The sequence below is a fragment of the Rheinheimera maricola genome (assembly GCF_016918075.2).
In the GTDB taxonomy this organism is placed as follows: domain Bacteria; phylum Pseudomonadota; class Gammaproteobacteria; order Enterobacterales; family Alteromonadaceae; genus Alishewanella; species Alishewanella maricola_A.
In genome coordinates, this window is the sequence record NZ_JAERPS020000001.1 from 345,745 (window position 1) to 403,415 (window position 57,671).

51 protein-coding genes (2 of these 51 only partly in view) are annotated in these 57,671 nt (G+C 44.6%); 50 read left to right on the forward strand and 1 reads right to left on the reverse strand.

What is annotated here, in order from left to right:
- The 42 genes from I4W93_RS01665 to I4W93_RS01870 form a co-directional block, all read left to right on the forward strand.
- A protein-coding gene (locus tag I4W93_RS01665) for a glycosyltransferase (RefSeq protein ID WP_205310166.1) crosses the window boundary here: on the forward strand, positions 1 to 1,330 show its 3' portion. The gene continues 1,217 nt to the left of window position 1, outside the view; 1,330 of the gene's 2,547 nt are visible here — the last part of the coding sequence; its start codon lies beyond the left edge, outside the window; it ends in the stop codon at positions 1,328 to 1,330.
- Complete coding sequence (locus tag I4W93_RS01670) at positions 1,323 to 2,414, forward strand: glycosyltransferase (RefSeq protein ID WP_205310165.1); 1,092 nt, start codon at positions 1,323 to 1,325, stop codon at positions 2,412 to 2,414. Before I4W93_RS01665 ends, I4W93_RS01670 begins: the two co-directional genes overlap by 8 nt.
- A gap of 3 nt (positions 2,415 to 2,417) precedes the next feature.
- Positions 2,418 to 3,722: an O-antigen ligase family protein gene (locus tag I4W93_RS01675; RefSeq protein ID WP_205310164.1), complete on the forward strand. Its 1,305-nt coding sequence runs from the start codon at positions 2,418 to 2,420 to the stop codon at positions 3,720 to 3,722.
- Between the two features lie 4 nt (positions 3,723 to 3,726).
- Complete coding sequence (locus I4W93_RS01680) at positions 3,727 to 4,479, forward strand: WecB/TagA/CpsF family glycosyltransferase (RefSeq protein WP_205310163.1); 753 nt, start codon at positions 3,727 to 3,729, stop codon at positions 4,477 to 4,479.
- Positions 4,479 to 5,432 carry an NAD-dependent epimerase/dehydratase family protein gene (locus tag I4W93_RS01685; RefSeq protein WP_205310162.1) on the forward strand — a complete coding sequence of 318 codons (954 nt, stop codon included), beginning with the start codon at positions 4,479 to 4,481 and terminating at the stop codon, positions 5,430 to 5,432. The genes I4W93_RS01680 and I4W93_RS01685 overlap by 1 nt, the downstream gene beginning before the upstream one ends.
- Positions 5,433 to 5,520: 88 nt before the next feature.
- Complete coding sequence (locus I4W93_RS01690; protein WP_205310161.1) at positions 5,521 to 5,841, forward strand: RT0821/Lpp0805 family surface protein; 321 nt, start codon at positions 5,521 to 5,523, stop codon at positions 5,839 to 5,841.
- Positions 5,842 to 5,903: 62 nt separating this feature from the next.
- A complete protein-coding gene (locus tag I4W93_RS01695) occupies positions 5,904 to 7,808 on the forward strand; it encodes a polysaccharide biosynthesis/export family protein (protein ID WP_224673218.1) in 1,905 nt (634 codons plus the stop codon).
- A 5-nt stretch (positions 7,809 to 7,813) separates the two neighbouring features.
- Complete coding sequence (locus tag I4W93_RS01700; RefSeq protein WP_205310160.1) at positions 7,814 to 8,608, forward strand: ABC transporter permease; 795 nt, start codon at positions 7,814 to 7,816, stop codon at positions 8,606 to 8,608.
- Positions 8,605 to 9,267 (forward strand): ABC transporter ATP-binding protein, encoded by a 663-nt coding sequence (locus I4W93_RS01705; RefSeq protein WP_205310159.1) that lies wholly within the window; start codon positions 8,605 to 8,607, stop codon positions 9,265 to 9,267. The genes I4W93_RS01700 and I4W93_RS01705 overlap by 4 nt, the downstream gene beginning before the upstream one ends.
- Positions 9,264 to 10,346: a KpsE/RkpR family capsule polysaccharide export protein gene (locus I4W93_RS01710; protein WP_205310158.1), complete on the forward strand. Its 1,083-nt coding sequence runs from the start codon at positions 9,264 to 9,266 to the stop codon at positions 10,344 to 10,346. Before I4W93_RS01705 ends, I4W93_RS01710 begins: the two co-directional genes overlap by 4 nt.
- A complete protein-coding gene (locus I4W93_RS20475) occupies positions 10,339 to 12,117 on the forward strand; it encodes a capsular polysaccharide export protein, LipB/KpsS family (RefSeq protein WP_205310157.1) in 1,779 nt (592 codons plus the stop codon). The genes I4W93_RS01710 and I4W93_RS20475 overlap by 8 nt, the downstream gene beginning before the upstream one ends.
- 14 nt (positions 12,118 to 12,131) lie before the next feature.
- Positions 12,132 to 13,277 carry a glycosyltransferase family 4 protein gene (locus tag I4W93_RS01720; protein ID WP_205310156.1) on the forward strand — a complete coding sequence of 382 codons (1,146 nt, stop codon included), beginning with the start codon at positions 12,132 to 12,134 and terminating at the stop codon, positions 13,275 to 13,277.
- Positions 13,270 to 14,328: a dTDP-glucose 4,6-dehydratase gene (gene rfbB, locus I4W93_RS01725; protein WP_205310155.1), complete on the forward strand. Its 1,059-nt coding sequence runs from the start codon at positions 13,270 to 13,272 to the stop codon at positions 14,326 to 14,328. Before I4W93_RS01720 ends, rfbB begins: the two co-directional genes overlap by 8 nt.
- A gap of 26 nt (positions 14,329 to 14,354) precedes the next feature.
- A complete protein-coding gene (rfbD, locus tag I4W93_RS01730) occupies positions 14,355 to 15,269 on the forward strand; it encodes a dTDP-4-dehydrorhamnose reductase (protein WP_205310154.1) in 915 nt (304 codons plus the stop codon).
- Position 15,270: 1 nt separating this feature from the next.
- Entirely contained in the window at positions 15,271 to 15,972 is a 702-nt protein-coding gene (locus tag I4W93_RS20405; RefSeq protein WP_280847378.1) for a CatB-related O-acetyltransferase, read from the forward strand.
- Positions 15,972 to 16,982: an ATP-grasp domain-containing protein gene (locus tag I4W93_RS01740; RefSeq protein WP_205310153.1), complete on the forward strand. Its 1,011-nt coding sequence runs from the start codon at positions 15,972 to 15,974 to the stop codon at positions 16,980 to 16,982. The genes I4W93_RS20405 and I4W93_RS01740 overlap by 1 nt, the downstream gene beginning before the upstream one ends.
- 30 nt (positions 16,983 to 17,012) lie before the next feature.
- Positions 17,013 to 18,134, forward strand: a complete 1,122-nt coding sequence (locus I4W93_RS01745; protein WP_205310152.1) for a DegT/DnrJ/EryC1/StrS family aminotransferase — start codon at positions 17,013 to 17,015, stop codon at positions 18,132 to 18,134.
- 152 nt (positions 18,135 to 18,286) lie between these two features.
- On the forward strand, positions 18,287 to 19,165 hold the full coding sequence (rfbA, locus tag I4W93_RS01750; RefSeq protein ID WP_245217448.1) for a glucose-1-phosphate thymidylyltransferase RfbA: 879 nt from the start codon (positions 18,287 to 18,289) through the stop codon (positions 19,163 to 19,165).
- Positions 19,166 to 19,177: 12 nt separating this feature from the next.
- Positions 19,178 to 19,720 carry a dTDP-4-dehydrorhamnose 3,5-epimerase gene (gene rfbC / locus I4W93_RS01755; RefSeq protein WP_205310151.1) on the forward strand — a complete coding sequence of 181 codons (543 nt, stop codon included), beginning with the start codon at positions 19,178 to 19,180 and terminating at the stop codon, positions 19,718 to 19,720.
- Between the two features lie 47 nt (positions 19,721 to 19,767).
- A complete protein-coding gene (locus tag I4W93_RS01760) occupies positions 19,768 to 21,393 on the forward strand; it encodes a coiled-coil domain-containing protein (protein ID WP_205310150.1) in 1,626 nt (541 codons plus the stop codon).
- Between the two features lie 15 nt (positions 21,394 to 21,408).
- Positions 21,409 to 23,298, forward strand: coding sequence for a coiled-coil domain-containing protein (locus I4W93_RS01765; RefSeq protein ID WP_205310149.1), 1,890 nt, complete (start codon positions 21,409 to 21,411; stop codon positions 23,296 to 23,298).
- Complete coding sequence (locus I4W93_RS01770) at positions 23,295 to 24,254, forward strand: sulfotransferase family protein (RefSeq protein WP_205310148.1); 960 nt, start codon at positions 23,295 to 23,297, stop codon at positions 24,252 to 24,254. The genes I4W93_RS01765 and I4W93_RS01770 overlap by 4 nt, the downstream gene beginning before the upstream one ends.
- 13 nt (positions 24,255 to 24,267) lie before the next feature.
- Positions 24,268 to 25,887, forward strand: a complete 1,620-nt coding sequence (locus tag I4W93_RS01775) for a glycosyltransferase family 2 protein (RefSeq protein ID WP_205310147.1) — start codon at positions 24,268 to 24,270, stop codon at positions 25,885 to 25,887.
- A complete protein-coding gene (locus I4W93_RS01780; RefSeq protein WP_205310146.1) occupies positions 25,817 to 27,055 on the forward strand; it encodes a hypothetical protein in 1,239 nt (412 codons plus the stop codon). Before I4W93_RS01775 ends, I4W93_RS01780 begins: the two co-directional genes overlap by 71 nt.
- A 3-nt stretch (positions 27,056 to 27,058) precedes the next feature.
- Complete coding sequence (locus I4W93_RS01785; protein ID WP_205310145.1) at positions 27,059 to 27,853, forward strand: sulfotransferase domain-containing protein; 795 nt, start codon at positions 27,059 to 27,061, stop codon at positions 27,851 to 27,853.
- Positions 27,854 to 27,939: 86 nt separating this feature from the next.
- Positions 27,940 to 29,091 (forward strand): CDP-glycerol glycerophosphotransferase family protein, encoded by a 1,152-nt coding sequence (locus I4W93_RS01790; protein WP_205310144.1) that lies wholly within the window; start codon positions 27,940 to 27,942, stop codon positions 29,089 to 29,091.
- A 24-nt stretch (positions 29,092 to 29,115) separates the two neighbouring features.
- Entirely contained in the window at positions 29,116 to 29,634 is a 519-nt protein-coding gene (locus tag I4W93_RS01795; RefSeq protein ID WP_205310143.1) for an adenylyl-sulfate kinase, read from the forward strand.
- A complete protein-coding gene (locus I4W93_RS01800; protein ID WP_205310142.1) occupies positions 29,631 to 31,052 on the forward strand; it encodes a formyl transferase in 1,422 nt (473 codons plus the stop codon). The genes I4W93_RS01795 and I4W93_RS01800 overlap by 4 nt, the downstream gene beginning before the upstream one ends.
- Positions 31,053 to 31,057: 5 nt before the next feature.
- Positions 31,058 to 34,108 carry a PEP/pyruvate-binding domain-containing protein gene (locus I4W93_RS01805; protein ID WP_205310141.1) on the forward strand — a complete coding sequence of 1,017 codons (3,051 nt, stop codon included), beginning with the start codon at positions 31,058 to 31,060 and terminating at the stop codon, positions 34,106 to 34,108.
- Positions 34,108 to 34,725 carry a gamma-glutamyl-gamma-aminobutyrate hydrolase family protein gene (locus I4W93_RS01810; protein WP_205310140.1) on the forward strand — a complete coding sequence of 206 codons (618 nt, stop codon included), beginning with the start codon at positions 34,108 to 34,110 and terminating at the stop codon, positions 34,723 to 34,725. Before I4W93_RS01805 ends, I4W93_RS01810 begins: the two co-directional genes overlap by 1 nt.
- A gap of 1 nt (position 34,726) precedes the next feature.
- Positions 34,727 to 35,509, forward strand: coding sequence for a phosphocholine cytidylyltransferase family protein (locus I4W93_RS01815; RefSeq protein ID WP_205310139.1), 783 nt, complete (start codon positions 34,727 to 34,729; stop codon positions 35,507 to 35,509).
- Positions 35,510 to 35,513: 4 nt separating this feature from the next.
- Positions 35,514 to 37,118 (forward strand): aldolase catalytic domain-containing protein, encoded by a 1,605-nt coding sequence (locus tag I4W93_RS01820; RefSeq protein WP_205310138.1) that lies wholly within the window; start codon positions 35,514 to 35,516, stop codon positions 37,116 to 37,118.
- Complete coding sequence (locus I4W93_RS01825; protein WP_205310137.1) at positions 37,119 to 37,859, forward strand: 3-deoxy-manno-octulosonate cytidylyltransferase; 741 nt, start codon at positions 37,119 to 37,121, stop codon at positions 37,857 to 37,859.
- The gene (locus tag I4W93_RS01830) at positions 37,856 to 38,494 is read left to right on the forward strand and encodes an HAD family hydrolase (protein ID WP_205310136.1); all 639 of its coding nucleotides are present in this window, start codon (positions 37,856 to 37,858) and stop codon (positions 38,492 to 38,494) included. Before I4W93_RS01825 ends, I4W93_RS01830 begins: the two co-directional genes overlap by 4 nt.
- A gap of 182 nt (positions 38,495 to 38,676) precedes the next feature.
- The gene (gene cysD, locus I4W93_RS01835) at positions 38,677 to 39,585 is read left to right on the forward strand and encodes a sulfate adenylyltransferase subunit CysD (RefSeq protein WP_205310135.1); all 909 of its coding nucleotides are present in this window, start codon (positions 38,677 to 38,679) and stop codon (positions 39,583 to 39,585) included.
- Positions 39,586 to 39,602: 17 nt separating this feature from the next.
- Positions 39,603 to 41,012, forward strand: coding sequence for a sulfate adenylyltransferase subunit CysN (gene cysN / locus I4W93_RS01840; protein WP_205310134.1), 1,410 nt, complete (start codon positions 39,603 to 39,605; stop codon positions 41,010 to 41,012).
- 2 nt (positions 41,013 to 41,014) lie between these two features.
- Positions 41,015 to 42,742, forward strand: a complete 1,728-nt coding sequence (locus I4W93_RS01845; protein ID WP_205310133.1) for an SLC13 family permease — start codon at positions 41,015 to 41,017, stop codon at positions 42,740 to 42,742.
- A gap of 24 nt (positions 42,743 to 42,766) precedes the next feature.
- Positions 42,767 to 43,414, forward strand: coding sequence for an adenylyl-sulfate kinase (cysC, locus tag I4W93_RS01850; protein WP_224673219.1), 648 nt, complete (start codon positions 42,767 to 42,769; stop codon positions 43,412 to 43,414).
- Between the two features lie 4 nt (positions 43,415 to 43,418).
- The gene (locus I4W93_RS01855) at positions 43,419 to 44,390 is read left to right on the forward strand and encodes a DHH family phosphoesterase (protein WP_205310131.1); all 972 of its coding nucleotides are present in this window, start codon (positions 43,419 to 43,421) and stop codon (positions 44,388 to 44,390) included.
- A gap of 76 nt (positions 44,391 to 44,466) precedes the next feature.
- On the forward strand, positions 44,467 to 45,582 hold the full coding sequence (gene gmd, locus I4W93_RS01860; protein WP_205310130.1) for a GDP-mannose 4,6-dehydratase: 1,116 nt from the start codon (positions 44,467 to 44,469) through the stop codon (positions 45,580 to 45,582).
- Positions 45,583 to 45,638: 56 nt separating this feature from the next.
- Positions 45,639 to 46,598, forward strand: coding sequence for a GDP-L-fucose synthase (fcl, locus tag I4W93_RS01865; RefSeq protein ID WP_205310129.1), 960 nt, complete (start codon positions 45,639 to 45,641; stop codon positions 46,596 to 46,598).
- 7 nt (positions 46,599 to 46,605) lie between these two features.
- Positions 46,606 to 47,559 carry a hypothetical protein gene (locus I4W93_RS01870; RefSeq protein WP_205310128.1) on the forward strand — a complete coding sequence of 318 codons (954 nt, stop codon included), beginning with the start codon at positions 46,606 to 46,608 and terminating at the stop codon, positions 47,557 to 47,559.
- 93 nt (positions 47,560 to 47,652) lie between these two features.
- On the opposite strand, the gene I4W93_RS01875 is transcribed toward I4W93_RS01870, so the two are convergent.
- Entirely contained in the window at positions 47,653 to 48,312 is a 660-nt protein-coding gene (locus tag I4W93_RS01875) for an SAM-dependent methyltransferase (RefSeq protein WP_205310127.1), read from the reverse strand.
- A gap of 142 nt (positions 48,313 to 48,454) precedes the next feature.
- On the opposite strand from I4W93_RS01875, the gene I4W93_RS01880 reads away from it, so the two are divergent.
- The 8 genes in view from I4W93_RS01880 to I4W93_RS01915 are tightly spaced (at most 58 nt apart) and all read left to right on the forward strand, a layout consistent with a single transcriptional unit that may run on beyond the window.
- On the forward strand, positions 48,455 to 49,777 hold the full coding sequence (locus I4W93_RS01880) for a sulfotransferase family protein (protein ID WP_205310126.1): 1,323 nt from the start codon (positions 48,455 to 48,457) through the stop codon (positions 49,775 to 49,777).
- A 58-nt stretch (positions 49,778 to 49,835) separates the two neighbouring features.
- Positions 49,836 to 50,555 carry a hypothetical protein gene (locus I4W93_RS01885; RefSeq protein ID WP_205310125.1) on the forward strand — a complete coding sequence of 240 codons (720 nt, stop codon included), beginning with the start codon at positions 49,836 to 49,838 and terminating at the stop codon, positions 50,553 to 50,555.
- Positions 50,542 to 51,588: a cytochrome P450 family protein gene (locus I4W93_RS01890; RefSeq protein ID WP_205310124.1), complete on the forward strand. Its 1,047-nt coding sequence runs from the start codon at positions 50,542 to 50,544 to the stop codon at positions 51,586 to 51,588. Before I4W93_RS01885 ends, I4W93_RS01890 begins: the two co-directional genes overlap by 14 nt.
- A gap of 15 nt (positions 51,589 to 51,603) precedes the next feature.
- Complete coding sequence (locus I4W93_RS01895) at positions 51,604 to 52,692, forward strand: cytochrome P450 (RefSeq protein ID WP_205310123.1); 1,089 nt, start codon at positions 51,604 to 51,606, stop codon at positions 52,690 to 52,692.
- A 2-nt stretch (positions 52,693 to 52,694) separates the two neighbouring features.
- On the forward strand, positions 52,695 to 52,946 hold the full coding sequence (locus I4W93_RS01900) for an acyl carrier protein (protein WP_205310122.1): 252 nt from the start codon (positions 52,695 to 52,697) through the stop codon (positions 52,944 to 52,946).
- A gap of 3 nt (positions 52,947 to 52,949) precedes the next feature.
- On the forward strand, positions 52,950 to 54,686 hold the full coding sequence (locus tag I4W93_RS01905; RefSeq protein ID WP_205310121.1) for a carbamoyltransferase family protein: 1,737 nt from the start codon (positions 52,950 to 52,952) through the stop codon (positions 54,684 to 54,686).
- A complete protein-coding gene (locus I4W93_RS01910; RefSeq protein ID WP_205310120.1) occupies positions 54,683 to 56,506 on the forward strand; it encodes an alpha/beta hydrolase family protein in 1,824 nt (607 codons plus the stop codon). The genes I4W93_RS01905 and I4W93_RS01910 overlap by 4 nt, the downstream gene beginning before the upstream one ends.
- Positions 56,507 to 56,511: 5 nt before the next feature.
- Positions 56,512 to 57,671: the 5' portion of an AMP-binding protein gene (locus I4W93_RS01915; RefSeq protein WP_205310119.1), read on the forward strand. Its footprint extends 511 nt past the window's final position; 1,160 of the gene's 1,671 nt are visible here — the first part of the coding sequence; the start codon lies at positions 56,512 to 56,514; the stop codon falls past the right edge of the window.

Genomic DNA, 57,671 nt, shown 5'->3' on the forward strand with positions numbered 1-57,671 from the left:
GTTCGGCTTTCGCTGTATTTTTTTCCTTATTTGGCCACCCATAGTACATAACCGCTTTGCGCCAGGCTTGCACAGTCGTTGGTTGCTGATCGATATAGTGCCTTGCATTGTGATCACAGTACTATTGATTATTCTATGGCAAATGATGTTGCCGCTTGCCGTCGACAACGAACGTTTTAATATTATGTTACATATTGGCATGGTCGCAATGCTAACCCTGGCATTAATGTTCTTGCCGTTATTTGTGTTTAGCCGCTGGCGGCGAAAACGTACTGATTTATTACCGTTAGCAAGTGGAACGGTTAGGGATGAACAAGAAATACTATCTCAGTGGTTAGATGTTGAGCTGAAAGTGAGCATTTGTTGCATTTGTCACAATCAAGAAAAGTACCTTGCTCAGGCGTTAGACAGCTTTTTACAACAAAAAACCGATTTTGCATTTGAGATTGTTGTACATGACGATGCCTCAACTGACGGCAGCAGCGATATAATCCGGCAGTACGCCAACCGCTATCCACGGTTAATTAAACCAGTATTTCAGACAGAGAATCAATATCGGCAAGGACGGCAAATTTCCGCCAATTTTGTTTGGCCTAAAGCGCGAGGTAAATATTTGGCGTTATGTGAAGGCGATGATTTTTGGTGCGACAGTAGCAAACTCGCCAGACAAATAGCTGTTTTAGAGAGAATGCCAGATGTTGATATTTGTTTTCATCCGAGTATTGAACTGTATCCGGATGGTAAGCAGATCCAAGCCTGTAACATGGGCAATAAAGCACGGATAATTGATTTTGCTCAAGTTGTCCGTGGTGGTGGTGGTTTTATACCTACTGCTGCCATCGTGGTGCGCCGTGTTGTTGTGCAACAGCTGCCAGCTTGGTTTCAGAATGTACCGGTAGGTGACTATTATTTGCAGATGCTGGCGGCAAAGCGCGGTGGTGCAGCATACTTGCCCCAGGTTATGTGCTGTTACCGACGAGAGGCTGATAATTCATGGAGTATTTCAACGCAACATTGGTCTGAGCACAAAATTGCTAAAGTATCGCAAGCTCACATCAAAGTACTCACACAATTTCAAGCCGAATGTGCAGCTGAGTTTGCCAGTGATTTAAATTATGCCAAAGCAAGAGAGGTCATGTTAACGGCTATTATAGCGATCAAGGCCAGAAATTTTGTGCTGGCAAAGCAATTAGTCGAACAAAGCTGGCAACATCGCCGTTTTGCCGGCACTCGCCAAACGCTGCTATACAGTTTACGCAGTCAGCTAAAATTATTGTTCACACTACGCTTTATTCTCAGCAAGAGTAAGCAGGGTCTATCGAATGTCTGAACATGATGTACAACGTTTGTTAGTTGTGATGGAAAGCTTTGTTATGGGCGGCGTAGAGCGTGTTACGCTGCGTTTGTTACAAGCGTTGCAGGAACAGTATACCAAGCTAAATATTGTCGTGGCGGTGCAGCAAAATAGCGGTGCCTTAGCCACTGAATTTTCACAAACATTAACCGTTGTCGAATTACCGCCCGGCAGCATAGCTCAGGCAAAGGCGTTACGTGGTTTAGTAACACAACAGCAAAGCCAACTGGTACTGTTTACCAAAGGCGGTTTGTCACGCTATCAGTTATGTCTACCGCGTAAAGTACGCAGTGTGGTGGTGCAGCACGTACCGCTGGCATTGCCTGGTTTGTCGAATGGTAAAAACTTGCTACGCCGGGTATTCGCTGCACTGTGTTTCCGGTTGGTCGATAAAGTGGTTACCGTATCTGATGGTTTAAACCAGGACGTGTGTACCTCACTGAAGTTAGCGCCTACTAAGGTTGTAACCATTTACAACCCCGTGCTCACGGAGGCGTTAGCCGGTATGGCAGAACAACCGCTGCCAGCCCAAATGTTGCCGCTAACGTCATACTTTATTTGTGTCGGCCGGTTAGACTATCAAAAAGGCTACGATATGTTGCTTAAAATATGGCAGCAACCGCAGTTACAGCAGCAGCATGTTTGTATTATTGGCGACGGTCCTTTATTGCATGAGTTGTCTGAACAAATTGTTCAGCTGGGCTTATCAGAGCGTGTGCATCTATTAGGCTCGCACAATAACCCGTATTGTTTTATGCGCCATGCTACAGCATTATTATTGCCATCGCGATTTGAAGGTTTACCCACAGTGTTGGTTGAAGCCGCTGCGCTTGGCCGCCAACTAGTAGCCTTCGATTGCCCCTATGGCCCGGCCGAGTTACTTAACGAGGGCCGTGATGGCTATCTTATTGCTGCCGGTGATATAACCGCCTTTGCCGATGCAGTAGCGCAGGTTGCGCACGGGCAGTATAAACCTTTACCAGATGTCAGCGCGTTCTTTGCTGCAGCTGCAGCCGAAAATTATTTTCAATTGTTCACTCAGTTGTTTAAGAGGCACTAGTTAATGCAGCGGCTAAATGTATTTAGTAACGCATTAACACCAGTAGCGCTGATTTTACTGTTTCTATGTTATTGGCCAACTTACATAGTGCCTGGTTTGCCAGTTGATGCGTTACAAAAAGCACATTACGTGATGGTGGCACTCTTTGCTGTGGCTATTTGCTGGCTAAATGGGGCTAGGTTGGTTATGCCCAAGCTGGCGGTGCTCTATTTGCTGCCGCTGTTGGTGTACCTGTTGGTGTTTCCGCAAATCCTAGCGGTTACTACTTTTTTCCATATTGGTTTAATCCTAAAAGTTTTCACTTTCAGCTTATTTATTGTGGCGGTGTATTCTGTGTTACGAAAAAGCTTTAACGTTAACAACACGCCAAGCCTAACACGGTTATTTTACTTAGTCTTATTGCTACAGTTAATGTTTGTTGCCCTGCAACTTGTGTTCGGTGATACCACCTGGCTAGGTTGGTGGAACCATAAAGAGGTAGTTACGGCCTGGGGTAAGCGGGCACCTGGCACCTTCGATTGGGTGTATTCAACCTGTTATTTTTTAACATTTTTTATCCCTATGTTGTTATTAAATAGTGTCCGGTCACGCTATAAATTTCTTAACGCCATTTTGCTGGGGGCCGTGCTTATTGTGGTGTTATTATCACAATCTAAAACAGGCTATCTGGCAACGGTACTGGTTTTTGCCTATCTGTTGCTCTTTATGTGGTGCAGTGGTGCTAAAGCTAGCGGCCGGGTTGCGCTGCTATATCTGTTGATGGCAGTGTTTTTATTGTTGGTATTGATATATTCAGGTATTGAATTAGAGTACATCAGCAATTTTATCGAGTTAATTAGCAGTGGTAGCACTGACGGCTCAACTTACACCCGTTTACACCAAACTAAGTTGGCGGTTGGTGAGGGGTTGGCGTACTGGTATCAAGGTTCGCCAGACGTACTGCGCGGGGTGGTAATAGAAAACGCTTATCTGGATTATTTGTTTCGCTATGGTATCTGGGGCTTGATGCAGTATTTGGTGTTTATCGGTTTACTGGTATTGATCAGTGGCGTAGTTGCTTATAAAGCGGTGCAGCAAGCTAATGCGGCGCTGATACCTAATCAAACCGCGCTGATAGCACTATGTTGTCATATTTCTATGGTCGCTTTGTCGATATACTCACTCAGTGCCGCCACTGCCGACGCATATAAATCGTCAATGTGGACATGTTTTGTTTTTACCTTGACGATTTTTGTTTATCATTACTCACTTAAACCAACGCAAGCGCTTACAGAACGCAGTGCAAATTCGCAAATAGCAGGCACCTGACGCAATGAACTTCGACAATCTGCAGCTACTCGAGCAACGGATCCGCAGCAAAGAGCATTTTATTAGCTTAATGCAGCAGAGCAGTGCGCAGGTCACGACCAGTTTTGTTAATCCGTTTTCAGTAAAGGTGCTGGCAGAAAAGCCCGACCTTATTCGTCAGATAGACCATTTTTATGTCGATGGCGGCTTGTACGTTAAGCTGTTTAACCTGTTTGGCGCCGGCGATAAAATTAATCGCTGTAGTTTTGATTTCTCCTCAGTTGCCTGCGACTTTTTTAGTTACTGCCAAAACCATCAGATAAAAATTGCCCTTATTGGCGCCAAGCCAGAAGAAATAACCGTTGCTGTGGCGAATATCCAGCAAAAGTACTCTCAGCTAAACATTGCCTATGTGCGCCACGGCTACTTTGCCGATGCCGGGCAGCGCGAGCAATGCTTTGCTGAAATTAACGCCAGTGGCGCCAGTGCGCTGATTTGTGGCATGGGCACACCACAACAAGAACAGTTAATTGTCGCCGCGCGCGAAGCTTGCCCTCAGGTGCGTTTTTTTTCTACCTGCGGTGGCTTTTTCACCCAAACGTCGTTAGATATTGAATACTGGCATCCATTAATGAACCGATTAGGCCTGCGCTGGTTGCAGCGTGCGGTGCAGCATTCGCATGTGCGCAACCGCATTCTGCGCGACTATCCACTATTTATCTGGCACTACCTGAAATACGCCCTAAAGCAACGTCGTAATAAGGACAATGCCAGTTGATGAGCAGCAGCAATCCGAAGTCGGTATTAATTACCGGCACTACCGGCCTGGTGGGGCGCAGCCTAATGCAGCAGCTTGCAGGGCAATGCACACTTTACAGTATGGGGCGCAGCAAGCCTGAGGCTGACATAGTACATATTGACGCCCATTTTGGTGATAACCAACACTGGCTTGAAGCAGTCGAGCAAATTTTGCCGCAGGTAGAGGTTGTGGTGCACTGTGCTGCCAGAGTGCATGTTATGCAAGACAGCGCCAGTAACCCGTTGCAACAGTTTACTGCGGTGAATACCGACGCCACCCTGGCATTAGCCAAAGCGGCAGCGAGCGCCGGCGTAAAACGTTTTATTTTTATCAGTAGTATTAAAGTTAATGGCGAATACACACTAGCGGGGGTGCCGTTTACTGCCGCCGATAAAGTCGCACCCACTGACCCCTATGCCCATTCTAAATGGCAGGCAGAGCGGGGTTTACTGCAGTTGGGGCAGCACACTGAGATGGAGATTGTTATTATCCGACCGCCGTTAGTTTATGGCCCGGGTGTTAAAGCCAATTTTCGCGCGTTAGCTGCAGCGGTAAAGCGGGGTTATCCATTACCCTTTGGTGCCATTGACAATAAACGTAGCCTGGTGGCGCTGCAAAACTTAGTTAGTTTAATACAATGCTGTCTTACCCATCCTGCTGCCAGTGGGCAAACTTTGCTGGTCAGTGATGGCATTGATTTGTCCAGTGCCGAATTGGTGCGATTAATGGCGGCGGCACAAGGGGTGAAAGCCCGGGTCTGGCCGGTGCCGGGGTGGCTGCTGCAATCTGCCGCAACATTATTTGGTAAAGCTGAGCAATACCGGCGTGTGGTCGGCAGTTTACAGTTGGATATCACAGCTACGTGTAACAGGTTAAACTGGTCTCCACCGCTGACACCTGAACAAGCAATAACAAAAGCGCTGGAAAACTAAGCAGCTGGCTAGCAACCCTTAAAGGGTGTTTGGTAAAGTGGTTTTCTAATGTTACATTAACAACAATTTTTTCAGGACGATAAACGCAATGAAGTCTGCTCTGTTCACTGCTGTACCCTTGATGTTATTACTCGCTGGCTGTAGCCAAACGTTTGCGCCCGAGCGCACGCTAGCGCCGGCATCAATTATTAGCTACAACGCTGCAGTAAAGCTTGAGCAGCTCAGGCCGGGCCAGACAGTACTGCTTGGGGCAACCCCATGGGGCGATAATATCAATGTCACAGCGTTGGAACGTTATCGTTCTGCTTCTGGTTTCGATTGCCTAAAGCTACAGCTAACTAATCAAAAAGCATTAGCGTGTCAGACGGCAGATAATTTGTGGCTGGCTGAACAAGCCTACGCCCAGTAATAACAGCGAGTAACGGCAGGCAGTTAACTACTGTCAGGGTCCCGGATTTCAGGAATGGCATAATGATGTATGCAAATATCAGCACGGCGTATGCGAAAATAGCAGCGGCGTATGCAAATTTAACCACAGTAGCGCAGTTTACTGCCGCGCAAGCTCCAACCGTGCAATCTTCAACCGCTAAGCTACAGACTGTGCGCGCACAGCCAAACCACACAGCCGCCAGGGTTGCACGCCCGGCCGGTAGCCTGCGTGCTATTGCTGGTGTGCTAGGTGCGCTGTGCTGCTTACAACCGGCGCTGGCACAAAGCCTGGCCGATATACCGGCAAGTCAGCGTGCTGCAGCCATGAATAACAGCCAGGTGCAGCAGTTACTGAATGACAACAAAAACAGCACCCCGGTGCTGGCCGAGCAAGGGCTTAACACCAGCTGGCAAACCGGTCAATATGGCCCCAGCGTGGGCACTAAGCCAGCAAATAGCAGCGATATAATGCCATTTGGTGCCGAGTTATTTGGCGGTGGTTTTCGTGGCCTGCGCTCAGATGGCTTAAACCCAAATTATAAAGTGTTACCGGGTGACCAAATTACGCTGCGTATTTGGGGCTCGGTTGAAGTAGACCGCGTGCTACCGGTCGATGCACAAGGCAACATTTTTATCCCCTCTGTCGGTCCGGTTCAGGTTATGGGCACCAGCCATCAGCAACTCGATGCACTGGTGCGCTCTGCAGTACGTCGGGTTTATCCAGACAACGTGCAGGTATACACCAATTTGCAAGGCGTGCAGCCGGTAGCCGTGTTTGTTACCGGTTATGTGCAGCAACCTGGCCGCTATGCCGGTGTACCATCTGATTCAGCCTTGTTTTTTCTTGACCAGGCCGGTGGTATTGATAATGCGCTGGGCAGTTACCGCCAGATAAAGCTGCTGCGCAACGGCGAGGTCCTGCAAAACCTGGATCTCTATCAGTTTGTGCTGGCCGGGCAATTAGCACATCCACAATTTGAAAATGGCGATACCTTATTAGTCGAACAGCGTCAGCAAGTGGTGCAGGTGAGTGGCGATGTGGCACGTGCGTACCAGTACGAGCTTAATAATAGTGAGTCGGCCGATGTCTTGTTAACGCGGGTGCAGTTAAAACCAGGTGTTACCCATGTCTTGCATCGCGGTATTAATGCCACAACACCTTATTCAGACTATGTACGCTTAAACGAGTTAAGCCAGCTAATATTGGCGAATGGTGATGAACTGGTATTTAGCGTAGACCAACAAGCCAGCCAGATCGTGGTGCAGGTAGAGGGTAATTTTCTTGGCCAGTCCAGGTTTGTCGTGCCAAAGCACGCCAGTTTGCAACAGGTGCTGCGCAACATTGCGATTGACCCGGCGATAGCCGATATCAACAATATTTCATTACGCCGCCTTAGTATTGCCGAGCGGCAGCGTGCGTCATTGCTAGAGGCCTTACGCCGGCTGGAAACCACCTATTTAGGTGCACCATCAGCCACGGTAGAAGAGTCGGCCATTCGCGTACGTGAAGCAGAACTAATAAGTCAGTTTGTGCAAAAAGCCCGTCAGGTGCAGCCAACTGGCCGCCTGGTGGTCGCCGATGACATCAGCGGTGTGGCCGACATCCGGCTGCAAGACGGTGATGTTATTACTATCCCAGAGCTTAGCGATGCGGTGTTAGTGAGTGGCGAGGTGTTTGTGCCGCAATCGGTGGTATTTAGCGGCAGAAAAAGTCTGGAGGACTATATCGCCGCGGCCGGTGGCTACAGCCAGCACGCCGACAAGAGCCGTATTCTGGTGGTGCGTCCCAATGGTGAGATCCGCCTGGCTGACGATGTTGACATTCGCTCTGGTGACGAAATCCTCGTGTTGCCAAAAGTAAGCAGTAAAAATCTTGAGCTGGCATCGTCTATTAGCCAAATTCTGTATCAAATTGCTGTGGCAACCAAAGTCGCTCTGGACCTGTAATACCGATGACAATACAGCTAAACCGCAGTTCGTGGCAGGTTACACTGGATGTGTGGCGTGCCATGTTTCTGCGCGAAATTGTTTCGCGTATTTCGGCTGACCGCTTCGGCTGGGTCTGGTTAATACTCGAGCCAATACTCCACATCGTGTTGTTTGTGGCTATTCGCATGTTGATGGGCCGGGTGAAGTTTATTCCCGGCGCCGAGTTTGTGCCGTGGTTTGTTATCGGTATGATGGGCTTTTTCCTGTTTCGCCAGGGTATAACCCGCTCTATGGGCGCCATTAATGGCAATAAAGCCTTGTTTGCCTACCGTCAGGTGCAACCGCTAGATGCTGTACTGGTACGCTGCTTCATAGAGGGCATTTTAAAAACTCTGGTGCTGCTAATCATTATTGCCGGCGCAACGCTGCTGGAATACCACATCATCCCGCACAATATGTTAGGTGCGATGGCGATGTGGGCGTTTATTTGGTTGCTGGGCACCAGCGTTGGCGTGGTACTGTCGGTAGTTAACACCGTTTTGCCGGAAACAGAAAAAGTCATGGGCCTGATTATGCTGCCGTTGTATTTCTTGTCCGGCGTGATGATACCGCTGCAGTTTCTGCCACACGCCTTGCACCCGTATTTATTGCTTAACCCGGTAGTGCACGGCATTGAGTCGCTGCGCATGCAGTTTTTTCCGCACTATCACACCATTAACGGCATCGATTTAATGTATATGGCGTATTGGGCGCTGGGCGCACTGTTTCTTGGTTTAGCATTGCATGTTCGTTATCGGATCAGGTTAATTGCCAAATGATCGAAGTCGCTAATATTTATAAACGCTATCACGGCCTGCATGGCGGTGACTGGGTACTGCAAGATGTCAGTTTTACCATTCCCGCCGCGATAAGCGTTGGCGTAGTGGGGCGCAATGGCGCCGGTAAGTCTACCTTGCTGCGAATGCTGGCAGGCATGGACAGCCCGGATAAAGGCACTATTGCGCGTAAATGCCGGGTGTCCTGGCCAATTGGTTTGGGCGGCGGTTTTCAAAGCAATATGACCGGCCGGCAGAATGTAAAATTTGTTGCCCGAGTTAACGGTGGCGAAGCCGACATGGCACGCATTATCGATTTTGTGCAAGACTTTGCCGAAATTGGCCCGGCGTTTGAACAGCCACTGGCCACCTATTCCAGCGGTATGAAAAGCCGCTTAGCTTTTGGTTTGTCACTGGCGTTTGATTTTGACGTGTACTTGTCTGACGAAGCCACCAGTGTTGGCGATGCGGCATTTCGTGACAAAGCCACCGAAGCTTTTCGCGCCCGGGTTGGCAAAAGCAGCATCGTTATGGTGTCGCACAGCACCGGTATTTTACAAGATTTATGTCAGGCCGGCCTGTGGCTACATCAGGGCCGTGCTTACTGGTTTGATCAATTAGACGACGCCATTACGGCGTACCATAAGAGTATTGGTAAATGAGAGAAAAACTTACAGCAAAAGCACATTGGCTGGCAGCTGGTATTGCCTGTATCTGCGCCGTGTTTTACTGGTCGGTTCTAGCCACCGATCGCTATATCTCGGAAACCAATATCGTGTTGGAATCACCCGAGCTGGCCCCCAGCTCGTTTAATTTTACCTCGCTATTGTCCGGCACCGGTGGTTCAGCCGATCTGTTATTGCTAAAAGACCACTTGTTATCGGTAGATATGTTGAAAAAAATCGATGCCAGCTTGCAGCTGCGACAGCACTACAGCAGCAGCGATATTGATTGGCTCAGCCGGTTAGATGCCGATGCGGCTATTGAACATTTTCATGAATATTATCAAAAACGCATTCATGTGGTATTTGACGATTATGCCGGCTTGCTACGCATTCGCGTTGCTGCTTACTCGCCGGAACAAGCCAAAGCAATTGCCGATGCGCTGTTACAAGAAGGCGAAGCCCACATGAACGACATGGGCCGGCGTTTGGCTGAAGAGCAGGTACGCTTTATTGAAGGCCAGGTGGCGATATTAAACCAGCGCCTGGAGCAAGCCCGTGAAGAGCTCCTGTCTTACCAAAACCAATATGGTTTGGTATCACCCACCGCTGCGGTTGAAAGTATCGCCGCTATTGTTGCCCGGCTTGAAAGCCAGCTGGCACTTACGGAAGCCCAGCGTAAGGCGGCAATGAGTTATCAAAGTGCTGTTTCGCCAGAGTTAAAACGTTTAAATGCGGAAATAGACGCCTTAAAACAACAAATCGCTCTAGAGCAAAATCGCTTAGCAGCAGGTGATGGCCAGTCGCTAAACCGGGTGTCAGCAGAATATGAAACTATCGCCTTAAGAGCTAAATTTGCGCTTGAGTTATATTCCAATACCCTAATTGCTTTAGAAAACACCCGTATTGAAGCCTCGCGTAAATTAAAGCAAGTGTCGGTATTGCAGTATCCAACCCTGCCAGAATACGCGGTAGAACCCAAGCGTATGAAAAACAGCATCGTTTTTATTGTAATGACGCTGTTGTTAGCCGGTATTGTTCATTTGTTGCTATTGATCATTCGGGATCATCGTGACTAAGCAAGGTGCTGGCGCTGGCGAAACGCCGTTTCATATTAGTTTGCCGAAAACCCTACTTAGCTATCGCACCAGTAAAGGTGCGGTGGCCGTGTTGCAGCACCAGTTAACCGCCGAGCTGCGCACAGCGCTATACCAGCCCATTAATAACCAGCATCAACAGCAGGCACGCGAGCTTATCCAATTGTGGCAAGATTGCCAAATTTCAGCCATGCCGGGCCACCCTGCTATCAGCCAGCTAGTTGACAGCCAGGCGGCATTTTCATTGATCTTGCTGCATCAGCAGCGCGAAAGCGAACTGCACCAGCTTATCCCGCTGGCCATAGGCCAAAATGCTGGCAACTGGGACGAACAGTTAGCCAAGTTCAGTAAAACGCTGGTGGTGTACAGCAACAAGGTGATAAGCCCATTATTACAATTTCGGGTTAGGCGTAAATGGCCACTGCTACAAATAAGCTTTATTAGTGGTGGCCATCCGGCTGGGTTATTTCAGCAGGCGCATAGCATTATTAGTGACGGCGGCTGGTATACCTTAGAAGCAATACTGGCCGGGCGTAATGTGCAGCAAAGCCATAGTTCAGTGTTTACCGCCTTGTGTAACAGCAGCGGCGACGAGCGCCAGCTACTACTGCAGCGCTTGGTGCACCAGCTTTTCCAGTTACACAGCAATATTATGTTACCGCACAGTCCCGGGGCTACCTTATCCGAGCTGTTTCACTGGTTAAGCTTTCAGCAACAGCAATTAAGTAAAATACCCTCAACGTTATATGTACACCGCATGGCCAGATTATGGCGACCGGTAATGCGCCGTTTTGCACCCTATAGCACGTTAAAGTTTGTACGCCACGGCCGCCAAGTGCCCGCCGGGGCAAGCCTGCTGTTATGGGGCCGGCGCGAGTGCGATACGGCGTTGGCCGCTGGCGTTAGTGTGCTGCGGGTAGAAGACGGTTTTGTGCGTTCGGTTGGACTGGGGGCGCAGTTTGTGCCGCCGGTATCCTGGGTGTTTGATGACCTTGGCATTTACTTTGACAGCCAAACTGAAAGTGCACTAGAGCGTGTGTGTAATCAGGTTGTGTTCAGCCAGGCCATGCTACAACGCGCAACAGCACTGCAGCAGCAAATAGTTAGCGCACACATTACCAAGTACAATACCGGTACTGGCCAGTGGTTGCGCCCAGCGGGTCGCACAGTAGTGCTAGTGCCCGGCCAGGTAGAGACCGACGCCTCTATTCGCTATGGTGCTGCCGAGATTAGGCAAAACCTGGCGCTGTTAAAAGCCGTGCGGCTACAGCGGCCCGACGCTTACCTGGTATACAAACCGCATCCCGATGTGGTGGCTAAAGCCCGGGCCAGTGGTGAGGGGGAGCACAGTGCAGCAGAATATTGCGATGAAGTGATTACTGACATCGGTATGGCGCAGTTACTTACACAGGTAGATGAGGTGCACGTACTTACCTCGTTAACCGGCTTTGAAGCTTTGCTGCGCGCTATACCGGTATATTGTTATGGTCGGCCATTTTATGCCGGTTGGGGCTTAACGGTAGATCAGGTGCCGCAGTTGCGACGCCAGCGTAGCCTGACGTTGCCACAACTGGTAGCGGCGACGTTAATCATGTATCCAACCTATGTTTCGGTAAAATATGGTTGTTATACTACAGCAGAAAATAGCCTGAACGAGCTGGCCGCTATGCGCAGCCAGCAGCAATTCAGCCTGGCAGGTGCCGGCCGACGCGCATTGCGTGTATTAGTAAATTTGTTGGTTAAACCCGCTTGAGTAAAGGACGCCGCTTGCAGCATATAGCATTGGTTGGTACTACGGCAGATGCGAAACTGGGGTTTCGCGCCGAACTGATAAAAGATCTGGTTGCCCAGGGGCACAAGGTGTTTGCTTTTGCCGGTGATTACACCGACAAAACCCGTGCTGCTATTAGCGCATTGGGTGCGCAGCCTGTGTCCTATTCGGTTAGTCGGTTTGGTATCAACCCAATTCAAGACTGCTACACCCTGTTGCAGCTAGTGCGGCTGTTTAAACAGCATCGTATTGATATGAGTTTCTGTTACTTTGCCAAGCCGGTTATTTTTGGCAGCCTGGCGGCAAAGCTGGCTGGTGTGCCGTACCGTGTGGCTAAAATAGAAGGTCTGGGACGCATTTTTACTGTACCTGCCAGTGGTGACACTCTTAGAGCACGAATATTACGCTGGGTGCAAACGCAGCTATACCGTTTAGCGCTACCTGCTTGTCATACGGTGTTTGTACTTAATCCCGACGATGAACAAGATTTAATCACCGCCAATAACATTAAGGTTAAACGCTGTATTAATCTAGGTGGCATAGGCATTAATCTTGAACAATATCAGCCATTTACTGCGTCCGGCAAAATTAAGTTTATTTTTGTCGGCCGGCTATTGCCAGAAAAAGGTATTGGATACTTTATTCAGGCGGCAACATTGTTGCGCCAGCAAGGTGCGCCTGCCGAGTTTGTTGTATTAGGTGAGCCAGATAACTCGCCCGGCGCTATTAACCGCGCCCAGTTACAAAAGCTGGTAGAGCAGGGCATTATCTATTACCCCGGCCGGGTAGGTAATGTGTCCGAGTATTTACGCCAGTCCCATGTGTTTGTACTGCCGTCGTATTATCGCGAAGGCGTACCACGTAGCACCCAGGAGGCTATGGCTGCAGGCCTGGCCATTATTACCACCAATGTGCCGGGTTGTCGTGAAACTGTAAGCCATAAAGACAATGGTTTGTTAGTACCACCGCACGACGTTGCTGCCTTGGTCGCTGCAATGCAGCAACTTATCCAGCAACCCGGTTTAGCTGAGCAAATGGGCCAGCGCAGCCGGACCATGGCGGAGAAAAAGTACGACGTGCGCAAAATAAACCACACCATATTGCAAGCGTTGTCACTGCATACGAAGCAAAAGCATGAATAAAACCTTTTTAGTCACCGGTGGCGCCGGCTTTATTGGCTCTGCTGTGGTACGGCATTTAATTAACGACACACCGCATAAGGTGGTTAATGTCGACAAGTTAACTTATGCCGGTAACTTAGCGTCGTTGCGCTGCATTGCGCAGTCGCCCCGTCACCATTTTGCCCAAGTGGATATCTGCGATGCGGCTGCTTTGGCGGCGCTGTTTGCCCAATATCAACCCGATGTCGTCATGCACCTGGCAGCAGAAAGCCACGTCGACCGCTCGATTGACGGCCCCGGCGAGTTTATTCAAACCAATATCGTTGGCACCTATACCTTGCTCGAAGCCGCCCGGAGTTATTGGAGCACGCTAAGTGCAGAAAAAAAAGCCGGCTTTCGTTTTCATCATATTTCTACTGACGAAGTGTACGGTGACTTACACGGCAGCGCTGACTTATTTACCGAAACCACGCCGTATGCGCCCAGTAGTCCGTATTCTGCCAGCAAGGCCGGTTCAGACCATTTAGTGCGGGCCTGGCTGCGCACCTTCGGCCTGCCCACGCTGGTAACAAATTGCTCGAATAACTATGGCCCTTATCATTTTCCGGAAAAACTTATCCCGCTAATGATTTTAAATGCTTTGGCCGGCAAATCCTTGCCGGTGTACGGCGATGGCAAACAAATTCGCGACTGGCTGTATGTCGAAGACCACGCCAGAGCGCTGGTAACAGTAGCCACGCAGGGTATTGTCGGTGAAACCTACAATATTGGCGGCCATAACGAAATGCAAAATATCGATGTAGTGCACACCTTGTGTAACTTGCTGGAACAACTTGCACCCAACAAGCCGGCTGGCATAACTAACTACAGCGAGTTAATTACCTATGTCACCGACCGGCCTGGCCATGATGTGCGCTATGCCATCGACGCCGGTAAAATTCAGCGCGAGCTGGGGTGGGTGCCACAAGAAACCTTTGAAAGTGGTCTGAAAAAAACCGTGCAATGGTATTTGGCTAATCCAAGCTGGTGGCAAGCCATTTTAGATGGTAGCTATCAGCAGCTAAGCCGCTAAGCAGTTAACAGGCAAAAGGACAGGTGATGCGCAATATTGTATTACTGGCACCATTGGGCCAGGTTGGCTTTGAACTGCTACGCAGCTTAGCGCCACTGGGCACGGTTTTTACCTTAAGCCGCAGTGACATTGATTTTGCCGACACCGCCGCTACCGCAACCAAGGTGGCGGCATTAAAGCCAGATCTTATTGTTAATGCGGCGGCCTGGACGGCGGTCGATAAAGCCGAGACCGAGCGCGACGCCGCTTTTTTAATTAATGCAGCCCTACCCGCCGCTTTGGCCAGTGTGGCACAGCAGCATAACGCCTGGTTGGTGCATTATTCTACCGACTATGTCTACCCGGGCAATGGCGATAAGCCATGGCAAGAAACCGACACCACAGGTCCATTGTCCGTCTATGGCCAAAGCAAGCTGGCTGGCGACGAGGCAATTATTGCCAGGTGTCCGCGGCATATTATTTTTCGTACCAGCTGGGTGTACGCAGCCCGCGGTACTAATTTTATGCGCACCATGCTAAAGCTGGCACAAAGCCGCGAAGCGCTGAATGTGGTAGCAGACCAAATGGGCGCCCCGACGCCGGCGCGGTTAATTGCTCAGGTTAGCGCACTGGCACTGCAGCAGCTGCTAACGCAAGACACAGCGAACACCAGCCGCTACGCCGGTGTGTATCATTTGGCAGCGCGCGGTTATTGCAGTTGGTACGATTTTGCCGCTGAAATCTTCAGCCTTGCCCGCGCAAACGGGCTGGCGTTAGCACTAAATCCAGAGCAATTTAAGCCCATAACTACGCCAGAGTATCCAACGCCAGCAACACGACCGGCTAACTCCAGGCTTGATGTCACTAAATTAGAACGCCAGTTCGCTCTGCAGCTGCCAGACTGGCGCAGCCAGTTGAAACTTGTACTGTCGGAGTGGCAGATCTTGGCTAACGGAGAGTAAAATGAGCGAGCTATTTAGCCTTCAGCCTGATATTTGTTCGCAATCATTGTTAGGCGAAGGAAGCCAATGCTACCGTGGCAGCAAGTTACTTGTATCAGACCTGCAGCAAAATTGTGTAGTGGGCGATTTTAGCCGGGTTTATCATTCAAGCCTTGCTACCATGGTGCGATTAGACAGAAATAATCTTATCTACCATAGTCAGATCGGCAGGCTCACCTACACAGGTATGAATACAGTAATAATGCATGCGCAAATTGGGCAATTTTGTGCGTTGTCCTGGGGCGTAACGGTTGGCCCTGGTGAGCACGACTACAGTAAAGTGACAACGCATGATTTTCTATATAATCCGTTTTACGGCCTAATGCCCGAATATGAACAAATACCTTACAATCGGTTCGAGCGCCCATGCACAATAGGCAATGATGTTTGGCTGGGCGCTAATGTGACTGTGCTAAGAGGCTGCAATATTGGTAACGGCGCAGTAATAGGCGCAAATGCGACCGTCACTACAGACATTCCGCCGTACGCTATTGCAGTAGGTAGCCCTGCAAAGGTTATCCGTTATCGCTTTGATACCGACAGCATAGCGCGATTGCAGGCACTTAACTGGTGGGATCTGCCGTTATCAGATATTCGTGCCCACTATCAGATATTTAAAGATGGCAATATTAAGCAGGTATTGTCAGTGTTGGAGACTTTGTAATGCATTTACTATTAACATCAGTTGGACGGCGCAGTTATTTAGTAGATTATTTTCGCCAAACCTTTAATCCGCAGCGACTGATCCATGTCTGCAACTCTGAAACAACGCCAGCTTTTGAACATGCAGATGGCCATTTTATTGCGCCGCTCATTTATGATTCAAGTTACACCGATGCACTGATAACCTATTGCAAACACCATAATATTAGTTATGTACTGTCATTGTTTGATATTGATTTACTAATCTTGTCGCAACAGCAGCAGCGTTTTACGGATGCGGGTATTACGCTAATTCTTGCACCGGCGCACAGTGTTGAAAAATGCAACGATAAATGGGCTACGCATCAGTTGTTGCAACAGTTGGGCATTGGCTCGCCTTATACCGTACTTAGCTTGGAGCAGGCAAAACAAGCCATTGTGCAGAACGAGCTGCAGTATCCGCTAATAATAAAACCACGTTGGGGCATGGCTTCCATTGGAGTGTATATTGCCGACAATGAAGCCGAGTTGCAGGTGTTTTATGATAAGTGCAACAAAGACATTGCCGCCACGCATTTAAAATACGAAAGTGAACGCACTATGGATGCCGCAGTGCTAATTCAGCAGAAACTGCAAGGGCAAGAATACGGCATTGACGTTGTTAACAGTTTGTCGCAACAATATCTGGGCTGTGTGGCTAAACAAAAAGTGCGCATGCGGGCTGGCGAGACAGATTTGGGGCTTACGGCAGATCCGCAACCTTTCGCTGAACTTGCCCGCAGTTTATCAGCAGTAATTGCTCACAAGGGTATCTTGTCGGTAGATTGCTTTACCTGTGAAGATGGTCTTTACGTTACAGAATTGAATTGTCGTATTTCCGGCCACTACCCGGTAAGCCATTTAGCCGGGTTCGACTATCCGGCTTTACTAAAACAAGATATTGAAACCAATGGTAAGCAATTATCAGCTGTTAGCTATGATATTGGATGTTATGTGTTTAAAGAACTTGTACCAGTGCGGGTAAAGGCATAACGTACATACAATTAAAGGTAATTTAGTCGCATGATAGCTTTTGATACCCCCATCTTGGTAACCCGGCCTATTTTCCCGGATATAAATGGCTACAAAAAGCAGCTGGATGCTATTTGGGAAAGCCAATGGCTATCTAATAATGGACCCAAACATAAAGCACTGGAAGCGCAACTACAGCGCTTTATCAATGCGCCAAATTTATCGTTGTTTAATAATGGTACCGTGGCCTTACAAACGGCTATTCAAAGCTTGAGATTACAAGGTGAGGTTATTACAACACCTTTTAGTTTTCCTGCTACTACGCATGTTTTAACTTGGAACGGCATTCAGCCAGTATTCTGCGACATTCACCCGCAAACCTTAACTCTTGATCCGGCTAAAATTGAAAGTTTGATTACGGCAAAAACGTCGGCCATTTTAGGTGTGCATGTTTACGGCATACCTTGTCATGTGCAAGAAATAGAAGAGGTAGCGAGCCGACATGGCCTGCGGGTCGTATACGACGCCGCACATGCTTTCACCACCAAAGTAAATGGCTTAGAAATAGCACAATATGGCGACATTTCCATGTTTAGCTTTCATCCAACCAAGCTGTTCCATACGGGTGAGGGCGGTGCACTGGTCTACAACGACAGTAACCTGAAAGAACGTATAGATTACTTAAAGAACTTTGGTATAAAAAACGAAAACGAAGTAATTTTACCCGGCATTAATGGCAAAATGAGTGAGCTTCAAGCCGCAATGGGTTTAGAAGTATTACCGTTGGTTGAACAAGAAAAGTATAAACGCAGCAAAATAAGAGAAGTATATACCCGCTTTCTGAGCCAGGTGCCTGGCATAACTGTGTTAGCTGTAGAGGATAATGCCAGCCAAAGTGAGCAGTATTTTTGTATCAGAATTGATGCAAAAGCATTTGGCTTGTCTCGCAACGACGTATACGAAAAACTCAAAACGTTTAATGTGTTTTCGCGGAAATATTTTTACCCACTTATTAGTAATTATCCTTGTTACAGTAATATTGCTTCTGCTAACCCAGCTTATCTCCCTGTGGCGTCACAGGCAGAACATGAAGTTTTGTGTTTGCCGTTTTATGGCGCCTTGCCGCTGGAATATGTAGAGCGAATTTGTAAAATAATCCTGTCGTTCAGATAGCACGCATCATTGCTGCTGTTTTGGTGTAATGCAATTTGCCCAAAGGCGCCAAGAACAGTAAACTATGCCGCTTTGGCTGGCGAAAACCGGTATCGGCGAAAACTGAGTTCGGCGAAAATTGGGCTGGCATAAACAGGTAAAACAGGAAACACATGGCAATAAAAGGTATCGTGCTGGCCGGAGGAACCGGTAGCCGACTACACCCCATTACATTGGGTGTTTCAAAGCAGTTGCTGCCTATATACGATAAACCGATGATCTATTACCCGATCTCGGTGTTAATGCTGGCCGGGATCCGCGAAATTTTAATTATTTGCACGCCAGCCGATATCGCCGGTTTTAAAAATTTGCTTGGCGATGGCAAACAGTTTGGCGTGCAGTTTGAATACGCCGAGCAACCATCACCAGATGGTCTGGCACAAGCTTTTATTATCGGCGAACAATTTATTGGTAACGACCGCGTCTGTTTAGTATTGGGTGACAACATTTTTCATGGCCAGCATTTTACCGGGCAATTGCGCCAAGCGGCAGCGCGTGAGCAGGGCGCAACGGTGTTTGGTTATCTGGTAAAAGACCCAGAACGTTTTGGTGTGGTTGAATTTGATGCCGCTGGTAAAGTGCTGTCAATTGAAGAAAAGCCTAAACAGCCCAGATCAGATTATGCCGTCACCGGTTTGTATTTTTTTGACAACGACGTAGTGCAAATTGCCAAAGCGGTAACACCATCGGCGCGCGGTGAATTGGAAATTACCTGTGTTATTAACGCCTATCTGCAGCGCGGCAGCCTGCAGGTAGAAAAACTCGGTCGCGGTTTCGCCTGGCTGGACACCGGTACCCACGATGCGTTATTAGAAGCATCGCAATACGTGCAAACTATAGAGCATCGCCAGGGACTTAAAATTGCTTGCCTGGAAGAGATTGCCTGGCGCAATGGCTGGATCAACGCCAAAGACATGTCACGACTGGCGCGCTCGCTCAGCAAAACTGGCTATGGCCAGTATTTACGCCGCCTGCTCGACAGCGGTTTATAAAGGAGCAGTAAAGTGCAGGTAACTAAGACATCCCTGGCCGACGTGCTGCTGTTAACGCCCAAAGTATATGGCGACGAGCGCGGACATTTTTTTGAAAGCTTTAACCAGCAAAGCTTCAACAAGCTAATTTCTGGCGTTAATTTTGTGCAAGATAATCAATCACGCTCGGCAAAAGGCGTTCTACGTGGCTTGCATTATCAGATCCAGCAAGCGCAAGGCAAATTGGTTAGGGTATTGCAGGGCGAAATATTTGACGTAGCAGTAGATTTACGGCGCAGCTCGGCTCAGTTTGGCCAATGGACCAGTGCGACGCTGTCGGCAAATAATCAGCAGCAAATGTGGATTCCCCCAGGTTTTGCGCATGGTTTTTTGGTGTTGTCAGATACCGCCGACGTGTTATATAAAACCACCGATTACTATGCGCCGCGTTTTGAGCGGGCCATTCGCTGGGACGACTCAGCCCTTGGTATAGTCTGGCCAAACGTAGAGCGGGTGATTTTGTCAGAAAAAGATCAACAGTCGGTTGCGTTTGCTAACGCAGAATATTATGACTAGCGAGCAAAAACTAACCCGGAACTTTGGGCTAAAGGCAAAGAGAGTTTATGACAGACATTTTTTTTCTTGGTTGTGATACCAGTTGGCAGCTGTTGCAACAAGCAGCATCACCACAGCTAACCGACGACAGTCGCTTAACAACGCTGCCATATACTGCACTTGATAACAGCTTAGCAGCTGGCACGCAGGTAACTGTGTTTTATAGTTTACCGCAGGTTGTTGTAGCCGAGCAGTTAGCTAATTTATCGGTGACTGACGCATTAAATGCCTGGCAACAAAGTACTCAGGTACTGCTGCAAACCCAGCGCAAACATCGCCGGCAGCTGAAGCTTATTTGCTTAGATGACGCTGTGCTAAACGGCTTAGTGCAAGCTGACAGCGGCAAGATTGCTAGCATATTAGCCAATATGCCTAAACCTACTTCGCCGTCATTACTGGCACTCATGGCCAAAGAGGCCATTCAGCAAACTGCTGAACTAACTCAATTAGCCGATTTGTTGCTTGCTAGCAGCCTACCCACGCAATTCAGTGCTAGCAACGCAGACAGCTATGCGGAAGGTTGTGTAGAGCATTGGTTTAGCGAATACCGTGCACTACAACAAAGCCAGCAGCGCATGCCACAGTTAGAACAACAGCTGCAGGAATTTAGGCTGCAACTGGAGTTAGTGCAGCAAGAGCTTGAAGTGGTGTTTGCAGAAAAACAGCAAATGCAGCTTAAATTAACCCCGTTACAGCGCGAGCTAGAGCAGCAAACCGCTGTAATTACTAAGGCTAATGCTGACAACCAGCAATTAGCCGCCAGCCTGGCGACGTCGCAACAACAAGCAGATAACACTAAGCAAGAAAACGAATTACTGCTGTTACAGCTGCTGCAAGTGCAAGAAGAGCTGGAAAAATATTACCTGCAGTATAAACAACAACAAACTGCGCTACAAAAAGCCGATGCGGAGTTAGCACAACAGAAACAACAGCTGGAGCATAACAGCAAGCAGTATCAACAGCAGTTAGAACAACTGAATAAACAGCATCAACAGCAGTTGGAACAGCTAAATAAACAGCACCAACAGCAGCAAACCGAGCAAGCTAGAAACTATCAGCAGCTGCAACAGCGCAGCAACAACGCAGAGCAACAGCATACTGAAGCCTTGCGTCAGGCCACTGCACGGCACAACAGCCTTAACGTACTGCAAAAACAAGCCGAGCGCGAGCTGGTAAAAGCACAGGCGGAAATTGAAAAACTACAACGTCAGTTAGCCGGCGCCAGTTTAAGCGGTCATCAGGCGATGGCTGAGTTAAAAACCGTTAAAAGCTCTACCCTATGGAAAGCCATGGCACCGGTGCGTAAATTAAGCAGTTCGGCTAAGAAAAAGCAGCTGCAATTACAAAAAGACATTAGCCTTATTAGAAGTTGCGCCCTGTTCGACCAAAACTGGTACTTACAAAGTTACCCAGACGTAGAGCAGTCGGGTGCCGATGCCATAGAGCATTACCTAAAATATGGTGCCAAAGAAGGCCGGGCCCCTGGGCCAGATTTTGACGGCAACTGGTATCTAAGCCATTATCCCGATGTAGGCAGCAGTGGTATTAACCCACTTATTCACTATATTAAGTTTGGCCAAATAGAAGGCCGGCAAACATCGCCTAAGCTGTTACAGCTAAAACAAAAGCATTAAAGGATGTTAAAACCCATGCAGTGGTCTTCAATACCTTCAGTAAAACAGCTTGTAGCCATCGGTGCCGGTACCGGTGACGTGTTGTCTCAATGTCTAACTATACCTGCAGATTCGGTTACTGTTTATGAGGCTGATGCCACATTGGCGCAGCAGCTTACTAAGCAGTTCGCTGGCAACAAAGCGCTAAAGGTGAAAGCGCAAGCGGTGTCTCAGCAGGCAGGCACGGCAGTGATGTCATGTTTTAACCTGGCACAATGCAATGCGTTAGCCCCGGCTACAGCGCTTTTAGCGGAGTTATTTCCCGGCCTTAAAGCCTTGCCAGAAAAAGAAGTGCAAACCCTAGCGCTAGCAAACGAGCTTAATGCCATTAAACTGCATGGCCAGCAAAATATGTTGTTATTAGAGCTGCCAGCACAGAATTTGGCATTGCTCACCCATCTGGCCGAGGCCGATTTACTGCAACATTTTAGCCATTTGGTGGTGCAGCATAGCGAACAGCCGTTGTATCAATCGGCAGCGCCGCTTAACGAGTTAACGCAATATCTGGCTGCTAACGGCTTTGAACTTAGTGAAGCCGACAATTCAGATGCCGATTTTCCACTACTGCGGTTTTATCGTGATGCGCAAGCACAACAGCTAAAGCAGGCTAATCAGCGCATTGCCGAGCTTACCACCCAGCTTGAGACAGAGCAGCAACAGCGACAGCAAGCCAAACAACAGCATGACGAAGCGCTTAAAGCACAGTCTACTACCCAAGCTGAGATAACTACGCAGCTTGATGCAGCGAAGCAACAGTTAGAAGCCGCAAAGCAGCAATTAGCTCAAGCGCAGCAACAAGGTGAGCAAGCTAAAGCGGAGCTGGCTAAACAGTTAGAAGCAGCAAAGCAGCAATTAGCTCAAGCGCAGCAACAAGGTGAGCAAGCTAAAGCAGAGCTGGCTAAACAGTTAGAAGCAGCCAAGCAGCAATTCGCTAAAGAGCAGCAACAAAGCGAGCAGGCTAAAGCTGAGCTGGCTAAACAGTTAGAAGCCGCAAAGCAACAAGTAGAAGCCAAAACGCAGCAATTAGCTAAAGAGCAGCAACAAAATGAGCAAGCTAAAGCTGAGCTGGCTAAACAGTTAGAGGCAGCCAAGCAGCAATTAGCTATAGATAAGCAACAAAATGAGCAGGCTAAAGCTGAGCTGGCTAAGCAGTTAGAGGCAGCCAAGCAGCAATTCGCTAAAGAGCAGCAACAAAGCGAGCAGGCTAAAGCTGAGCTGGCTAAACAGTTAGAAGCAGTTAAACAGGAAGCGGAGCAGCAAAAGGCCGAACTGGCTAAACAGTTAGAGACAGCCAAGCAGCAATTCGCTAAAGAGCAGCAACAAGGTGAGCAAGCTAAAGCTGAGCTGGCTAAACAGTTAGAAGCAGTTAAACAGGAAGCGGAGCAGCAAAAGGCCGAACTGGCTAAGCAGCTGCAAGCAGTACAGCAGCAAGTCACGGCATTGAATAACACACAGACCGCACTAAACACTAAAATCGCTGATAGCGATAGTCAGTTAAAGCAATTGAACACTGCAAAAGCAGAGTTAGAACAAGAGCTAAAACGAACAGGTCAGAGTTTAAAGCAAGAATCAGAGTTAAACCAAAAACATAAATCCTGGGCAGAAACACTTAAAACGCAGAACGAGCAGCTTAATAAAGAGCTAAAAGAGCAGCAACGTAGCTCGCAGTTAAGTGTTAAATTGTTGGCAAAAGTAGAAGCAGACGCTTCAGAGCTTCGTAGTCGCTATGCCATGTTATTAAAAACAGAACAAGAACTGCGCAGTCTAATAGGTGAGCTCTATATTAAGTTGTCTGCGGCCAGTAAGTTCTATAATCAGCTAGAACAAGAACATCCCGAACTTTTAGAAGTAAAGCCAGCACGATGAGTAAACAGCAAGATACTATGCCTAACTTAAGTGAGCTACAGCTGCAATTGCAGCAGGCCTTGGCGTTAATTGAAAATAACAATATCAATAAGCCAGATGTTGCATTAACCGACCTTCGTAGTTTTCATAACACTGAAAGCCTTTTACAGCGTTGTGAGCAGGTTGTACAAGCTAGTCAGCCACAAAAGCCGATATTGCGAATTATTCATCATTTTGCCTGCAGTGGTGGCACCCTAATCTCTAAATGTATCGCAGCACAGCCAAACGTATTTTTGTTAAGCGAATTACATCCAACTACATTACTCGGGTTTAATAGTAATAAAGGAACCTATACTCCTCGCGATATTCTTACTCAAGCGTTGTATAGCCGCATACCTGATATAGATACCTTGGCAGAAACGGTTTTCGTACAAAACGTTATTGAAACCGAGCGCCATGTCCGGGAACGGGGCGGTTATCTTGTTCTTAGAGCACACACTCATGCAGATTATTGTACCAATGCGGCTGTGCCAGAAGTCGATAGCCTAACAAGATTACTCTCTCCCCATTTCGACATTAAACAGCTGGTTACAGTGCGTAACCCTATAGATTCATTTTTGTCATTAAGGCAAAACGGCTGGGTACATTTTAAACCAGACAGTTTTGACGAGTATTGCGGGCGATTATTGAAGTTTCTTAATGCCTTTAGTGAAGAGCAAATCGTTAAATACGAAGACTTTGTTGAGCAGCCAGATACTGTAGTCAAAACTTGCTTGCAAAAGTTGGGATTGCCTATTGTTACGTATGGTTTAGATTATATCGATGTTTTTAAAGTCAGTGGTGATAGTGGTCGTAGTAGTGCAGAAATAGCACCGCGGCCAAGAAAAGAAGTTAGTGAAAGCTTTAAATTAGAAGTGACTTCTTCAAAAGCTTTTGCCGAGATTAACCGTAAATTTTTCTATCAAGGGATTAATTAGCGTGGTTATGTATATGCCAAAGATATCTGTAGTTACCGTTCTATTTAATGCTCTGGAAGATTTCAAATTAACTGAGAAAAGTGTACTTAGTCAAAATTATAATAATCTAGAGTATGTAATAGTAGATGGTAATTCAACGGACGGTTCTAAAGAATATTGTAGCTCAAGAACTCAGTACTATGACGTTTTTATATCAGAGCCTGATACTGGTATATATAATGCTATGAACAAAGCTGTTCGATATTCCAGTGGCGATTATGTGATTTTTTTAAATGCTGGAGATGAATTTTCATCCCCAACTATACTTTCAGAAATATTTTCTACTTTAGATTATAGTGAGGATATTATCTATGGGGATCGCTATAGAACAGAAGTCAACGGTATTCGAACTTTAGAGAAAGCCGGAAATCTTGAAAATATATTTTATACTGAGGTTATATATCATCAGGCTGTATTTAACAAAAGAAGTATTCTGCTTGATAAACCATATGATGAAAGTTTAAGGTTGGCAGCAGATTATAAATTTATGCTCGATATTTATGTTTCTGGAGCTTCATTTAGGTATGTTCCTTTGGCTGTTTGCGATTTTAAAAGTGGTGGTAGAAGTCGACAACAGTATCTTTTGGGAGCGACAGAGGCTGCTCGCGCTTCGTTTAATCATTTAAATGATAAAAACGAATGGAAAAAAACTCAGTTTATTAAATCTATTTCGTTAAATAATTGTGAGTACTATTTAAACTCAGCAATCGAAGATATAACAACAAATATGAATGTCAATGGTCGCGAGATCAATAAAACGTTATCAATTTCTAATTTTGACAGTGATTCTTTTACAAAAGGTGTTTTATATCGTTTGTTATGTAATTTGGAGCAAAGAGGATACCTTAAATCTAAAACTTCATATCCCAAAATATCTATTCTAACAGTAGTCTATAATGATAAGATTGGCTTGCTTAGAACAATTGAAAGTGTAAAGTCTTTGAAGTATCCAAATATAGAATTTATTGTTATAGATGGTGACTCTAAAGACGGCACTAAAGAGGTTATAGGAAGAAATAGTAGTATTATTGATATTGCAATCTCAGAGCAAGATAACGGAATTTATGATGCTATGAACAAAGCTATAGATTTAGCATCTGGATATTACTGTGTATTTATGAATGCTGGGGATGAATTTGCAAGTAAAGATGTGTTGAATAATATATTTCTTTGCCCGGATTTTGACGATGAATTTGACATTATTTATGGTAATCGCGAGTACATCACCGAGGATCAGGTTACTCTTCAGAAAGCAAATTTAGCAGATACTATCAATGTAAGAATGCCGTTTTGTCATCAAGCAGTGTTTACAAAAACCTCGGTGTTACTTAAAAATAAGTTTGATACAAGTTTTCGAAGTGCCGCGGATTACAACCAGTTTGTCAAACTTTATAAAGCCGGTGCGAAGTTTAAATTCATGGACACGCTAGTTTGTAAATTCTATGCTGGCGGTACGAGTGAAGGTGGGCTTATTCCTTATATGGAGACAATTAAGATTCAGATTGACAACTTTGGCTTAGAAGATGTTCAAAAGAATAGTTTTTACTACAGTGCATTTAAAAGGAATATCAATAGAATCTTGGGGGCTGATTGATATGCTTTGGGATATTTTAAATGAAATTGACTTTTCAATGGTATTTGCACAAGAGTATTCTTCTTTCAGAAAACTTGGCAGGACCGAATCCCAAAAGCTATTTCTAGAAGATATATATAGGAATTGTACGAAACTAGTTATTGAGGAAGAACTGGCCTCGGCGGAAAAGAAGTTAATTTTATTTAAAAGCATGAATAGGGTGGATTATAATAATTTTTTGCATGAGGTCTCTAGTATTAGAAATGATATTGTTGTTGACTTAAATAAAAGATCTTCTGATTTGAACGTTGAGTTGGTAGAATATATAAAAGAAAACTTCAGATATTCATTAATTATTGAAGATGTTAACCCATACCTTCAGTTAGCTCTTCGTATTAAAATGCTGTCCTACTGTTATTTATTTAATAAAATTAGAAGGTTTACTCGAAAAGCTATTTTCTTTAGTGACATGCAGGGTCCGGAGAATTTCTTCTGCCAAGCATTTAAACTTTCTGGTGTTATTACAGCTACTTTACAGCATGGATTATATGTCGAGTATTCTGACAATAATAATATAAATATTATTAATTACAAAAATCATGTAGCTGATTATTTTTTAGCGTGGGGAACCTGCACTGCTAACTTGATACATAAGTATAGACCTGATAGTAAAGTAGTAATTGTTGGGAAACCTACATTGCAAAGGGTTAGTGATGATTATTCACGGTGGGATTTTGGTTGTATATTGATTGTTTCAGACCAGAAGATTTTTAATGAGTATAACCTTGAAATGATTGAAGTTGTAATAAAATCAATGCCTGAAGAATTGGATAGAATGTTTTTGAAGCTGCATCCAAGCAACGATAAAAATATTTATCTTGAAAGGTTTCCTCAATTAAAGATAACTGACGTTATTCCTGATGAAGTTGGGCTTGTTGTTGGGCACACTACATCGCTGTTGTATGAAATGTTTAGTCAAGGATTCAATGTTGTTAGATATTCCACTGTAGTAGATAGCATTTATTTTCCTGCTAAGGTTGAATTTCGTAGTATTAATGAGTTCAATAAAGCACGAATTTTTGCCTGTTCGAATAGGTTAAAATCGGACTCTGAATATTATATAAATTATCTTGGAAATGAAAGCCTTGAGCGCTATTCTGATTTTATTAAATATTTTGATAGGGTGTAAATAATGAATAAAGACTTAGAGTTAATTTCGACAGAAGGAAAAAAATACGTAGTTTCTGTTCCCTTAAGTCATTTACATTTCCCGAGTGCTTACGTGTTTGCATTCGCAAAGAGCGGATCTACTCTATTAGATAGATTAGTTAGGGATTACTGTAAGGAGATAGGTGTTCCTAGTTTCTCATTATTTGGATCAGCGTTTAATCTTGGTGTTAATCCCGGACATATAGATAAGGATGCTAAGCAAGCGTTTACAGCGCTTGGAACAGTCTATACTGGATTTCGTCACTATCCTAGGAACTTCGACTTGGATTTGAGGGAAGCAAATTGTATTTGGTTGACACGAGATCCACGGGACATGCTAGTTTCACTTTATTTTTCAATTGCAAAGTCACACGTAGTTAAACAAGGAGACAATGCGAGATTTAAAGAGCGAGAAATAGTTAATTCTATGGATATTGATACTTTTGTTCTATCTCGAGCGAGTAGTTATATAAAGAATTTTAATATGTATAGAAACAAGTTGCCGATCAACAAGACTAAAATTGTTCGTTACGAAGATGTAATTTATGATAAGGAATCTCTGCTTTCGTTGTTGGTAGAACACTTGGCACTTCCTACAAACGTTGACGCGCTGATTAAAGTAGCGAAGAAACATGACGTAATCCCTGATTCAGAACAAGTTTCCGATCATGTTCGTCAAGTTCATCCTGGGAACTATTTAGTAAAATTAAAGCAGGATACCATAGGTATATTGAATAAAGAATTGTCAACCTTCTTAGATTATTTTGATTACAGGTAAGGTTTTAAATGAAATTGAAGGTTTTACTGGTAATTGATTCAATGCCAAGAGTTCTCACGTACATCCCATTATACGAGGAGTTCTTATTGCATGGATTTGAAGTTAAGTTTTTAGCGGCTAGTCCCGATATTGAAATCGAATTGGCAACTCAGTTCAGTTTAAAAGAAGATATTGTTTGTTTTTCTCTAGAATGCTCAGATTCAATAAATCAATTCGATATTCTTTTTTGTCCAGAAACTTGTCTTCTCCCTGACAATTTGACCGTGGTTTCTGTTGCAATTTGTCATAGTATTCCTGACGAACCAAATGGTAATTTTAGATATACTGGATTATTTAGAAATAGACCAAATATTGCTCGGCAGTTTGACTATATTATAGTGCCTTCAAAACCAAAAGATGATGAGATTTATGCTAGGGATTTTGAAAGCTTTACATCAAAAATATATCCAAGTGATATTATCAAGTATCGTTCACCATCCGTATGCATTATAAAAGGAGGTTATCCTAAAGTAGACTATTGGTCTAAACATTTTTTCGCCGAAAATAGATTGAATAATACTATCGTTTATGCTCCGACTAACAGCAGGCAACGTTATAGTAATATGTTGAGTCTAGGAAAGGATTTTTTACTTAAATTGAGCAAGGAACTCCCTCACTTTAGGATAGTTGTTAGACCATATCCAGGCGATTTGGAATGCGTCAACTTGTTTCAAAGTTTAGATGTCGGGAATATTCTTTTTGACTATACAGCATCCGGTTTTCACTATTTGAAAGACGCCGCGTTTATGGTAACTGATCGCTCTTCATTAGCTTTTTCTTTTTCCCTTAGTGCAAAAAGACCGGTTGTCTTTCTAAAAGAAAACGATGATAAAAAGGTTAATATACCCAACGACATAGGAATAGATATCTATAATATTGCTACGTCAATAAACGACATAGGCCACTATATAACTGGTGATGGTTCTAATAAATTTGACTATGACGGTTTTGGAAATAGATTTTTATATAAATATTTAGAAAGTAGTACTTATATAGCCTCTATACTACCAGTAATGGCTAGCAGAAATATTGATCCAGAGTTTATCTCAGTGCCGCGTGAACCGACTCATTTAATGACAATTAATGATATTAATTGTCATATTACTAAACTTAATGAAATGTGGCCTAGAAAAACAAAGCATCAAGATTTCGAGCTGAACAAGATAATAACAGCGCTTTCTAAAAAAATTACAGAATAAAGCATTAATGACAGTGAGGGCACAATGATTACTTGGTTGATAGGACTATCTGGTAGCGGAAAAACAACAGTCGGTAGGTGTCTTTTCAATTCATTGAAGGATTTGAAACCTAACTCTGTTTTTATAGATGGTGATGAAATTCGCGAGGTATTCAAACACAATCGCGGTAGCGCTCCGTATACAATAGAGGGACGACGCCAGAATGCAGAACGTATTCAAGCGCTTTGCAAATGGCTAGATAATCAAGGTATTAACGTAGTGTGTTGTATTTTGTCCATATTTGAAGAGTCTCGGGAATGGAACCGGGAAAACTATTCTGATTATTTTGAGGTCTTTGTTGATACTCCTATGGAGGTTCTTAAAACTCGTCGTGAGATGTATGTACGAGCGGAACGTGGGGAGACGGATAATGTAGTTGGGATGGATATTCCATTTCCGCCACCAAAGGCGCCAAATCTAGTAATCGATGGTAGCGGTAATGGTAATAACCCTCAGCAGAGCGCGTCCTTAATTGTAAGCTACATAAAGGAGCGTTTGGTGTGAGTTTGAGTTATCCATACGTAACTTCAAGTCCTCTTGATAATCGACAATCTTATACGTATACCGCATACGAGGGCTTGTCGTTTATCGACTCATGGATGGATCTGCGACAGAAATATGTAATTAAAAACCAAAATACTAATGTTGTTAACGTTATATCTGATGACAGCGAAAATGAGTATGACGAAATTTCAATTGCTCCAGGAGAGTCAATCACTACATTGGCTACATTTAAATGGCTGCTACGAAATAATGAAATTAAAAAAAGCTTTGTTGATTTTTTTATTCAAAGATTTGAAGTAAGTAAGCGCTTGTTTGATAAATATTTGATTACGGCAAGTAGGCCTAAAAGTCAAGGTGGGTATCATTCGCTTGAAAACTATATTCTTTTTGCAGAGGTTTTGTCTAAGTATTTAGAAAAAATATACTATCTTCCTGCACTAAATGCGCTGTTGAAAACAGTTGATACTATTCTTGGTTTTCACGATGAATTAACCGAAGAACAGACAATGAGAGTGTCTATTGTTATTAAAAAGGAACTTTTTTTCGTAAGTATACTTACTGACGGGATGCAGTGTTCTCGTTCCGTCTTTCAAAGGCAAGCGGCCATAGGAACAGATAAAATTAATGTTAAGGCCAAAAGTTTTGATCTGTCCCATACAACGTTTATTGCTGCTGATACCGTTAGAACACGAGCTTACGTACTAGCGTTGCAAAACGTAGGCATTCGGTTTAATTCAATAGTTTTTTTAAAGTCAACAAAAGCAAAATGGGGGCAAGCCAGTCAACTTCCTGCATTGAGTACGCCATTAGATTGCAATGTTTTTTCAAGTGATTTAAATGTCGCGCTATCTGAGCTTCTCAACACAATTTCCGACAATGTAGTTGAAATCACATCTGACACCATTAATTGCGTTGAGGTCAAAAATGCTATTAGCGAATTTTCAAGCACTTTTGTCGTATTTTCTGGATACGGCGGGGAAATTGTAGATGTTCGCGATCTTTCGCCTGATGCACCCATTTTGCATATCCACTCTGGTTATCTTCCTCAGTACCGTGGTAGTACAACTGTTTACTACTCTATGTTGGAAACAGACGAGTGTGGCGCATCCGCAATTATTTTGGAGCCTGCTATAGATGAAGGTGTAATTCTCTATAAAAAACTATTTTCTCTTCCTGCAGAGCATGACGACATCGATTACTATTATGACAGTTATATCAGGGCTGACGTTTTAGTAGAAACCATGAAGGTGTTAAGACACTCCTTTGGAAACATTCAGGTTGAGGAGCAACGGCCTGAAAATGGTGATTCTTATTATATTATCCACCCCGTCCTCAAGCATATTTCGATTATGAAAACAAAAGGGATTAAGCCAAGCTTGTTTGGGTCGAAAATAGAAGCGGTTAACAAGGAATACTAATAATTATGGCTAGACGCTTTGTAATTCTCGGCGCTGGAGCTCCGCAGGTTGGCTCTCAATCTCCATTACTTCACGATGTTATTAAAGGTCGGCAACTTTTGGAATTGCAGTTACAAACTGTCGGACTTGAAAAAGACTACGTGTATTTAGTGACAGGCTTTGAGTCTGAACGTTTTGAACCCTATCGTGATTCTGTAACGGTAGTCGAGAACAAACGATGGAAAGACTCTGGTAGCCTTATGTCACTGGCAATAGCCTGCGAGAAAATTAGAAACGATGATGATGCCACGCAGGAATTGATTGTTGCATATGGAGATATATTGTTCCGTGAAGAAGCGCTTGAAAGTCTGAGAGAAGATAGCAGTGATATCTCGGTCGCATGGTCTAGTCAGTCCCTTTTGAATCAGAATTTTAAACCTCGCTCTACTACCGAAAAGGTAGCCGTTGTCAATGGAGTACTTCAGAGTATTAGCACTCACATACCAGAACACTCGATTGATGGATTTTTTGTCGGATTAGTGCGTTTTTCCGGTGATGCGCTACATGAACTTTTTGACTTTTGCAATGAGCCATCTCGTGAGTTGCAAAAAGCAACCGTGGGGGAGTTTGTTGAGTTTCTTCGTTGTAGAGGAAAAATCGTTGATGCTATCGATTTGAAAGGTGATTGGGCTGAAGTCGGTTCAGAGCATGATATAGTTCGCTTTGTGTTAGGAACAAAAGCAGAGACGCTATCTCGTTTACGTAAGCTTGTGTCTGTTTCGCAAATTGAAGACCAAGTATCATTTGACGTCAAAAATTGGCAAGAGGATTCAAAGAATATTTTGTCTTTGATCAAAAGCCAATTTTCAGAATCCTTAATCGTCCGGTCTAGCGCGCGAAGTGAAGACTCCTTCACACATTCCAACGCCGGGGCTTATACCAGCTTGTTACATGTTGACCCTAATAACGGTTTAGAAGCAGCTATTGAAGAAGTTATTGCCTCTTATCACAACCAACAGCCAGATGATCAAGTGTTGGTTCAGCCGATGTTAAAAAATGTTATTCGTAGCGGTGTCGCTTTTACGCGTACTCTTGAACACGGTGCCCCCTATTATGTGATTAATTATGACGAAACCGGTTCGACGGATGGCATTACTGCAGGAAGCAATAACGAACATAAGACATTAGTTATTCGGCGCGGAGCAAAACCTGAACAAGTTGCTAATTCTGAGCTATTACCTCTATTAGATGCCATGAGAGAAATAGAGGGATTGCTAAGCTTCGATTCTCTCGATATAGAGTTTGCGATGACAGAGGGTAATGTAGTTCATATTCTTCAAGTGCGGCCAATAGCTGTGCAGAAAGCTGAAGTCGAAACAAGTACAGATGCATGTTATGAAGTGCTTGACCAAGCTGAAACATTATGGATTCAACTTAAGCGTGCATCAGCGCATCTAGCTGGTGACGAGCCTATTTATGGTGTAATGCCAGACTGGAACCCTGCTGAAATTATCGGAACAAACCCTGGTAAGTTGGCTGAAACACTTTACAAATACCTTATTATGGATGAAACGTGGGCGACTCAGAGAGCCGAGTATGGTTATCGAGATGTAAGACCGCAACCTCTTCTTGTCTCGTTTGCTGGAAAGCCATACGTTGATGTGCGCGCGAGTTTTAATTCATTTATTCCGAAAAATATTAGTGAGGCTGAAGCGCACCAGTTGGTAAACTTTTATCTGAGTTATTTAAAGTCTAATCCTAAGTTACATGACAAAGTAGAGTTTGAGGTGGTTCCAACTTGTGTAGGTCCGGCATTTTATCGTTGGGAAGAGCGCTTGCAGCAAAAAGGTGGTTTTGACCCTGAGTTGATCTCCAAGTTAAAGGCCGGGCTTTTAAATGTGTCTAGACATGCTGTTGAGAATACTAAAACCTACTTATCTAATGTGGAAAAACTACAGGCGCGGATCAGTAAACGCAGAAAGAGTAAACAAGCCGCTAGTATACGCAACGTGCGCCTATTGTTAGACGAGTGCCGGCTACATGGTACTTTACCTTTTGCACATCTTGCTCGTAGTGGTTTTGTTGCGGCAACTATACTGAAAGAAGGCGTAAAAGAAGGTTGGTTAACGCAAGCCGCAATGGATGATTTTATGTGTAGTGTTCGTACGGTATCACATGAGCTAACCGAGGATGCTAAAGCAACCGCTCAGGGGACGATGAGTTGGCAAGATTTTGTTGCAACATATGGTCATTTACGTCCTGGTACTTACGATATAACGTCACCGGCATACTTTGACGATCCCGAAAAATTTTTACGGCCTATCGTTGATGCTGCTATGGACGCAAATCATGCTATCAATGAAGACGATGCATGGATCAAAGAAAAAAGTGGTTTTTTCACTAAGGTGCGAGCGTTGGGTCTTGATTATACCGATGAGCTGATTGAACAGTTTCTACGTGATGGTATAGAAGGTCGTGAGAAAGCTAAATTTATTTTTAGCCGTAACCTTTCTGAAGCGCTTGATATGATGAGAATACTCGCAACTGAATTCGGGTTAACTGTTGAAGAGTGGGCCAATTTATCTTTGTATGATGTTTTAGGACTGTCTGAAAGTACTCTTAAAACGGCTGAACAGAAAGATTTTTTACTCGCTGAAGCATTTAAGAACGGGCGGCAACGAAAATTAGCGTCAACGTGTGAACTGCCTGCCCTACTTACTTCATTGGATGATTTCTATTCTTTTGAATTAAGCGCAGGCGTACCTAACTATATCGGCTCTAAACGCGTAATGGCGCGTTGTGTTCATTTGAATGGAACGGAGCAAGGTGACCTCGATGTTCAAGGCGCTGTGGTATTAATACCTCAAGCAGATCCTGGGTATGATTGGCTTTTTGGTCAGGGTATAGCAGGTTTAATTACGATGTATGGCGGTGCGAACTCCCATATGGCTATTCGTTCTGCAGAGTTTGGATTGCCTGCGGCTATTGGTATTGGCGAGCAGCTGTTTAAGCAGCTTTCTCAAGCTCAAGAAATAGAGCTTGATCCTGCGAATAATGTAATGCGGACATTACGGTAATGCACACATCATCAAAGCGAATTGCTATTAGCCAGCGTTACGACCAGGTACAAGGCCGCAACGAATGGCGTGATTGCCTGGATTCAAGATGGGCTGAACTGCTTTGCCAACTTGGTGCTGTACCTATATTGATTCCAAATAACGTGAGAGATGTTGACAGTTATCTTGCCGATTTGGCTATTAGCGGGCTGATATTAAGTGGTGGTAATGATATCGGGTCGGCTCCTTTGCGTGATGCAACTGAAACCAACGCTTTAGCTTATGCTAATAAACATAAGCTACCTGTGCTTGGCGTGTGTCGGGGCATGCAGTTTTTATGTGTTAATCAAGGCGGAGTATTACACGCTTGCGAAGGTCACGTGTCGAAATACCATAAGTTAAAAGGTGACTGGGCAACACAAAGTAGGTTAAGTGAAGTTAACTCTTATCACAATCATGCAGTTTTTACGTATGACTGCCCTGCATTGTTTGAAATACTTGCGACTACTGAGAATGAAGTTGTCGAAGCTTTTCGGCATAAATCCAAGCCTTGGCTTGGCATAATGTGGCATCCGGAACGAGAGAACCCATTAGTCACTTCTGATTTAAACATAATTAAACAACATTTTGGATTATAATATGCGCGTAGTTATTTTAGCTGCTGGCCAGGGAACACGTCTCCGCCCTCACACCAACCACAAACCTAAATGTATGGTCGAGTTATGTGGCAAATCACTTGTAGACTATCAATTAGAAGCTTTTAAAAAAGCTGGTATTAACGATGTTACGGTCGTTGCGGGGTATTGTGAAGATAAACTCGTACGAGATGGTGTAAAAAAAATCCTTAACCCTCGCTTTGCCAGCACAAATATGGTGAGTACCTTAATGTGTGCAAGAGACTTATTTGATGGCAAAGATGATGTTCTTATTACCTATGGAGACATTGTTTACCAGCAACACATTTTAGATGCAATATTGGAGGCGGAGGGGCATTTAACACTGACTATTGATAAAGAATGGCGGAGGCTATGGTCACTTCGTATGGAAAACCCTCTTGAAGATGCTGAAACGTTGAAACTTGACGGCGACAAGATTATTGAGCTAGGCAAAAAACCAACAAATTATGATCAAATTCAGGGGCAGTACATGGGGCTGATTAAAGTTTCTTCTGATAAAGCCAAAGAGCTGATACAAGTTTGGGAGAGTATGGACCGTAAAGCGGTATACGACGGTAAAGACTTTGACAACATGTATCTTACTAGCTTTATTCAGCACCTGATTGACATTGGCTGGCCGGTAAAAGCGGTGCCCGTAGAGAATGGTTGGCTTGAGATCGATACGGTTGACGATCTTGAATATTATGAGCAAATGATAAATACAGGATTGCATACCGAAATATTTAAAAAAGATTGTAGGGAGTAACTAAGTGAAACTATTGGACTGCACTCTCCGCGATGGCGGCTACTATAACAGCTGGAATTTTCCGCTAAATGTTACGAATAAGTACCTTGAAGCCATGGCCAGTGCAGGGGTTGATATCGTAGAGTTGGGTTTGCGCTCTATGATCAATAAAGGTTTCAAAGGTGCCAGCGCCTACACCACAGACAGCTACATTCGTACATTAACCATTCCTGCTGGTTTAAGCGTGGCGGTGATGATCAACGCTACTGAAATTGTTGGTGATGAGCCACAAAACGACGTTTTGCGAAAGTTGTTTCCTAACGATGCAGCGACTTCTCCAGTTGATGTTGTGCGTATTGCTTGCCATGTACATGAATTTGTTAAAGCACTTCCTGCTTGCAACTGGTTAAAAGCTCGAGGCTATATTGTCGGCTTTAACCTTATGCAGGTTGCTGATCGTACTCAGGAAGAAGTGGAAGCGTTATCGCTTGAGGCCAGTAAATTCCCTATTGATGCGCTGTATTTTGCTGACAGCATGGGCAGTATGGACCCTGGGCAAACCTCACAAATCATTAGCTGGTTACGTAAGCATTGGCGTGGCGCTATGGGTATTCATACCCATGACAACATGGGTTTGGCGCTTTCGAATACCTTACAAGCGGTAAAAGACGGCGTAACTTGGCTAGATGCCACTGTTACCGGTATGGGCCGCGGACCTGGCAATGCCCGTACTGAAGAGCTGGTAATCGAAGTGGCCGATATGCGCAAGCAAAGTATCAATATGGTTCCGTTGATGTCTGTTATCCGCAGCTATTTTCAACCGCTAAAAAATCAATGTGGTTGGGGTTCTAACCCATATTATTACCTGTCTGGGAAGTATGGAATTCATCCTACCTATATACAGGAAATGTTGGGCGATTCGCGTTATAGCGAAGAAGACATTCTGGCCGCGATAAACCACCTAAAAGTAGAAGGTGGTAAGAAGTTTAGTTTTAATGCCTTGGATGCAACCCGGCACTTTTATCAAGGTGACGCGAAGGGAGAGTGGGCTCCTGAAAGTTTAATCTCTGGCCGAGAAGTGTTAATTTTGGGTGCCGGGCCTGGAGTCGCAGAGCATAAAGTTGCTATAGAAAGCTACATAGCGGCCCGAAAACCTGTAGTTGTTGCGCTGAATACGCAATCTGCTGTAGCGCAAAACTTAATTGATGTTCGTGTAGCTTGTCACCCAGTGCGCTTGCTAGCCGACTGTGAAGCGCATGCTGCTTTACCTCAGCCTTTAATAACTCCTGCGTCTATGCTTCCAACTGATGTGCTTGAGTCATTAAACGGCAAAAAATTGTTAGATTTTGGCTTAACAGTTAAAGCTAATACGTTTAGTTTTGCTGCTACTAATGCAGTGTTGCCTAATTCGCTGGTAATTAGTTATGCATTGGCACTCGCTACCAGCGGCAAAGCCAGCCGGGTATTGCTGGCAGGTTTTGATGGTTATGGTGCAGATGACCCAAGAACCAAAGAAATGCAAAAGGTATTAGAGCTTTATAAAGATGCGAATGCGTTAGATGTTACCTCTATAACACCAACGAATTATAGCGTGCCAACTTTGTCGGTATATGCGATGCAGGGGGTATAAATGAGGGCCGTCGTTTTAATTCCCGCCCGTTACGCTTCTAGCCGTTATCCAGGGAAACCTTTAGTTCCATTACTGGGTAAGCCCATGGTGCTATGGGTGGCTGAGCTATCGGCTAAAGCTGTTGGTAAGGACAACGTCTATGTTGCTACTGAAGACAGCAGAATTGCGGATGTCGTAACCGCAGCTGGTTACAATGCTGTTATGACGACAGATAGCTGCCTCACAGGTACTGATAGGTTGGCTGAGGCTGCCTTGCAAGTAAAAGCCGATATTTACATTAATGTTCAGGGGGATGAACCAATTATTAACCCTGAAGATATCCGCAAAGCAATTGATATTAAAAAACATGATATGTCTGCCATTGTGAATGGTTTTTGCTGGATATCCGAATCTGAAAATCCAGAAAGCGTCAATATTCCCAAGGTTATTACCCGAGAAGACAATACTTTGGTGTATATGTCACGCAAAGCACTACCTGGTTTTAAAGATGATAAATGTGCCCCGAAACGCTATAAAAAGCAGGTGTGCATATACGCTTTTACAGCTGAAGAACTGGCTGCGTTCAAGGCTTTTTGCCGTAAGAGTGAGCTAGAGTTTAGTGAAGATATTGAAATACTGCGTTTTCTTGAATTGGGTAAGACAATTCGTATGTATGAGACCCAACCAGGTAGTTTAGCCGTTGATGTGCCTGATGATGTTGCGCCAGTAGAAGCGGCGTTAAGAGGTCTACATCGCCTATGAATATAATGGATTATCAAACGTTAGTATTTGACTGCGATGGCGTGGTGTTAAACTCTAACAAAGTTAAAACAGAGGCGTTTTATCAAGCTGCTTTACCCTATGGTGACACGGCTGCAAAGCAGTTGGTTGATTACCATGTTGCGCGCGGTGGGATTTCACGCTACAAAAAATTTGAATGGTTTGTGCAAAATGTAGTTGCAGGAAAGCAAGGCCCTAGCTTGGATGAGCTACTTAATGCTTATGCTGCTAAAGTGCGACATGGCCTGCTTACTTGTGATATTGCCGATGGGTTATTTGAATTACGAGAAAAAACCAGACACGCTAATTGGTTAATTGTTTCTGGTGGTGATCAACAAGAGCTACGTGAGGTGTTTGCTGAACGTGGATTAGCACAACTATTCGATGGTGGTATTTTTGGAAGTCCAGATAGCAAAGATATTATTCTTGCAAGAGAGCTAGCGACTAAAACCATTAAAGAGCCTGCGCTATTTTTGGGCGACAGTCGATACGATTACGAGGTTTCTTCTTTAGCAAATCTTGATTTTGTTTTTCTAAATTACTGGACAGAATTTAATGATTGGCGGTCTTACTGTCTCGAGAATAAGATTTTTGTCATGTCATCTTTACGTTTTTAGATTGCTTTGAATATTTAGCTACGTTCAACTTATGTTGAATAGCCTATTGAAAACAAGTTTACAGTGATGATTATTGTTTTTAATAGTGCTTATTAGCTAGCAATTGAATTTATACATTGTGACTGCTTCTGTTGTATTGGAAATGGTATTGCAAGAAACATCGATATAGAGATAGAAAAATTATGTTATCGCAGCAAGTAACTCATTTAAAATCACTCGAGAACGAGTCTATCCAAATTTTCCGCGAAGTGGTTGCTGAGTTTGAAAACCCGGTAATGCTGTATTCGGTGGGTAAAGACTCTTCTGTGTTATTGCACCTGGCGCGTAAGGCGTTTTACCCCGGTAAAATGCCATTTCCGCTGTTGCATGTCGACACCACCTGGAAGTTTAAAGAAATGATTGCCTTTCGTGACCGTATGGCAAAACAGCATGACTTTGAACTACTGGTGCACCAAAACCCTGATGGCTTGGCAATGAATGTCGGGCCTTTTACGCACGGTAGTGCCAAGCATACCGATATTATGAAAACGCAGGGCTTAAAGCAGGCGTTAGACAAATACAAATTCGATGCCGCCTTTGGTGGTGCCCGGCGTGATGAAGAAAAATCGCGCGCGAAAGAGCGGATGTACTCGTTTCGCGACCGCCACCATCGTTGGGATCCAAAAAACCAGCGGCCAGAGCTGTGGAATATCTTTAACGGCAGGGTCGATAAAGGCGAAAGCATTCGTGTGTTTCCGCTATCTAACTGGACTGAGCTGGATATCTGGCAATATATTTACCTGGAAAACATTGAAATCCCAGATTTATATTTCGCTAAGCCTCGCCCGGTTGTCGAGCGTGATGGCACGCTGATTATGGTAGATGACGAGCGTATGCCGCTGGAGCCCGGCGAGACGCCGCAGCTGAAAAACGTGCGTTTCAGAACGCTGGGCTGTTACCCGTTAACGGGTGCGGTAGAGTCTACGGCGGCCAGCTTGCCTGAAATTATTCAGGAAATGCTGCTGACCAAAACCTCCGAGCGCCAGGGCCGGGTTATCGACCACGACAGCAGTGGCTCGATGGAAAAGAAAAAAATGGAAGGCTACTTTTAAGTGAATGGGAATAAGCAATGAGCCACGCATCTGACCTGATTGAAAAAGACATTCTGGCGTACTTAAAACAGCACGAGAACAAACAACTGCTGCGTTTTATTACCTGCGGCAGCGTAGACGATGGTAAAAGTACCTTAATTGGCCGTTTGCTGCATGACAGCAAAATGATTTTTGAAGATCAATTAGCGGCAATTACCGAAGACAGCAAAAAAGTGGGTACCCAAGGCACCAGGGTTGATTTAGCGCTGTTGGTCGATGGCTTGCAATCTGAACGCGAGCAGGGGATTACTATCGATGTAGCCTATCGCTATTTCTCTACTGACAAGCGTAAATTTATTATTGCCGATACGCCGGGCCATGAGCAGTACACCCGCAATATGGCAACGGGCGCGTCTACTTGCGACCTGGCCATTATTTTGGTAGATGCGCGCCGGGGCGTGCAAACGCAAACCCGCCGCCACAGTTTTATATGCTCATTACTGGGTATCAAGCATGTTATTATCGCCGTCAATAAAATGGACTTAGTCGACTACTCGCAAGCGCGCTATAAAGAGATACAGGAAGACTACCTGAAGCTGGCGGGTGCGCTGGATATTCCTGATATCCGCTTTGTACCTATTTCTGCGCTGGAAGGCGATAATGTCGTAAATACCAGTGAAAAACTTAGTTGGTTCCGCGGTTCAACGTTAATGCAGTACCTGGAAACAATTGACATTACCGCGCCAGTGCAAAATGAAGATTTCCGCTTTCCGGTGCAGCTGGTTAGCCGGCCGAATTCCGATTTCAGAGGCTTTGCCGGTAATATTGCTGCCGGTAGCATCGCCGTGGGTGACACAGTACGGGTGTTACCGTCGGGTACGGTGTCAACGGTAAAGTCGATTGTGACGTTTGACGGTGAGCTGGCCGAGGCATATGCACCACAGGCGGTAACCTTAACGCTGAATGATGAAGTAGATATCAGCCGCGGTAATATGCTGGTTAAAAAAGACGCTTTACCGCATGTGTCGTCACGGTTACGGGCAAAAGTGATCTGGATGCACGAAAGTGCGATGAAAACGGGCCGTCAGTATTACATTAAATTTGCTTGCAAAACCACCAGTGGCGAAATTGACAAGCTGCACTATCGCATCGATGTTAATACGCTGGCCGAGAAAGAAGCCGACGTCTTAGCCTTAAATGAAATTGGCCTGGTTGATATAAGCCTGACAGAGCAGGTGGCTTTTGATGCTTATTTAAAAAATAAGCAAACGGGCGCCTTTATTGTTATCGACCGCTTGAGTAACCTTACTGTTGGTGCAGGTATGGTTGACGCGGCTTTAGTCAGCTCTACAGAGCCAGAACAGCAGATCAGCGGTTTATCAGCGTTTGAGCATGATGTCATTATGCTACTGCGTAAGCATTTTCCTGAACTGTCAAACAAGGCTTGAGTATGACCTTGCCTGCAATGGCACTGCTAGCCTTGCTAGCTGTGCTACTGTTGCTGTTGCTGCGATTTTCGCAGCATGCTGCAGCAGTATTTGGTGGCATGCTGTTGTGTCTGCTGACAGCCGGTTTTGTCAGTACGGCAGATATACTGCGTAACAGCGCCAATGAAGGCTTGGTTACTCTGGTACTGTTGGTGCTAATTTCATATGCGCTTGAAAAAACCAGCTTACTCAGGCGGTTGTCGCGCTATTTGTTTACCGCCTCGGTGAGCGGTTCGGTATGGCGAACGGTGGGTTTTTCGGCGCTGGCGTCGTCAGTGTTGAATAATACTGCGGTGGTAGCGGCCATGTTAAACGCGGTGCTAAGCAACACCAAGGTGGCGCCATCAAAACTGCTTATTCCGCTGTCTTATGCTGCCATTATGGGCGGTACACTTACGCTTATTGGCACCTCGACCAACCTTATTGTGCATTCCATGTTGACGGAAACCGGCCACAGTGGTTTTCGCTTCTTCGATTTTACCCTGGTGGGCTTGGGGGTATTGGCCGGTGGCAGTGTTGTGCTGGTATTAATGACGCGCTTTTTGCCTAATGATCAGGCCAGCAAAGCACTGACAAGCGCGTATTTTCTTGAGGCCAAGCTCGCCGACGATTCGCCGCTTATTGGCCAAACGGTAGAGCAAGCCGGGCTTCGGCATTTAGACGAGCTGTTTTTGGCTGAAATTATTCGCGGCAACGAGCTTATTCGGCCGGTGGCGCGATACGACGTGCTGCGCCGCGGCGATAAGCTTATTTTTACCGGTAATGTGCAAAAAGTGAATGTATTAAAGCAGTTCAACGGGCTTAGCCTTTTTGCCGATGACAACGGTTTGGCAACCCAAACCCTCACCGAAGTGATTATCAAAGAAGAGTCGGTGTTAACCGGTAAAACGCTGAAAAGCTCAGGCTTTCGCGCCCGGTTTGATGCGGCGGTAGTCGCGGTGCGCCGCGACGGCGGGCGGGTAAGCGGTAAGCTTGGTGAGCTGGAGCTAAAAGCGGGCGATTTTTTACTGCTGGCAACAGGTTCAGACTTTGCCGGGCGACATAATATCAGCAAAAACTTTTACGTGTTATCCGGTATCAAGCCCGACAATATGTTAAGTGGCTGGCGGGAGAAGCTAACCTGGTGGGGCTTTGGCCTGATGATAATGAGCAGTGTGGCGTTGTCAGTGTCATTATTGCAGTGCGCCATGTTTTTGCTGGCGGCCTTGGTGTTTAGTGGTTGTTTAACGGTAAACGAAATTAAGCGCCGTTTTCCGATAGAGATTTGGCTAATAGTGGGCAGTGCCTTAAGTATTGCTACGGCAATGAGCACTACCGGGTTGGCGTTGGCCATTAGCCAGTTTGCCAGCGGGGCGCTGGCGGGGCAGGCGCCAATGTTTACCTTTATTGGTGTTTTTCTCATTACGTATTTGCTTACCGAGCTCATTACCAACAATGCTGCTGCCGCGCTGATGTTTCCTATTGCTTATAGCCTGGCTGATGGTTTGGGGGTAAATGTTATGCCAATGGTCATGGGCGTGGCCTTTGCAGCCTCGGCCAGCTTTATTACCCCGTACGGTTATCAAACTAATTTAATGGTATTTAATGCCAGCAATTATCGGTTAAAACATTTTATACTGGTAGGCACGCCGGTCGCGCTGACCTATATCATGTTAAGTGTGCTGCTAATTCCGTTGGTGTTTCCGTTTTAATATAAAATGTAGGGCTTGTGTGACGTGACTAATGTATTAAACAGTGCAATAAGCAGTACAGTAAACAGCAATAACATAGTGTGGCATAAAACTGCGGTAGCCCATGCCGAGCGGCGTGCTATGCATGGCCATAACCCTTGTGTGCTGTGGTATACCGGCTTGTCGGGTTCTGGCAAATCGACTATTGCTAATGCTGTAGACCGATTGTTGTTTGAGCGCGGTTGTCATACCTATTTATTAGACGGAGACAATGTGCGGCACGGGTTAAACCGTGATCTGGGCTTTGATACGGCGTCGCGGGTGGAGAATATTCGCCGCATCAGTGAAGTTAGCCGGCTTATGCTGGATGCTGGTTTAATTGTCGGTACCGCATTTATCTCACCTTTTTTAGCCGACCGCGCTCTGGCTCGCAGCCTGATTGGTGATAACTTTATTGAGGTGTTTATTGATACCCCGCTGGCGGAATGTGAAAAACGTGACCCAAAAGGCCTGTATCAAAAGGCCCGCGCCGGTGACATTAAGCACTTTACTGGTATAAGTTCACCCTACGAAGCACCACCGGCGCCCGAGGTGCACATACGCACCACTGAGCTTTCTATTGCTGAAGCAGCGGCGCTGGTATTAAACGCATTAGAATTGCGGCAGATAATTGCCCCCGCCCAAACGGAATAACATCATGCATATAGACATATTTAATGGCGATGCCGACGGCATATTTTCGCTTATCCAAATGCGTAAAGTTATGCCGGTAGCAGCAGAACAGCAGCGCTTGATAACCGGCGTTAAACGCGATATTAGTTTGCTAAAGCAAGTTAGCGATGAGCAAGCAGCTGGTGCCGTGATCACCGTGCTGGATATTTCATTTGATAAAAATGCCGCCGATGTTAGCCGGGTTTTGCCTTTGGCGCAGAGTGTATTTTACTGTGATCATCATCAGGCGAAAACCTTATTCAGCCATGAAAAGCTTACCAGCGTAATTGATACTGCGCCAACGGTGTGTACGGCATTATTGATAAACCAGCAGCTTGGTAATGCCGAGCCAATGTGGGCAATAACGGCCGCTTACGGTGACGGTCTTGACAGTGCCGCCGCGCAGTTGGCCGATTCGCTTGGCCTTACTGATATGCAAAAAGCTGAATTAAAACAGTTAGGTGTATTGGTTAATTACAATGGCTATGGCGCCAGCGAAGCTGATTTGCACTTTGCCCCTGCAGCGCTGTATCAAAAGCTAATGGCGTATGACACACCTTTTGCGGTAGTTGCTGACGCCAACTCGCCTTTTGCTACATTAAAAACAGGCTATAACGCCGATCTAACGCACGCCAGAGCCTGTAAGCCACTGACTGAAAATGACAAAGTGCTTGCGATACAGTTAGATAACGCCCCCTGGGCTGCCCGGATCAGTGGCACCTATGGCAATATACTGGCGGCAGAAAGCCCGGACAAAGCAGTCGTTATTGCTACTAGCAATGCTGACGGCAGCTTAACCATTAGTTTACGCGCACCGAAAAATAACCCCTATGGCGCGGCAGATATTTGCAGCCAGTTTGCTACCGGCGGCGGCAGGGAAGGGGCTGCAGGGGTGAATGCATTGCCAGTGAGTGAATTAAAGAATTTTATTGCTTTAACAACCAGCCAGTATGGCTGATAATTACCTACTTAGAATGGATATTAGTGTTGTTATAGAGTATTTTTAACAGTTTTGTGATTTAGGAAGCGTTAACATGAAAAAAGCACTTATTACCGGTGTTACTGGCCAAGATGGCTCGTACTTAGCCGAGTTTTTATTAGAAAAAGGCTATGAAGTACACGGTATTAAGCGTCGGGCTTCAAGCTTTAATACCCAACGCGTTGACCATATTTATGAAGACCCGCACGTAGATAACCAGCATTTTATTTTGCACTATGGTGATTTAACTGATACGTCGAATTTGGTGCGTATTATCCAGCAAGTTCAGCCCGACGAAATATATAACTTAGGTGCACAAAGCCATGTTGCGGTAAGCTTTGAAGCTCCCGAATATACTGCTGACGTAGATGCCATGGGCACCTTGCGTATTTTAGAAGCGATTCGTATTTTGGGTTTAGAGAAGAAAACCCGTTTTTACCAGGCGTCTACCTCTGAGCTTTATGGCTTAGTGCAGGAAACACCGCAAAAAGAAACCACACCGTTTTACCCGCGCTCACCCTATGCAGTAGCCAAAATGTATGCTTACTGGATTACGGTAAACTACCGCGAAGCTTATGGCATGTATGCCTGTAACGGCATTTTATTTAACCATGAAAGCCCACGCCGTGGTGAAACCTTTGTTACCCGCAAAATTACCCGCGGTTTGGCGAATATTGCTCAAGGCTTAGAATCTTGTATTTACATGGGCAATATGGATGCCCTGCGCGATTGGGGCCATGCCAAAGACTACGTGCGTATGCAATGGATGATGTTGCAGCAAGACACGCCGGATGATTTTGTTATAGCAACCGGTGTGCAATATTCTGTACGTGAATTTATTAGCTGGTCTGCCAAAGAGCTGGGTATCACCCTGCGCTTTGAAGGCACGGGTGTAGATGAAGTAGCCATTGTTGAAGCGATAGAGGGGAATAATGCACCGGCATTAAACGTGGGTGATGTCATTGTTAAAGTCGACTCACGTTACTTCCGCCCGGCAGAGGTAGAAACCTTGCTTGGTGACCCCAGTAAAGCGAAACAGAAACTGGGTTGGGTACCGGAAATTACCACACAGGAAATGTGTGCCGAGATGGTGGCTGAGGATTTAAAAGCGGCCAAACGTCATGCGTTGTTAAAAGAACACGGCTATAGCTTGCCGGTATCAGTTGAGTAAGTAAGACAACGGTTAGCCATAACGTTATCGTCTATGGCTAACCGCCAGGAAATTTTATGAAAAAGATATTTGTAGCAGGCCATAATGGTATGGTTGGCTCTGCGATTGTTCGTCAACTGGCCGCACGTGGTGATGTCGATGTTGTCACTCGTGGCCGTTATGAGCTTGACCTTACCTGTCAGGCAGACGTACAGGCTTTTTTTGCTGAGCAAAACATTGATGAAGTGTATTTGGCCGCTGCGAAGGTGGGGGGGATTATTGCCAATAATACTTACCCTGCTGATTTTATCTATGAAAACCTAATGATTGAAGCCAACATAATTCATGCCGCGCATGTTAATAATGTGCAGCGCTTACTGTTTTTAGGATCAAGCTGTATTTACCCCAAATTAGCTGCACAACCGATGGCAGAAGATGCTTTGCTTACAGGCACTTTAGAGCCCACTAACGAGCCTTATGCTATTGCGAAAATTGCTGGTATTAAGTTGTGTGAAAGTTATAACCGCCAGTATGGCCGCGATTACCGCAGTGTTATGCCAACCAATTTATATGGCCCTAATGACAACTTTCACCCGAATAATAGCCATGTGATACCTGCCTTGTTACGCCGTTTTCATGAGGCTAAATTAGCCGGTGCACCCGAGGTTGTTGCCTGGGGCACCGGCTCGCCAATGCGCGAGTTTTTACACGTTGATGATATGGCTGCTGCCAGTATTTTTGTGATGGAGCTGGACAAAGCTACTTATTCTGCCAATACCGAGCCCATGCTAAGCCATATTAATGTGGGTACGGGTGTCGATTGTACGATTAAGCAGTTAACCGAAACTGTAGCGAAAGTGGTTGGCTATAAAGGTAACATTGTTTGGGACACCGGCAAACCTGATGGTGCGCCACGCAAACTAATGCAGGTTGATAGGTTAAAGGCGTTGGGCTGGCAATATTCTATAGAACTCGAACCTGGGTTAAAAGATGCTTATAGCTGGTTTTTAGCCAATAGCGATAGCTGTCGGGGTTAGTGCTTTAATGAAAAACGAGTTTCTTTCAACCCGTTTGTTTCCCAAAAACAACGGTGCCGAAGCCTATATTGTTACAGGGCTGGCAGCACGTTGTGATTGGGTGATTTTGTCTGATCACAAAGCGCCGCAGGTTTACCTGAAATACAACAATTCCGGCAAGTCGCCTGACACTATCTTTCTTAGCCTGCGTAATCTTCGTGCGGTATTACCCTTTTTTGTCGAGGAAGTTTTACCAAAACTGACTCAGCCGTTTGTCCTTATATCCGGTAGTGAAGATGTGACATTACCGAACCAAATTGACAAACGTTGGCCTGCGCTTACATCAATTGAACGGGAGCTGATAACGACGATTTTGAAACATGTGCAGCTAAGTCATTGGTTTGTTGAAAATTTAGATGACGCAATCTCAAATAAAATGACCCCCATTCCCGTAGGGATGGTTTATCCCGATAGCCAACCTGCATCGGTGATTGAAGTGTCAGTGCCGTTATTAGAATTGAGACCATTACGCGTGCTTTGCGCACATCGGGTGCGTGAAGGACAACAATGGCAACTTCGTAAAGATGTTAGCCAAATTGCCATGCACAATTGGCAGCATTTCGCTACGGTTTTAACTACGGAAGTAACAGAGGCAGAGTTTATTGATTTAGTTAAACAACACAGTTTTGTCATCTGTGCTCAGGGAGGTGGGCTGGATCCTTGTCCAAAGGCTTGGTTGGCGCTTTATTATGGTGCAATTCCAATTATTCAGACGTCTGCTTTAGAGGAAGCATATCGTCATCTGCCGGTTGTTCAGGTTGACGACTGGCAGCCTGATACTCTGACAGTCGAAAAGCTTCGTAAGTGGCAAAGTGATCTACGGCATCATTTCGATACTACGGAAGGCCGTGCGAGTTTGTTGCAAAAATTGACTTTGGACTATTGGTGGCAACTGGTGTTAAGCAAAGTTAACGCTGAATAGTGGCTGCAGCAAACGGCAGAGCAAAGCCTTGCTTCAGTTTAGTTAACTGCGATAAGGGCTTTGCTCAGGTGTAGTGTTCGATCAATATATCGGTTAGCTGAACATTACCATTTTCTGATTTCTGGGGTGATTGAAATCGCCAATCCAGGTGAAAGACCATCCTGTCTCCCGTGCCAAATTTTCCAGCATCTCTAGCGTATAGTGGTACGGATCTTCATCAGGTTTGGTGACAATGCCGAGTTTTTGAGTAACCTTTTGTGGGTATTCTTCAGGTTCTACAATAAAAACAGTGGCTAAAAATTTGCCATGATTGAATTTTGGCCTAAGTTGAATTAAACACTCTCGAATACGTTCTGCCGGTAGGTGCGTAAATAGAGAGAAGGCGATACCGAAATCAAACTGGTCTATGTCAAAGTCGGCTGTGAATGTTGCATTAGAGGTGAAGTTATCATTACTTACTTTTGCTGCTAACTCGGTTGTTAACTCTAGTGCTCGCCCTTTTTGTATCAAATGTGGATTTATATCCAGACCAAAATAGTGAAACTCAGCCAAATAGTCGATAAATTTAACGCCTCCGCGTAGTGAGCCGCATCCAATATCAAGTAGGTTATGATGCGGCTGAAGTCCATGTTGTTTAAGCACCGACAACTGCAGTGTGCCAAGTTCTTCCCAGAATCCACCTATGTAAGCACGGTGTTCCTGGTTGTTAAATTCAGACCGTATTAAATCGTAATGGCTGTCTATTTTACTCACTGTGTAAGTTCCAATATGTTATTCTCCGCCCACTATATTGATTTTCTGTCGATACGCAACAATCCGGCAGCTTCTAATTCTTTTTGAACGCACTATGTCTAATGTTCTGATTATCGCCGGCTTCCATAGAAGCGGAACCTCAATGTTAACCCAGCTTTTACGCGAAAGCGGTTGTAAATTGCCAACAGATTTGGTCGGGCCAAATATAACCAATCCTGATGGGCATTTTGAGGATTTCCGCGTAATTAAATTCCATGACTATTTGTTATCAAAGGCGGGAGTTTCCTGGCAATTTGGTGGTGAAATAAGCAGTTTACCGAATGATGAAAAGGCTTTGTCCTCGTTACTGGCGCAGTTAACCGTAAATCTGAAATCAGACAGTACACTTTTGGTTAAAGACCCCAGAATCTGTCTTTTTCTGGATCATTGGCAAGATGTACTGCAGGAAAAAGCAAAGTATGTCTTTGTTGCTCGTCACTGGCTGTATAGTATTGAGTCATTGCTGTCTCGTCATAGTATTAGACTTGCCGAGGCGATAAAAACCGGAAAGTTAGCGAGGCATTTGAATTTCTGGTTAGATCCGTCACTTGCTGCGCGTATGTGGTTAACATACAACAGAGCACTTCTGCATTTTAAAAGGCGTCATGCGACTACCGTTACGTTTCACACGCAAAGAGGATTAGACAACGCTGCCAACTTAACGCAGTCTTTAAGGGCAATCGGGATAGAATGCTTGGAAACGACTGCCAGTTCCAGGGATGCGAGTAAACTAAAAAGCGCGGTTAGCTCCAGAATTCTAGCCCTAGTGCCCGCTGGATTACAAAATGAAATGCAATTGTTGTGGCAAGATATTTTACAAGAGGTGGATTGGCGAGCTGACGATGAGAAGCCTGTGTTTTATTATCCTAAGGATACAGAGTTACATGACAAAGCCTCGACCGGTTTTAATAGTGCTTTAGAATGTGTTACGCCGGAATCTGCTGAATTGTCACTTCACTTTGAAGACGTCGCAACCACTAAATTTAGGCTAGAACAAACAGAAAACCTGCCCAATAATCAAGCAAATACCATCGGCTTTGTTATGAGGAGAGTCGACCTGCTGCTGCAGCTTAACTTGACAGAACAAGCAATTTCCGAACTCCATCAGTTTGTACATATTAATCCAGAGCAAACAACTGCCTGGGTAAAGTTGTTTGCACTAATGGAGACGGCTATTGGTTTTGCGCGAGCTAAAAAAGCTTACGAAAATGCTATCAGCAATGGTTTGGTTTCAATTAAACAAATTGATACACGAATTCAGCTTCGAGAAGATTTTCCCAATGCAAGATCAGCTTATTTTAATCAGCTAAACAACCTGGCATCATTGGCTGAAAAGCAACAATTTGTATCTCAGTTGTGTCAAGCATTACCTAGCCCGGACGCCAGACAAGATTTAATAGAACGTTTGTGGAAAATATGGTCATGATAGCCGGCGAATTAGAATCCGTTGCATTGACGAACGGCACATAAGAGCCGCCTATAATATGACGCTATTTAAGCAATTTGCAGGAACATCTTTATACTTTGTGCAGCGCCCCACTATTTCTGCTGTAGATTTGGCTGACGCTGAAAAGCGTTATTGGGCAGAGGTTTCGCCCTTCATTGCTGCCCGTAAGACTGAGTTTTTAACTGGACGTGTGCTGGCAGAGCAACAATTAGCTAACTTTGGCGTCGCCAATATTAAACTGTCTGTTGCGGCACAGGGTTACCCAATCTGGCCTGAAGCATTTGTAGGTTCTATTTCACACGACCGGCAATGTTATGGTGTAGCGTTGGCGCTAAAAAAACACCAAGCTTATCTTGGGTTTGATATCCACTTTGCCTTACCCTTACCTCAAATACAGCGCATATACTCCCGTTTTACGGCAACAGATAGCCTCACTGTGCAACAGGCCACTGCTAAGACATCCCTTGCTCTGTGTGTATTTTTAAACATGCTTTGGTGTGCCAAAGAAGCTGCATACAAAACCTTGCCAGTTTACATGCAATCGTCAGGAGTTTCTGCTGTATCGTTAGTTCATGTAGAGTTGATCTGTGATACAACGTTTTGCTTTATTTTTAATGCCCCTGCCTCGGCATCACGGCAGGTTTTAGTTACGATGCTAGAGGGATATGCAGTTGCTATATGTGCAGAAAATCTAAATGATTGGCTGTATTTTCCTCCATTTTTGAAAAAAACGGCAGGTCTCAATGGTACGAACTAAAACTAAAATAATGGATGTTAAAGGCTGCATTAATATTCTCAAAGATCCAGCTTATGTCGTTCCTGAATATGGCCCTTTTTTTCATGAGTTAGAAGCAGCTACGGGGCTTGAGTTTACACAGCTAAAGAGTGTTTTTACTTTAAATCTATTTGCTTTGAATGGGGTTGAGCACCAGCAGCAGCGCAAAGTCATTGCAAATTATCTTCGTAAAAACACTTTACAGAGCTTTCGCAGTTCGTTCTCTGCAATCGTGGCGCAAGAATTTGGTTTGCTTTCTGGAAATGAAATTGATTTGTATCCTTGCTGTGAAATACTGTCTTACCGTTGTGTTTATGCATATTTAGGGGTCAATGAAAAATATCATACTAAGTATCTAGAATGTTTGGATACTTTGCGGCGATTGGTCACTTTTGGTAATCCCAAAAAGGTGAAGGACTATGTACGCGCTGAAACTGCTTTAACGACCTTATCTGAGCTCTTGTTTAATGCTGACGGCTTACATGACAGCAGTTTAGTTTTTGGTATGGGTACTGAGTTGCCGGATAAAGCAGAACTGTTCGCAATTGTTGTTGTGTTGCTAGCTGGAAGTGGCGCGCTGGCAAGTACGTTGGCGAATATGATTTTACAATTCGGCATTCAGGATAATGCAGGTCGGCAGAAAATTTTGGCAACAGACAATTACCCTTTACTTATAGAGTGTTTGTTATTCACTTGTGGGGGCACTAAAGAGGTCTTTCGTACTCTGGGAAACGATACTAGTACAGTATTTCACTTAGATATTGATGCTGCTTCTCAGTCATTTTCAGCGAAGCATGATACGGTTGACTGTGCGAATTTGTCTGGTTGGGGGAATTTGGCATTCGGCGCAGGAATGCATCGCTGTGTCGGTGAAAAACTGGCGAGGTTGATTTTAGAAGTAGCAGTTGAATCGCTTTTAAATAAATGGCCAAACCTCTCGGTGCTGGGGTATGATCGAACAGCTTTCTTTCTGGGGAGTGAACGAAAAGACCTTTGGTGCCGACTGCATCCTTAATTAAGATGTCTATGTATGTTAACAAGTAGAAAGTTTATTCCTGTTACCGCCGCTGATAAATGCCGAGAGGTATTAAAATCACCGCAGATTACTGTGATCAACATGTCTGATATGTTGACTCAAATTAGCCAAGTTACAGGTAAAAGTTACCCTTGGTTGCGTGCATACGCGTGCGAAAGCCCCTTTAATTTAGAAGGACAGCAACACAAGGTGACCAGACGGATGCTTGCTAGTTTTTTTTCCAGCAAACGCATCAATAGTTGGGCTTCAGTATTTCGCCAAGTTGTTACCAAGGTGGTTGTTGCAACGTTAGAAAAAAAACAAATAGATTTGCAGGCAGATTGGGTCGGCCCTATTACTGCCCAGTGTACTTTCTACGCTCTGGGTCTGGAGCCCAATATTGAGCCTTTACTTGATGTTCACATTGATCAACTACTGCTACTGACGGTATTTGAAAGACAGTTAAAAATACGGGATTTTGATGCTTTTGATAGTAGTGCTCAGCATATTGCAAAAGCCATTTATAACAATAGAATTGTTCAAACTGACTACACGCGAGAAGCCGTTCCCGAGGACGTCACACTTACAGATAATGATTTATATAATTATCTTGCATGTCAATTTGGTTTATCGGCAAATCAAATATGTTCATATATGACGGTGCTTCTGGTGGCGGGGGCCTCAACCAAGCATACCTTAGCAAATGTTTTGGTTACGCTGTTGACTTTAGCGCCTGATAAAAGAGCTGAGTTGACACTTCGATTTGAAAAATCAGAGCTTCTTGAGCGTGTTCTATATAGCAGTGGCGGAGTAGAGTTTATTTACCGAATGCTCAATGGAGAAGACGTGTATTGTTTAAATATAGCTGAAGCAAACAAACAGTTAACTACTTGTCCATTCTCAGCGACCGATAAACCGACAGCTGCTCATCTGGCGTTTGGTTATGGGCCTCATAAATGTATCGGAGAAATGCTAAGCCGGCTGATTATGGTTATTGCACTTGAGGTTGTTTTAGACCATTGTCCAAATGCTTCGATTAAAAAAACACTTACAAGCCAGGTTTTTACACATACACCTGCTCAAAATATTACTGTGGAATTATGAATATGCGCGCTTCCTTACTTAATGAAATTGAAGAGACTGTTGTTTCTGCTATCGAAATGCATACCGCGTACCGGCCTACACGCGAAGATTTTGCGAAACCATTGAAACACTTCGGTCTTACATCTGTTCAAGGCATGTTACTTATTGGAGAGTTGGAAGATACTTACAATATTGATGTTCAACACGACTTTTTATTGGGGAATGATACATTGGCTGCCTTTTCACAGCGCATTTATGAATTGGTCAAAGGCTGATTAATGAAAAAACGTTATTTAGGTATTGCGGCTACAGTACACGATCCGGCAATTGCCATAATTGATGAAAATGGTGTGCTGTTATTTGCTGAAGCTTTAGAACGTTCGATGCAATGTAAAATAGCATGGGATATCAGCCCTATAGGTATGTTTACTTATCTGGAAAATACCCTAAGCCGGTTTCATAGTGACGATGTGATTTGGTCTGTTGGCTTAAGTTGGAATTATGATGCTAAAAGGCAAATCATTAATACCGACGAGGGAAGTACTACGATTGATATTTCGGTTGCTCCCAACAAGGCGGCTATTCCGGATCCTCAGTGGGGAAGGTGGTTACTTGAACTGCAGACACAATACTTAAATAGATTAGATAAAATTTTACCTTTCACTATTTCCTCCATCACTGGGCAACCTAATATCGCCATAGAGCACTTCGACCATCATCTGACGCATGCGGCTAATGCAAGTTATTTTTATGCTGGTGCGCAACCAGCACTCGTTGTTATTGCCGATGGCGAAGGCGAAGTCGGCTCGCTTAGTTGTTTTAAGTTAGCCGGAGGGAAATTGGAGAGAATAGGCCGTTCATGGGGACCAGGTAGTCTTGGAGGATTTTACGGTACAATTACCAATCTAATAGGGTTCGATCTTAGAAAAGGTGAAGAGTGGAAGGTAATGGGGTTATCTGCTTATGGGCAGTTTGACCAGGAAATTTATCAGGATTTGGAACCACTTGTTAACCTCCATAAAGGGACCATTCTTGCTCCAGATGATGAATACAGAGAATTTGTCATTTCAAAATATAGCCGACTTCGTCAGCATTTAAAAGATAACGTCATGCTTGCCGCAAACATCGCATTTGCGGCTCAAAGAATATTCGAAGAAAAGATGTTGCTTTTACTGAAATATTATCAGAATAAATCAGGATTAAAGCACTTAGTATTAGGTGGGGGGTGTGCGCTCAATTCACGTTTTAATGGTTTGTTATCAGAGCTTGGCATTTTCGAATCTGTTTTTGTGCCACCAGCGCCAGGGGATGATGGGAATGCGGTTGGTGTCGCGGCGCTGTTATTTGAGCAAGACAACGTAGGCCACAGCTGTTTGGTAAAACCACAATTTACATCGCCTTACCTTGGAAATGAGGTCGATACAGTTGTATTACAGCGAGCTGTTGAGCAATATGAAAAAGTAGAAAAATGCCCTAATCATGCAATGTTATGTCAGGTTATAGCGAAAGAATTAGCAAATGGAAAACTCGTAGGATGGGTTCAAGGACGTGCTGAGTTTGGTCCTCGGGCGTTAGGCAACCGCTCAATTCTTGCAAATCCTTCCATCCCCGATATTAAAAACATTATTAATCGGAGAGTAAAGTTCCGTGAAAGTTATCGGCCGTTTGCACCAGCTATATTAGACGAGCACGGTACAGACTGGTTTGCTCAATATCAGTATTGGCCTTATATGGGAGCCGCAATTACTTTTGCTACCGGAAAAGGTATAGAGGTAGAAGGGGTGGTCCATGAAGATGGTACAGGACGTGTCCAATCGGTATCTGAAGAGACTAACCCTCTGTTTTACAATTTGATTAGTGCTTTCTATAAAGAAACTGGAATTCCAATTTTATTAAATACCAGCCTGAATGTTATGGGGAAACCAATAGTACATTCTGTCGAAGATGCACTTGCTACATTTGTTACTTCCGGGTTAGACATATTGGTTATTAACGATTGTATTTTTAGAAAATGAGTTATAGCTTTTTAAAAGATATTGAACATGATTTGGGAACATGGCCGGGTGAGGTTATTGCAGAGGCTTCTTTTATTAGAGGGCACAATATAAACAGTGCTGCACGGCCCCTTTTCTGGTGTACCCAAATGGGACATGTGTTTGGGAGTTTAATCAATGAGCTGGGAAATGAGCTAGCGCTATATGGTTTACGTTCTGGTCATTTGTTGATGGAGTACACTGCCCAGAACATTGAAGTGTTAACCGATGTATATGCGGAGCAAATTCGCAGTATTTGCCGCAATAAAGGATTAAAGGCAATAACTCTTGGTGGTAGCTGCCAGGGCGCAGGATTAATGCTTATCGTAGCGCAAAAACTGGAGCAGTTAGGTGACATTGAGTTTTCAGTGATTGTGTTAGAGTCCATTTTACCTAAACGAATTCTCTCTCCGGTGACGCTAATTTTCGGCCGTACAAGTAGTTATAACTTGTTTAGGCGTTATCATGATGTTGAGAAGGGCTTGTCTGCATACTATGCAAACTTTGAGGTAGGAATTGTTCCTGGTAGTCACGGACAATTCTATGGGCCGAACAATATCCGTTATCTAGGCAAATTTTTAACGGGTAAAAATAGTCAAAGACATCTTGTGTTAAAGTCAGAAAGTAACGCCAAAGCTAACCTTAAAAATGTTGATATTGAGAGCGATTTTAACCGGTTAACGTTACTAAGTTGTACGTTTAACCAGCACTCTTTAAATGCTTGTACTGATACGATGGTAGTAATAGTATTAGAAAATAAAGGGGGCAAACCAATTGATGCTGATCTGTATACAATTTCTAATCAGTGGTATTTGAATGAAAGCTTGGTAGTTTATCGGTGGCTTGACGGAAAAGTTGATGTTCCCTTTATAGCGCCTGGCGCTAAAGCGACATTATATCTGCGGGTAAGAACCCCTCTGACAGCAGGTCAATTTGTATTTAGGCTTCGGGTGTCTGTAGAAGGTTCAAGTTACAGCGAGTTCGAGCAGCAACTGGCGGTGAAAATTCAGCAACGTCCTTTGCAATTCCATATCGCAAAGCCTACACGAAGCAAAAGTAGTAGAGCTAAGTTGATGCAACTCGTTCGGGCTGGCAGAGTTGATTGTTTGGTTAAGACCTTATCAGATTCGACATTTCTCACGCGTCGTCAGTGGAGTTTAATGCTTACTGTGTTGGCTAAAGATGACCGCTGGTATGATATCGCCACCATTGTAGAGAGCTTAAAACATAACTATGTGCTTAGTAACACGATGTATATTGTCTATTTGGAAGCGCTTGTTAAGTTAGGCCGGGAGCAAATTGCTTTAACGGTAATAGAGCAGGATAAAGGTTTTCATGCATACCTGGACGGTGGCATAAATAAACTCTATCTACACGCGTTGCTTCATTCTGGCGAGGCGAAAAGGGTGTACCAACTTTTGTTTGCAACCGATTCATTTCCCGTTCAGGGTAGAAATCAGGTATTGCTACTTTTGATTAGTCCTTTTGCGTTGGCTCAATTAGACCAAGCACAAGTAATGCAGGTGGTTTCTGAGCTATACAACATTAATAAAAGCGTTGAGTCTTTTTTAAAAACAACCCACGCGCTCATTGCTAATCAATTGTATGAGAAAGCGCTTGAATTCGTTAAAACAGCAGTTGAACTTTATCCTCGGAATGTTAATTTCAATTTGCGGTTAGCTCGATTAAATGATTTGCTTGGGAATAGAGCTGCTGCCTTTACAAATTATAATTTTGTATTGGAGCTCGTCCCAGGTAACAAGTCAGCAGCCGACTGGTTACATTCAAAAGGGATGGAATAACATAGATGTTAGAGAACGCAGTAACTAAGCGTCATTCATGTAATCTGTTTCGTGATGCTTTGCGATGGCAAGCGCAATGTAATCCAAAAAAGCCTGCACTTAGTTTTGTCAAAAATAGACATTGTGAAACTACAATGTATACCTTCTCGGAAGTATATGACCTAGCTATGCTAGTGGCATCGCAATTGATTGACTATCATAGTTGTGGAAAAAAAATTGGTATCCCTGCTGCAAATAACATTGAATTTGTTGCAGGCTTGTTAGGATGTTTATTTGTCGGTGCTATCGCTGTTCCTTTGCCTTTAGAATTGCAAGGTGTTTCAAATGCACGAGGCAATTTTATCCTGCGAGATGCAGATTTGGACGTCATTATTAATCTGAAAAATGATGATGCTTGGGTCGAATGCGGGATACCTGTTGTTAACATCAAAATGGCAGATGATTGTTCGATCTCATTTGCTCAGTTACCCGCTATATCGCCTTGCGACACTGCTATTATCCAATTCACTTCTGGTACAAGTGGCGAGCCTACAGGTGTTGGTATCAGCCATCAGGCAATATCGACAAACCTGTTGATTATTGAAGAAGCTTTTGGCCATTTAGATAAAAAGAAGCGTGTGGCATTAAATTGGTGCCCCTTTTATCACGATATGGGGTTGATAGGCGGCTTGCTTGAACCACTATTTACGGGATTAACGATAGTCCAGTTAAACCCGATAGATTTTTTGAAGCGCCCCTTGCTGTGGTTAACCTGTATCGATAAATTCCGGGTGACTACCTGTGGCGGTCCGACGTTTGGGTACCAGCTAGTAAACTCTGCATTGAGAAATTTACCATCTGTTGACTATCAGTTTGATTTAAGTTGTTGGGACGCAGCATTTTGCGGTGCCGAGCCAGTTAATGTTGCGATACTAGAAGAGTTTGCACAGCGACTTTCGCATTGGAATTTTAACTCTAAAGCACTTTTACCATGTTATGGTATGGCCGAATTTACTCTTTTTGTAACGGGTAGTCCTTTTTTATCAGGGATGAAAGTGAAAGAGATTTTACTAAATGGACAGATTAATAAAATAGTTTCCTGTGGGCGCCCTTATGCAGATACCAAGATTAAGATTGCTGACGAGCAGGGAGTGGATGTTGGTGAAAATGTAATTGGTCAAATACA

Coding starts and splice junctions, on each gene's coding strand:
- I4W93_RS01885 (WP_205310125.1), top strand. CDS start 49,836: ATGACGCTATTTAAGCAATTTGCAGGAACATCTTTATACTTTGTGCAG.
- I4W93_RS01845 (WP_205310133.1), top strand. CDS start 41,015: ATGACCTTGCCTGCAATGGCACTGCTAGCCTTGCTAGCTGTGCTACTG.
- I4W93_RS01855 (WP_205310131.1), top strand. CDS start 43,419: ATGCATATAGACATATTTAATGGCGATGCCGACGGCATATTTTCGCTT.
- I4W93_RS01795 (WP_205310143.1), top strand. CDS start 29,116: ATGATTACTTGGTTGATAGGACTATCTGGTAGCGGAAAAACAACAGTC.
- rfbB (WP_205310155.1), top strand. CDS start 13,270: ATGAATAAAACCTTTTTAGTCACCGGTGGCGCCGGCTTTATTGGCTCT.
- I4W93_RS01745 (WP_205310152.1), top strand. CDS start 17,013: ATGATAGCTTTTGATACCCCCATCTTGGTAACCCGGCCTATTTTCCCG.
- rfbD (WP_205310154.1), top strand. CDS start 14,355: ATGCGCAATATTGTATTACTGGCACCATTGGGCCAGGTTGGCTTTGAA.
- I4W93_RS01765 (WP_205310149.1), top strand. CDS start 21,409: ATGCAGTGGTCTTCAATACCTTCAGTAAAACAGCTTGTAGCCATCGGT.
- I4W93_RS01880 (WP_205310126.1), top strand. CDS start 48,455: ATGTTAACCCAGCTTTTACGCGAAAGCGGTTGTAAATTGCCAACAGAT.
- cysD (WP_205310135.1), top strand. CDS start 38,677: ATGTTATCGCAGCAAGTAACTCATTTAAAATCACTCGAGAACGAGTCT.
- I4W93_RS01760 (WP_205310150.1), top strand. CDS start 19,768: ATGACAGACATTTTTTTTCTTGGTTGTGATACCAGTTGGCAGCTGTTG.
- cysN (WP_205310134.1), top strand. CDS start 39,603: ATGAGCCACGCATCTGACCTGATTGAAAAAGACATTCTGGCGTACTTA.
- I4W93_RS01670 (WP_205310165.1), top strand. CDS start 1,323: ATGTCTGAACATGATGTACAACGTTTGTTAGTTGTGATGGAAAGCTTT.
- I4W93_RS01890 (WP_205310124.1), top strand. CDS start 50,542: ATGGTACGAACTAAAACTAAAATAATGGATGTTAAAGGCTGCATTAAT.
- gmd (WP_205310130.1), top strand. CDS start 44,467: ATGAAAAAAGCACTTATTACCGGTGTTACTGGCCAAGATGGCTCGTAC.
- I4W93_RS01900 (WP_205310122.1), top strand. CDS start 52,695: ATGCGCGCTTCCTTACTTAATGAAATTGAAGAGACTGTTGTTTCTGCT.
- I4W93_RS01710 (WP_205310158.1), top strand. CDS start 9,264: ATGAGAGAAAAACTTACAGCAAAAGCACATTGGCTGGCAGCTGGTATT.
- rfbA (WP_245217448.1), top strand. CDS start 18,287: ATGGCAATAAAAGGTATCGTGCTGGCCGGAGGAACCGGTAGCCGACTA.
- I4W93_RS01805 (WP_205310141.1), top strand. CDS start 31,058: ATGGCTAGACGCTTTGTAATTCTCGGCGCTGGAGCTCCGCAGGTTGGC.
- I4W93_RS01780 (WP_205310146.1), top strand. CDS start 25,817: ATGTTCAAAAGAATAGTTTTTACTACAGTGCATTTAAAAGGAATATCA.
- I4W93_RS01910 (WP_205310120.1), top strand. CDS start 54,683: ATGAGTTATAGCTTTTTAAAAGATATTGAACATGATTTGGGAACATGG.
- I4W93_RS01705 (WP_205310159.1), top strand. CDS start 8,605: ATGATCGAAGTCGCTAATATTTATAAACGCTATCACGGCCTGCATGGC.
- I4W93_RS01815 (WP_205310139.1), top strand. CDS start 34,727: ATGCGCGTAGTTATTTTAGCTGCTGGCCAGGGAACACGTCTCCGCCCT.
- I4W93_RS01775 (WP_205310147.1), top strand. CDS start 24,268: ATGCCAAAGATATCTGTAGTTACCGTTCTATTTAATGCTCTGGAAGAT.
- fcl (WP_205310129.1), top strand. CDS start 45,639: ATGAAAAAGATATTTGTAGCAGGCCATAATGGTATGGTTGGCTCTGCG.
- I4W93_RS01810 (WP_205310140.1), top strand. CDS start 34,108: ATGCACACATCATCAAAGCGAATTGCTATTAGCCAGCGTTACGACCAG.
- I4W93_RS01785 (WP_205310145.1), top strand. CDS start 27,059: ATGAATAAAGACTTAGAGTTAATTTCGACAGAAGGAAAAAAATACGTA.
- I4W93_RS01675 (WP_205310164.1), top strand. CDS start 2,418: ATGCAGCGGCTAAATGTATTTAGTAACGCATTAACACCAGTAGCGCTG.
- I4W93_RS01825 (WP_205310137.1), top strand. CDS start 37,119: ATGAGGGCCGTCGTTTTAATTCCCGCCCGTTACGCTTCTAGCCGTTAT.
- I4W93_RS01695 (WP_224673218.1), top strand. CDS start 5,904: ATGATGTATGCAAATATCAGCACGGCGTATGCGAAAATAGCAGCGGCG.
- I4W93_RS01830 (WP_205310136.1), top strand. CDS start 37,856: ATGAATATAATGGATTATCAAACGTTAGTATTTGACTGCGATGGCGTG.
- I4W93_RS01690 (WP_205310161.1), top strand. CDS start 5,521: ATGAAGTCTGCTCTGTTCACTGCTGTACCCTTGATGTTATTACTCGCT.
- I4W93_RS01685 (WP_205310162.1), top strand. CDS start 4,479: ATGAGCAGCAGCAATCCGAAGTCGGTATTAATTACCGGCACTACCGGC.
- I4W93_RS01905 (WP_205310121.1), top strand. CDS start 52,950: ATGAAAAAACGTTATTTAGGTATTGCGGCTACAGTACACGATCCGGCA.
- I4W93_RS01680 (WP_205310163.1), top strand. CDS start 3,727: ATGAACTTCGACAATCTGCAGCTACTCGAGCAACGGATCCGCAGCAAA.
- I4W93_RS01895 (WP_205310123.1), top strand. CDS start 51,604: ATGTTAACAAGTAGAAAGTTTATTCCTGTTACCGCCGCTGATAAATGC.
- I4W93_RS01740 (WP_205310153.1), top strand. CDS start 15,972: ATGCATTTACTATTAACATCAGTTGGACGGCGCAGTTATTTAGTAGAT.
- I4W93_RS01870 (WP_205310128.1), top strand. CDS start 46,606: ATGAAAAACGAGTTTCTTTCAACCCGTTTGTTTCCCAAAAACAACGGT.
- I4W93_RS01770 (WP_205310148.1), top strand. CDS start 23,295: ATGAGTAAACAGCAAGATACTATGCCTAACTTAAGTGAGCTACAGCTG.
- I4W93_RS20405 (WP_280847378.1), top strand. CDS start 15,271: ATGAGCGAGCTATTTAGCCTTCAGCCTGATATTTGTTCGCAATCATTG.
- I4W93_RS01700 (WP_205310160.1), top strand. CDS start 7,814: ATGACAATACAGCTAAACCGCAGTTCGTGGCAGGTTACACTGGATGTG.